This window comes from Serratia sp. MF1(2023) (genome assembly GCF_030954545.1).
Taxonomy (GTDB): Bacteria; Pseudomonadota; Gammaproteobacteria; order Enterobacterales; family Enterobacteriaceae; genus Serratia; species Serratia sarumanii.
Map to the genome: position 1 here is coordinate 345,089 of NZ_JAVHUX010000008.1, position 54,774 is coordinate 399,862.

Annotated in this window: 58 protein-coding genes (1 of these 58 running past the window's edge); 29 read left to right on the forward strand and 29 right to left on the reverse strand. The window is 63.0% G+C overall.

Features of this window, described 5'->3' with window-relative positions:
- Positions 1 to 40: 40 nt before the first annotated feature.
- The 6 genes from ltnD (at position 41) to REA38_RS04490 (ending at position 5,693) form a co-directional block, all read left to right on the forward strand.
- The gene (gene ltnD / locus REA38_RS04465; protein ID WP_308885135.1) at positions 41 to 955 is read left to right on the forward strand and encodes an L-threonate dehydrogenase; all 915 of its coding nucleotides are present in this window, start codon (positions 41 to 43) and stop codon (positions 953 to 955) included.
- On the forward strand, positions 955 to 2,214 hold the full coding sequence (gene otnK / locus REA38_RS04470) for a 3-oxo-tetronate kinase (protein WP_308885137.1): 1,260 nt from the start codon (positions 955 to 957) through the stop codon (positions 2,212 to 2,214). Before ltnD ends, otnK begins: the two co-directional genes overlap by 1 nt.
- Positions 2,211 to 2,843 (forward strand): aldolase, encoded by a 633-nt coding sequence (locus REA38_RS04475; protein ID WP_033637668.1) that lies wholly within the window; start codon positions 2,211 to 2,213, stop codon positions 2,841 to 2,843. The genes otnK and REA38_RS04475 overlap by 4 nt, the downstream gene beginning before the upstream one ends.
- A gap of 3 nt (positions 2,844 to 2,846) precedes the next feature.
- The gene (gene otnI, locus REA38_RS04480; RefSeq protein WP_308885138.1) at positions 2,847 to 3,623 is read left to right on the forward strand and encodes a 2-oxo-tetronate isomerase; all 777 of its coding nucleotides are present in this window, start codon (positions 2,847 to 2,849) and stop codon (positions 3,621 to 3,623) included.
- A 105-nt stretch (positions 3,624 to 3,728) separates the two neighbouring features.
- Positions 3,729 to 5,099, forward strand: coding sequence for a GntP family transporter (locus REA38_RS04485; RefSeq protein ID WP_033646865.1), 1,371 nt, complete (start codon positions 3,729 to 3,731; stop codon positions 5,097 to 5,099).
- 63 nt (positions 5,100 to 5,162) lie between these two features.
- Positions 5,163 to 5,693, forward strand: a complete 531-nt coding sequence (locus tag REA38_RS04490) for a GNAT family N-acetyltransferase (RefSeq protein ID WP_033637665.1) — start codon at positions 5,163 to 5,165, stop codon at positions 5,691 to 5,693.
- A gap of 3 nt (positions 5,694 to 5,696) precedes the next feature.
- Here REA38_RS04490 and REA38_RS04495 read toward each other — a convergent pair whose 3' ends face one another.
- Complete coding sequence (locus REA38_RS04495; RefSeq protein ID WP_060428004.1) at positions 5,697 to 6,569, reverse strand: LysR family transcriptional regulator; 873 nt, start codon at positions 6,567 to 6,569, stop codon at positions 5,697 to 5,699.
- A gap of 91 nt (positions 6,570 to 6,660) precedes the next feature.
- Here REA38_RS04495 and REA38_RS04500 point away from each other — a divergent pair, with 91 nt between their 5' ends.
- A complete protein-coding gene (locus REA38_RS04500) occupies positions 6,661 to 7,644 on the forward strand; it encodes a nitrilase family protein (RefSeq protein WP_033637663.1) in 984 nt (327 codons plus the stop codon).
- Between the two features lie 87 nt (positions 7,645 to 7,731).
- Here the strand turns inward: REA38_RS04500 and ompX are convergent, their stop codons facing one another.
- Positions 7,732 to 8,250, reverse strand: a complete 519-nt coding sequence (ompX, locus tag REA38_RS04505; protein ID WP_033637662.1) for an outer membrane protein OmpX — start codon at positions 8,248 to 8,250, stop codon at positions 7,732 to 7,734.
- Positions 8,251 to 8,650: 400 nt separating this feature from the next.
- Between ompX and rhtA the strand changes: the two genes are divergently transcribed.
- The gene (rhtA, locus tag REA38_RS04510; protein ID WP_004939202.1) at positions 8,651 to 9,538 is read left to right on the forward strand and encodes a threonine/homoserine exporter RhtA; all 888 of its coding nucleotides are present in this window, start codon (positions 8,651 to 8,653) and stop codon (positions 9,536 to 9,538) included.
- A 141-nt stretch (positions 9,539 to 9,679) separates the two neighbouring features.
- Positions 9,680 to 10,147: a YhcH/YjgK/YiaL family protein gene (locus tag REA38_RS04515; protein ID WP_033646871.1), complete on the forward strand. Its 468-nt coding sequence runs from the start codon at positions 9,680 to 9,682 to the stop codon at positions 10,145 to 10,147.
- On the opposite strand, the gene REA38_RS04520 is transcribed toward REA38_RS04515, so the two are convergent.
- Positions 10,129 to 10,680 (reverse strand): AAA family ATPase, encoded by a 552-nt coding sequence (locus REA38_RS04520; RefSeq protein WP_126192945.1) that lies wholly within the window; start codon positions 10,678 to 10,680, stop codon positions 10,129 to 10,131. The two genes, REA38_RS04515 and REA38_RS04520, sit on opposite strands and share 19 nt — an antisense overlap.
- Positions 10,681 to 11,035: 355 nt before the next feature.
- On the opposite strand from REA38_RS04520, the gene dps reads away from it, so the two are divergent.
- The 6 genes from dps to ybiO all read left to right on the forward strand — a co-directional run bounded on the left by dps (position 11,036) and on the right by ybiO (position 16,891).
- Positions 11,036 to 11,539 (forward strand): DNA starvation/stationary phase protection protein Dps, encoded by a 504-nt coding sequence (gene dps, locus REA38_RS04525; RefSeq protein ID WP_004939215.1) that lies wholly within the window; start codon positions 11,036 to 11,038, stop codon positions 11,537 to 11,539.
- Between the two features lie 140 nt (positions 11,540 to 11,679).
- Positions 11,680 to 11,946, forward strand: a complete 267-nt coding sequence (locus tag REA38_RS04530; RefSeq protein WP_033637659.1) for a DksA/TraR family C4-type zinc finger protein — start codon at positions 11,680 to 11,682, stop codon at positions 11,944 to 11,946.
- 338 nt (positions 11,947 to 12,284) lie between these two features.
- Entirely contained in the window at positions 12,285 to 13,028 is a 744-nt protein-coding gene (gene glnH / locus REA38_RS04535; RefSeq protein ID WP_004939223.1) for a glutamine ABC transporter substrate-binding protein GlnH, read from the forward strand.
- Between the two features lie 101 nt (positions 13,029 to 13,129).
- Positions 13,130 to 13,789 (forward strand): glutamine ABC transporter permease GlnP, encoded by a 660-nt coding sequence (gene glnP, locus REA38_RS04540; RefSeq protein WP_004939229.1) that lies wholly within the window; start codon positions 13,130 to 13,132, stop codon positions 13,787 to 13,789.
- Positions 13,786 to 14,508, forward strand: coding sequence for a glutamine ABC transporter ATP-binding protein GlnQ (glnQ, locus tag REA38_RS04545; protein ID WP_004939230.1), 723 nt, complete (start codon positions 13,786 to 13,788; stop codon positions 14,506 to 14,508). The genes glnP and glnQ overlap by 4 nt, the downstream gene beginning before the upstream one ends.
- 154 nt (positions 14,509 to 14,662) lie before the next feature.
- Complete coding sequence (ybiO, locus tag REA38_RS04550; protein WP_308885140.1) at positions 14,663 to 16,891, forward strand: mechanosensitive channel protein; 2,229 nt, start codon at positions 14,663 to 14,665, stop codon at positions 16,889 to 16,891.
- Here the strand turns inward: ybiO and REA38_RS04555 are convergent.
- From REA38_RS04555 to rlmF, 5 genes are all read right to left on the reverse strand, one after another.
- Positions 16,888 to 17,892: a S9 family peptidase gene (locus REA38_RS04555; protein WP_033653401.1), complete on the reverse strand. Its 1,005-nt coding sequence runs from the start codon at positions 17,890 to 17,892 to the stop codon at positions 16,888 to 16,890. The two genes, ybiO and REA38_RS04555, sit on opposite strands and share 4 nt — an antisense overlap.
- Positions 17,880 to 18,518, reverse strand: coding sequence for an N-acetyltransferase (locus tag REA38_RS04560; RefSeq protein ID WP_308885144.1), 639 nt, complete (start codon positions 18,516 to 18,518; stop codon positions 17,880 to 17,882). The genes REA38_RS04555 and REA38_RS04560 overlap by 13 nt, the downstream gene beginning before the upstream one ends.
- 11 nt (positions 18,519 to 18,529) lie before the next feature.
- On the reverse strand, positions 18,530 to 19,099 hold the full coding sequence (locus REA38_RS04565) for a TetR/AcrR family transcriptional regulator (RefSeq protein ID WP_033653404.1): 570 nt from the start codon (positions 19,097 to 19,099) through the stop codon (positions 18,530 to 18,532).
- 178 nt (positions 19,100 to 19,277) lie between these two features.
- The gene (locus tag REA38_RS04570; RefSeq protein WP_060438945.1) at positions 19,278 to 20,582 is read right to left on the reverse strand and encodes a PAS domain-containing methyl-accepting chemotaxis protein; all 1,305 of its coding nucleotides are present in this window, start codon (positions 20,580 to 20,582) and stop codon (positions 19,278 to 19,280) included.
- 295 nt (positions 20,583 to 20,877) lie between these two features.
- Positions 20,878 to 21,843 carry a 23S rRNA (adenine(1618)-N(6))-methyltransferase RlmF gene (gene rlmF, locus REA38_RS04575; protein WP_165790341.1) on the reverse strand — a complete coding sequence of 322 codons (966 nt, stop codon included), beginning with the start codon at positions 21,841 to 21,843 and terminating at the stop codon, positions 20,878 to 20,880.
- A gap of 118 nt (positions 21,844 to 21,961) precedes the next feature.
- Here rlmF and REA38_RS04580 point away from each other — a divergent pair, with 118 nt between their 5' ends.
- From REA38_RS04580 to REA38_RS04590, 3 genes are all read left to right on the forward strand, one after another.
- Positions 21,962 to 22,591 carry a flavin reductase family protein gene (locus tag REA38_RS04580; RefSeq protein WP_033646882.1) on the forward strand — a complete coding sequence of 210 codons (630 nt, stop codon included), beginning with the start codon at positions 21,962 to 21,964 and terminating at the stop codon, positions 22,589 to 22,591.
- Positions 22,592 to 22,759: 168 nt separating this feature from the next.
- Positions 22,760 to 23,020, forward strand: a complete 261-nt coding sequence (locus REA38_RS04585; RefSeq protein ID WP_308885148.1) for a YdgH/BhsA/McbA-like domain containing protein — start codon at positions 22,760 to 22,762, stop codon at positions 23,018 to 23,020.
- 287 nt (positions 23,021 to 23,307) lie between these two features.
- Positions 23,308 to 23,943 (forward strand): carbonic anhydrase, encoded by a 636-nt coding sequence (locus REA38_RS04590; RefSeq protein WP_004939270.1) that lies wholly within the window; start codon positions 23,308 to 23,310, stop codon positions 23,941 to 23,943.
- A gap of 66 nt (positions 23,944 to 24,009) precedes the next feature.
- On the opposite strand, the gene REA38_RS04595 is transcribed toward REA38_RS04590, so the two are convergent.
- Genes REA38_RS04595 through REA38_RS04610 form a run of 4 tightly spaced genes read right to left on the reverse strand, consistent with a single transcriptional unit; the run spans position 24,010 to position 29,021 of the window.
- A complete protein-coding gene (locus REA38_RS04595; RefSeq protein WP_086579386.1) occupies positions 24,010 to 25,866 on the reverse strand; it encodes a M3 family metallopeptidase in 1,857 nt (618 codons plus the stop codon).
- 46 nt (positions 25,867 to 25,912) lie between these two features.
- A complete protein-coding gene (gene ybiB, locus REA38_RS04600; RefSeq protein ID WP_308885149.1) occupies positions 25,913 to 26,872 on the reverse strand; it encodes a DNA-binding protein YbiB in 960 nt (319 codons plus the stop codon).
- Positions 26,873 to 26,910: 38 nt separating this feature from the next.
- Positions 26,911 to 27,540, reverse strand: a complete 630-nt coding sequence (locus REA38_RS04605) for an FMN-binding negative transcriptional regulator (RefSeq protein ID WP_308885150.1) — start codon at positions 27,538 to 27,540, stop codon at positions 26,911 to 26,913.
- A 56-nt stretch (positions 27,541 to 27,596) separates the two neighbouring features.
- Positions 27,597 to 29,021: an MFS transporter gene (locus tag REA38_RS04610; protein WP_308885151.1), complete on the reverse strand. Its 1,425-nt coding sequence runs from the start codon at positions 29,019 to 29,021 to the stop codon at positions 27,597 to 27,599.
- Between the two features lie 99 nt (positions 29,022 to 29,120).
- Here REA38_RS04610 and REA38_RS04615 point away from each other — a divergent pair, with 99 nt between their 5' ends.
- On the forward strand, positions 29,121 to 29,960 hold the full coding sequence (locus REA38_RS04615; protein ID WP_033637650.1) for a helix-turn-helix transcriptional regulator: 840 nt from the start codon (positions 29,121 to 29,123) through the stop codon (positions 29,958 to 29,960).
- Here REA38_RS04615 and REA38_RS04620 read toward each other — a convergent pair.
- The 4 genes from REA38_RS04620 to prpB form a co-directional block, all read right to left on the reverse strand.
- The gene (locus REA38_RS04620) at positions 29,957 to 30,586 is read right to left on the reverse strand and encodes a LysE family translocator (protein WP_048321374.1); all 630 of its coding nucleotides are present in this window, start codon (positions 30,584 to 30,586) and stop codon (positions 29,957 to 29,959) included. The two genes, REA38_RS04615 and REA38_RS04620, sit on opposite strands and share 4 nt — an antisense overlap.
- A 79-nt stretch (positions 30,587 to 30,665) precedes the next feature.
- Positions 30,666 to 32,117 (reverse strand): bifunctional 2-methylcitrate dehydratase/aconitate hydratase, encoded by a 1,452-nt coding sequence (locus tag REA38_RS04625; RefSeq protein ID WP_308885281.1) that lies wholly within the window; start codon positions 32,115 to 32,117, stop codon positions 30,666 to 30,668.
- A 40-nt stretch (positions 32,118 to 32,157) separates the two neighbouring features.
- On the reverse strand, positions 32,158 to 33,321 hold the full coding sequence (prpC, locus tag REA38_RS04630) for a 2-methylcitrate synthase (protein ID WP_033646891.1): 1,164 nt from the start codon (positions 33,319 to 33,321) through the stop codon (positions 32,158 to 32,160).
- Positions 33,322 to 33,354: 33 nt separating this feature from the next.
- Positions 33,355 to 34,245: a methylisocitrate lyase gene (prpB, locus tag REA38_RS04635; RefSeq protein ID WP_033646893.1), complete on the reverse strand. Its 891-nt coding sequence runs from the start codon at positions 34,243 to 34,245 to the stop codon at positions 33,355 to 33,357.
- 244 nt (positions 34,246 to 34,489) lie between these two features.
- Here prpB and prpR point away from each other — a divergent pair, with 244 nt between their 5' ends.
- Complete coding sequence (prpR, locus tag REA38_RS04640; RefSeq protein ID WP_308885152.1) at positions 34,490 to 36,079, forward strand: propionate catabolism operon regulatory protein PrpR; 1,590 nt, start codon at positions 34,490 to 34,492, stop codon at positions 36,077 to 36,079.
- A gap of 3 nt (positions 36,080 to 36,082) precedes the next feature.
- Here prpR and REA38_RS04645 read toward each other — a convergent pair whose 3' ends face one another.
- The gene (locus tag REA38_RS04645) at positions 36,083 to 36,991 is read right to left on the reverse strand and encodes a DMT family transporter (RefSeq protein WP_041034093.1); all 909 of its coding nucleotides are present in this window, start codon (positions 36,989 to 36,991) and stop codon (positions 36,083 to 36,085) included.
- A 136-nt stretch (positions 36,992 to 37,127) separates the two neighbouring features.
- Between REA38_RS04645 and REA38_RS04650 the strand changes: the two genes are divergently transcribed.
- Positions 37,128 to 37,562, forward strand: a complete 435-nt coding sequence (locus REA38_RS04650) for an Lrp/AsnC family transcriptional regulator (protein ID WP_193169040.1) — start codon at positions 37,128 to 37,130, stop codon at positions 37,560 to 37,562.
- Here the strand turns inward: REA38_RS04650 and dinG are convergent, their stop codons facing one another.
- The 4 genes from dinG to REA38_RS04670 form a co-directional block, all read right to left on the reverse strand.
- Positions 37,563 to 39,761 (reverse strand): ATP-dependent DNA helicase DinG, encoded by a 2,199-nt coding sequence (gene dinG / locus REA38_RS04655; RefSeq protein WP_033637643.1) that lies wholly within the window; start codon positions 39,759 to 39,761, stop codon positions 37,563 to 37,565.
- A gap of 66 nt (positions 39,762 to 39,827) precedes the next feature.
- Positions 39,828 to 40,220 (reverse strand): tautomerase family protein, encoded by a 393-nt coding sequence (locus REA38_RS04660; protein ID WP_033646903.1) that lies wholly within the window; start codon positions 40,218 to 40,220, stop codon positions 39,828 to 39,830.
- Positions 40,210 to 40,542, reverse strand: a complete 333-nt coding sequence (locus REA38_RS04665; RefSeq protein ID WP_033637641.1) for a carboxymuconolactone decarboxylase family protein — start codon at positions 40,540 to 40,542, stop codon at positions 40,210 to 40,212. Before REA38_RS04665 ends, REA38_RS04660 begins: the two co-directional genes overlap by 11 nt.
- 124 nt (positions 40,543 to 40,666) lie before the next feature.
- On the reverse strand, positions 40,667 to 41,323 hold the full coding sequence (locus REA38_RS04670) for a glutathione S-transferase family protein (protein ID WP_041034091.1): 657 nt from the start codon (positions 41,321 to 41,323) through the stop codon (positions 40,667 to 40,669).
- Positions 41,324 to 41,564: 241 nt separating this feature from the next.
- On the opposite strand from REA38_RS04670, the gene ompC reads away from it, so the two are divergent.
- The 3 genes from ompC to REA38_RS04685 all read left to right on the forward strand — a co-directional run bounded on the left by ompC (position 41,565) and on the right by REA38_RS04685 (position 44,541).
- The gene (gene ompC / locus REA38_RS04675) at positions 41,565 to 42,662 is read left to right on the forward strand and encodes a porin OmpC (RefSeq protein WP_033646909.1); all 1,098 of its coding nucleotides are present in this window, start codon (positions 41,565 to 41,567) and stop codon (positions 42,660 to 42,662) included.
- Positions 42,663 to 42,841: 179 nt separating this feature from the next.
- The gene (locus REA38_RS04680; protein WP_308885153.1) at positions 42,842 to 43,693 is read left to right on the forward strand and encodes a GNAT family N-acetyltransferase; all 852 of its coding nucleotides are present in this window, start codon (positions 42,842 to 42,844) and stop codon (positions 43,691 to 43,693) included.
- Positions 43,694 to 43,710: 17 nt separating this feature from the next.
- Complete coding sequence (locus REA38_RS04685) at positions 43,711 to 44,541, forward strand: 5'-nucleotidase, lipoprotein e(P4) family (RefSeq protein ID WP_308885154.1); 831 nt, start codon at positions 43,711 to 43,713, stop codon at positions 44,539 to 44,541.
- Between the two features lie 3 nt (positions 44,542 to 44,544).
- Here REA38_RS04685 and REA38_RS04690 read toward each other — a convergent pair whose 3' ends face one another.
- The 3 genes from REA38_RS04690 to REA38_RS04700 form a co-directional block, all read right to left on the reverse strand.
- A complete protein-coding gene (locus REA38_RS04690; protein WP_049212860.1) occupies positions 44,545 to 45,063 on the reverse strand; it encodes a GNAT family N-acetyltransferase in 519 nt (172 codons plus the stop codon).
- 2 nt (positions 45,064 to 45,065) lie between these two features.
- Positions 45,066 to 45,635 (reverse strand): helix-turn-helix domain-containing protein, encoded by a 570-nt coding sequence (locus tag REA38_RS04695; RefSeq protein ID WP_033646915.1) that lies wholly within the window; start codon positions 45,633 to 45,635, stop codon positions 45,066 to 45,068.
- 186 nt (positions 45,636 to 45,821) lie between these two features.
- Entirely contained in the window at positions 45,822 to 47,276 is a 1,455-nt protein-coding gene (locus tag REA38_RS04700; protein ID WP_033646916.1) for an MFS transporter, read from the reverse strand.
- Between the two features lie 103 nt (positions 47,277 to 47,379).
- Here REA38_RS04700 and REA38_RS04705 point away from each other — a divergent pair, with 103 nt between their 5' ends.
- The 5 genes from REA38_RS04705 to REA38_RS04730 all read left to right on the forward strand — a co-directional run bounded on the left by REA38_RS04705 (position 47,380) and on the right by REA38_RS04730 (position 50,294).
- Positions 47,380 to 48,033 carry a metalloregulator ArsR/SmtB family transcription factor gene (locus REA38_RS04705; RefSeq protein WP_033653420.1) on the forward strand — a complete coding sequence of 218 codons (654 nt, stop codon included), beginning with the start codon at positions 47,380 to 47,382 and terminating at the stop codon, positions 48,031 to 48,033.
- Positions 48,034 to 48,210: 177 nt separating this feature from the next.
- Entirely contained in the window at positions 48,211 to 48,705 is a 495-nt protein-coding gene (locus tag REA38_RS04710) for a DUF2878 domain-containing protein (RefSeq protein ID WP_308885155.1), read from the forward strand.
- 110 nt (positions 48,706 to 48,815) lie between these two features.
- Complete coding sequence (gene yedA / locus REA38_RS04715; protein WP_308885157.1) at positions 48,816 to 49,754, forward strand: drug/metabolite exporter YedA; 939 nt, start codon at positions 48,816 to 48,818, stop codon at positions 49,752 to 49,754.
- A 106-nt stretch (positions 49,755 to 49,860) separates the two neighbouring features.
- Positions 49,861 to 50,037 (forward strand): hypothetical protein, encoded by a 177-nt coding sequence (locus tag REA38_RS04720; RefSeq protein WP_016928550.1) that lies wholly within the window; start codon positions 49,861 to 49,863, stop codon positions 50,035 to 50,037.
- 74 nt (positions 50,038 to 50,111) lie between these two features.
- Positions 50,112 to 50,294, forward strand: a complete 183-nt coding sequence (locus tag REA38_RS04730) for a hypothetical protein (RefSeq protein WP_308885287.1) — start codon at positions 50,112 to 50,114, stop codon at positions 50,292 to 50,294.
- Between the two features lie 6 nt (positions 50,295 to 50,300).
- Here REA38_RS04730 and REA38_RS04735 read toward each other — a convergent pair whose 3' ends face one another.
- The 5 genes from REA38_RS04735 to REA38_RS04755 all read right to left on the reverse strand — a co-directional run.
- Positions 50,301 to 51,062, reverse strand: a complete 762-nt coding sequence (locus REA38_RS04735) for a phosphate/phosphite/phosphonate ABC transporter substrate-binding protein (protein ID WP_077791439.1) — start codon at positions 51,060 to 51,062, stop codon at positions 50,301 to 50,303.
- Between the two features lie 28 nt (positions 51,063 to 51,090).
- Positions 51,091 to 51,864, reverse strand: a complete 774-nt coding sequence (locus tag REA38_RS04740) for an ABC transporter permease (protein ID WP_197772022.1) — start codon at positions 51,862 to 51,864, stop codon at positions 51,091 to 51,093.
- Positions 51,861 to 52,796: an ABC transporter ATP-binding protein gene (locus REA38_RS04745; protein ID WP_033637623.1), complete on the reverse strand. Its 936-nt coding sequence runs from the start codon at positions 52,794 to 52,796 to the stop codon at positions 51,861 to 51,863. Before REA38_RS04745 ends, REA38_RS04740 begins: the two co-directional genes overlap by 4 nt.
- Complete coding sequence (locus REA38_RS04750) at positions 52,793 to 53,953, reverse strand: ABC transporter permease (RefSeq protein ID WP_043146959.1); 1,161 nt, start codon at positions 53,951 to 53,953, stop codon at positions 52,793 to 52,795. The genes REA38_RS04745 and REA38_RS04750 overlap by 4 nt, the downstream gene beginning before the upstream one ends.
- Before the next feature lie 61 nt (positions 53,954 to 54,014).
- Positions 54,015 to 54,774, reverse strand: the 3' portion of a protein-coding gene (locus REA38_RS04755; RefSeq protein ID WP_033637621.1) for an ABC transporter substrate-binding protein. 170 nt of this gene lie beyond the right edge of the window; 760 of the gene's 930 nt are visible here — the last part of the coding sequence; its start codon lies off the right edge, out of view; it ends in the stop codon at positions 54,015 to 54,017.

The following is a 54,774-nucleotide window of genomic DNA, read 5'->3' on the forward strand; positions in this document are numbered from 1 at the left end:
CAACAAAACAAATTATCACTAAAATTAACAGGAGTGCAGTATGACACACCCAGGGAATTATGCCGTCTGCGTCATTGGGCTGGGCGCGATGGGCATGGGCGCGGCGCGCTCGTGCCTCCGCGCCGGATTGACCACCTACGGGGCGGACCTGAATCCGCAGGCGCTGGCGGCGCTGCAACAGGCTGGCGCAAAACACGCGTCTACCAGCGCGCGCGATTTCGCCGCCGAACTGGACGCCGTGCTGCTGCTGGTGGTGAACGCCGCCCAGGTGAAGCAGATCCTGTTCGGCGAACAAGGCCTGGCGCCAAAGCTCAAGCCGGGCACCGCGGTGATGGTCTCTTCGACCATTTCCGCCGATGACGCCAAACAGATCGAGCAACGGCTGCTGGACTACGGGCTGCCGATGCTGGATGCGCCGGTTTCCGGCGGAGCGGCCAAGGCGGAGGAAGGCCAGATGACGGTGATGGCCGCCGGCGCCGACGCCACCTTCGAGCGCCTGCAACCCGTGCTGGACGCCATCGCCGGCAAGGTTTACCGCATCGGCGAGGCGATCGGCCTGGGCGCGACGGTTAAAATCATCCACCAGCTGTTGGCCGGGGTGCACATCGCCGCCGGAGCGGAAGCCATGGCGCTGGCCGCCCGCGCCGGCATCCCGCTGGACGTGATGTACGACGTGGTCACCCACGCCGCCGGCAACTCCTGGATGTTCGAAAATCGCATGCGCCACGTGGTCGACGGCGACTATGCGCCCAAATCGGCGGTGGATATCTTCGTCAAGGATCTGGGGCTGGTGGCCGATACCGCCAAGGCGCTGCACTTCCCGCTGCCGCTGGCCTCCACCGCCTTCACCATGTTTACCACCGCCAGCAACGCCGGTTACGGTAAAGAAGACGACAGTGCGGTAATCAAAATCTTTGCCGGCATCGATTTGCCGCAGAAAAAGGAGGCAATCTGATGCTGCTCGGCGTAATCGCGGATGATTTTACCGGCGCGACCGATATCGCCAGTTTTCTGGTGCAAAACGGCCTGCCGACGGTGCAGTTGAACGGCGTGCCGCAAGACGAAACGCCGGTCAGCGCGCAGGCGGCGGTCATCAGCCTGAAATCGCGCTCCTGCCCGGCAGAGCAGGCGGTCGAACTGTCGTTGCAGGCGCTGGCCTGGCTGCAAAAACAGGGCTGCCGCCAGTTCTACTTCAAATACTGCTCCACTTTCGACAGCACCGCGCAGGGCAATATCGGCCCGGTGACCGACGCCCTGCTCGCCGCGCTGGGGGAAAGTTTCACTGTGGTATCTCCGGCGTTGCCGATAAACGGCCGCACGGTCTATCAGGGCCACCTGTTCGTCGGGGAACAACTGCTGTCCGAATCCGGCATGCGTCATCACCCGGTCACGCCGATGACCGACAGCAACCTGCTGCGCCTGATGGAATCCCAGGCCACCGGGCGCTGCGGGCTGGTGACGGCGGCGGAAATGGATCGCGGCGCCGGGGCGGTCAGCGAGAAACTGCGGCAATTGGCGCAGGAAGGCGTGCGCTACGCGGTGCTGGATACGCTCAACGAACGGCATCTGCTCAGCCAGGGCGAAGCGTTGAAAACGATGAAGCTGGTGACCGGCGGTTCGGGCCTGGCGATCGGCCTGGCGCGGCAGTGGGCGCAGAACGGCGAACGTTCGGCAGAGGCGGCCGGCGCGCCGCAGGGCGAGAAAGCGGCGGTGCTGTCCGGTTCTTGCTCCGTCATGACTAACCGGCAGGTGGCGCACTACCGCGAACGCGCGGCGGCGCAGGCCATCGATATCGGCCGCTGTCTCGATCCGCAGGCGCGCGCCGCCTACGCCGCCGAGCTGGCGCATTGGGCGCAGCGTCACGCCGGGGAGGCGCTTGCCCCGTTGATCTACGCCACCGCAGCGCCGGAAGCGCTGCAGCAAACGCAACGGCAGTACGGTAGCGCCGCCAGCGAGGCGGTGGAGGCGTTGTTCGCCGAGCTGGTTGTGCAACTGCGCCAGTTGGGATTCAGCCGCTTTATCGTCGCCGGCGGCGAAACCTCCGGCGTGGTCACGCAGGCGCTGGGCATTCGCGGCTTCCATATCGGCCCCTGCATTTCCCCCGGCGTTCCCTGGGTGCGCGCCAGCGATCGGGCCATTTCCCTGGCATTGAAATCAGGCAATTTTGGCGATGAAGCCTTCTTCACGCGCGCGCAAACGGAGTTTCCAGTATGACCACGACCATCGAACAGCAGGCACGAGAAGAGATGGTGCGCCTGGGCGCCTCGTTTTTCCAACGCGGTTACGCCACCGGCTCAGCCGGCAACCTCTCGCTGTTGCTGCCGGACGGCGCGCTGCTGGCGACGCCGACCGGCTCCTGTCTCGGCGAGCTGCAGGCCGATCGTCTGTCTAAAGTGAGCCTGAACGGCGACTGGCTGTCCGGCGACAAGCCGTCGAAAGAGATCAGCTTTCACCGCGCGCTGTATCTGAACAACCCGGAATGCAAAGCGGTGGTGCACCTGCATTGCACCTACCTCACGGCGCTCTCTTGCCTGCAGGGGCTGGACGTCGACAACGCCATCAAACCGTTCACCCCCTATGTGGTGATGCGCGTCGGCAAGGTGCCGGTGGTGCCCTACTATCGCCCCGGCGACGAAAGGCTGGCGCAGGATCTGGCCCGCCTGGCGCCCACCCACCGCGCCTTTTTGCTGGCCAACCACGGGCCGGTGGTGACGGGTAAAGACCTGCGAGCGGCGGCGGACAATACCGAAGAGATGGAAGATGCGGCGCGGCTGATCTTCACCCTCGGCGATCGTCCGATCCGCTATTTGACCGATGATGAAATTGCCGAATTACGGAGCTGACCCATGCCTAAATTTGCCGCCAATTTATCGATGATGTTTAACGAAGTGCCGTTCCTCGAGCGCTTCGCCGCCGCTGCCGAACAAGGCTTCAACGCGGTGGAGTTCCTGTTCCCTTACGAGCATCCCGCCGAGCTGTTGGCGGAAAAACTACGCGAACACGGCCTGCAACAGGTGCTGTTCAACACCGCGCCCGGCGATGCCGCCGCCGGCGAATGGGGGCTGGCGGCGCTGCCGGGCCGCGAGCAGGATGCGCGCGCCGATATCGATCGCGCGCTGGCCTACGCCATCGCCCTCGCCTGCCCCTGCGTGCACCTGATGGCCGGCGTGGTGCCCGCGGGCGCGGACCGGCAGCGTTATCTCGACACCTTTATCGCCAATGCGCGCTATGCCGCCGACGCCTTCGCCCCGCACGGCGTCAAGGTGCTGATCGAAGCGCTCAGCCCACCGGTCAAACCCGACTACCTGTTCGCCAGTCAACATCAGGCGGCGGAGGCGGTGGCGGCTATCGAGAGACCGAACGTGTTCATTCAGTTCGACTTTTTCCACGCGCAGTTAGTAGATGGCAATATCAGCGGGCTGCTGCAAACGCTGGCCGGGCGCTACGCGCATATCCAGATAGCCTCGGTGCCGGATCGCCATGAGCCGGATGACGGCGAACTGAATTACCCGTGGCTGTTCGACAGGCTGGATGCGCTCGGTTATCAAGGCTGGGTAGGTTGCGAATACCGGCCGCGCGGCGACACCGCCGCCGGGCTCGGCTGGCTGAAACCTTACCGCTAACGCCGTCGCCGACACCAGGAAATCGATTTTATAACAATGAAACGCACCCGTATCGCCACGCGGCGATCGCGGTGCCCAACGCTTACCCAACGAAAGGCTTTTTTCATGTCTACCTCTCTGCTATTGCTGATTGCCGTACTCGGCGTGGTGCTGCTGTTATTGATGGTCATCAAGGCGAAGGTGCAACCCTTTGTCGCGCTGTTGGTGGTCAGTCTGCTGGTGGCGTTGGCCAGCGGCATTCCGACCGGTGAAGTGATGAAAGTGATGACCGCCGGGATGGGCGGCGTGCTCGGCTCGGTGACCATCATCATCGGCCTGGGGGCGATGCTTGGCCGCATGATCGAACACTCGGGCGGCGCCGAGTCGCTGGCGCAGCGCTTCAGCCAGGGGCTGGGGCCGAAACGCACCGTCGCCGCGCTGACCCTCGCCGCGTTTATCCTCGGCATTCCGGTGTTCTTCGACGTCGGCTTTATCATTCTGGCGCCGATTATCTACGGCTTCGCCAAGGTCGCCAAAGTGTCGCCGCTGAAGTTCGGCCTGCCGATGGCCGGCGTGATGTTGACGGTTCACGTCGCGCTGCCGCCGCACCCCGGCCCGGTGGCCGCCGCCGGTTTGCTCAACGCCGACATCGGTTGGCTGACCATCATCGGCCTCGCGATCTGTATTCCGGTCGGCGCGATCGGCTATTTCGCCGCCAACTACCTCAACCGCAAAACCTATCCGTTATCGATAGAAGTACTGGAACAGCTGCAGCTGGCGGCGCCTGAACCGCGTCCGGAAGGGCAAGCGCCGCTCAGCGATCGCATCAACCCGCCCGGCGCCGGCCTGGTGGCGGCGCTGATCGTCATCCCGATCGCCATCATCATGCTCGGCACCGTCTCCGCTACGCTGTTGCCTGCCGGCTCGGCGCTGCGCGATACGCTGTCGCTGCTGGGCTCGCCGGCGGTGGCGCTGATGATCGCCCTGCTGCTGGCCTTCTACTTCCTGGCGCTGCGCCGCGGCTGGAGCCTGCAACACGCCAGCGACGTGATGGGCGCTGCGCTGCCGACCGCCGCGGTGGTGATCCTGGTGACCGGCGCGGGCGGCGTGTTCGGCAAGGTGCTGGTGGAATCCGGCGTCGGCAAGGCGCTGGCGGAGGTGCTGACGGCCATCGGCCTGCCGCTGGTGCCCGCCGCCTTTATCATTTCGCTGGCGCTGCGCGCTTCGCAGGGATCCGCCACCGTGGCGATCCTGACCACCGGCGGCCTGTTGTCGGAGGCGGTCAGCGGCTTGAATCAGCTGCAGCTGGTGCTGGTGACGCTGGCGACCTGTTTCGGCGGGCTGGGGCTTTCCCACGTCAACGACTCCGGTTTTTGGATCGTCACGCGCTATCTGGGGCTGTCGGTGGCCGACGGCCTGAAAACCTGGACGGTGCTGACCACCCTGCTCGGCCTGAGCGGCTTTCTGTTCACCTGGCTGTTGTGGCTGGCGGTGTGATTTCTCTGGCATACTGAACGCCGTTGTTTTTCATCGCCTTTCACCCTGTGCAGGAGCAGCAACATGACCGTAATCAACACCGCGCCAACGCTTGTCACCGAACGCCTGCGGCTGGACGCGCACAGGCTGGACGACTTCGAGTCGCTGGCCGCATTGTGGGCCGATCCGCTGGTGGTACGCTATATCGGCGGCACGCCGCGCGATCGGGAAGACTCCTGGGGGCGCCTGATGCGCTACGCCGGCCACTGGGCGCTGTTGGGGTATGGAAATTGGGCGGTGCGTGACAAACAGAGCGGCGAATACCTCGGCAGCATCGGATTCTTCGACGGCCTGCGCGATATCACCCCGGCGCTCGACGCGCCGGAAATGGGCTGGACGCTGGTGAGTTCGGCGCACGGCAAAGGCTACGCCACCGAGGCACTGCGGGCGGCGCTGGCCTGGGGTAAAACGCACCTGCCGGGGGAGAAAACCGTCTGCATCATCTCGCCGGAAAACCAGGCTTCGCTGGCGCTGGCGAAAAAAGTCGGCTTTAGCGAAAGCCGCCGCAGCGAGTATCACCAGAGCCCGATCGTCGTGATGCATTGCCCGCTCTAAAACCTAACCGCGTTGCATCGCCAACGCCGTCTGAACAAAGTTGTCCCGCAGCGCGTCGGCGCGTTGCGGATCCCAGGCGATACCAACCTGCCACTCCGTTTCCTCGCCGCTCAGCGGTAAAATGTCGATGCCGGCCGGCGCGATATGCGTGATGCTGTGCGGCAGCAGCGCAACGCCGACGCCGGCGGCGACCAGCGCCAACAGCGTCTGAATATCGCCGGCCTGCTGCACCACGTTCGGCGTCAAGCGGTGAGCGGCGATAAACCGCAGCGACTGATCGCTCAGCCCGCGCCCGCGCTTCGGAGTCAACTGCAACAGCGGCAGCTGATTGAAACGCGCCATCAGATCGTCGGCGCGCAGCGCCAGCGCGCCCGGCGCGGCCAGCACCAACCGGTCACTCAGCATTGCCACGCCGCACAGCGGCGTATTGACCGGCAAACGCACGAACCCCGCCTGCAACTCCCCCTGTAACAGCAACTGATACTGCCGCTCCGACGGGATGTCCTCCAGGCCGATCGCCACCTCGGGAAACCGTTGGCGAAAAGCCGCCACCAGCTGCGGCGCCAGATGAAAGCTGGAGAGGCCAAATCCCAGCGCCAGCCGCCCCGCTTCCCCGAGCGCCACCCGCCGGGCGCGCCGCTGAAACTGCTGGTACTGTTCCACCAGCGCCTGCGCCTCCGGGTAGAGCCGCTGCCCGCCGGCGGTGAGCACCGCGCCCTGTCGGCCACGCTCGAACAATCGAACGCCGAGCTGGGTTTCCAGCGCCTGAATCTGCTTGCTCAGCGCCGGCTGGCTGATGCACAGCCGGCTCGCCGCCTGTCGATAGTTGCCCTGCTCGGCCAGCGCCACCAGGGCGCGCAGTTGTTTTATGTCCATTCCATCAGGTTATCAAATAGGGAATTTAATTGATTATACAGTAATCAATCCTCCTGCTGTAATCAACGCAGACCCTAACCGGAGAGACACCATGACCATCTCATTGCGCGCCGCCACGGTGCAGTTCCAGCATCGCGCCAACGATAAGAATTACAACCTGTCGATCATTGAGCGCTTTATCGCTCAGGCGGCCGAGCAGCAGGTACAGCTGCTGGCCTTCCCGGAAATGTGCATCACCGGCTATTGGCACGTGCGCCATCTGTCCGACGCCGAAGTGCGGGCGCTGGCGGAACCGATCGCCGCCAGCCCTTCGCTGGCGCGCATTCGCCCGCTGGCGGAGCGTTACAACATGGCGATCGGCGTCGGGCTGATCGAGCTGGGCGACGACGGCCGTTGCTACAACGCCTACGCCGTATGCCTGCCGGACGGCGCGCTGCATGTGCACCGTAAACTGCACGCCTTCGAACACCCGGCTATCGCCAGCGGCGATCGCTATACCGTATTCGACACCCCCTGGGGCGTGCGCGTGGGCGTATTGATCTGCTGGGACAATAATCTGGTGGAGAATGTGCGCGCAACGGCGCTGCTGGGCGCGGAGGTGTTGATGGCCCCGCACCAGACCGGCGGCACCCATTCGCGCAGCCCGCACGGCATGAAGCCGATCCCACAGGCGCTGTGGCAGCGGCGGGCGGAAGATCCGCAGGCGATAGAAGCCGCCTTTCGCGGCGAACACGGCCGCGGCTGGCTGATGCGCTGGCTGCCCTCGCGCGCTCACGACAACGGGCTGTTTTTGCTGTTCAGCAACGGCGTGGGCCGCGATGACGATGAGGTACGCACCGGCAATGCGATGATCCTCGATCCCTACGGCCGCATCGTGGCGGAGACCTGGGCGGCGGAAGACCGGATGGTCAGCGCCGATCTCGATCTGACGCTGATCCCGCTCAGCACCGGCCGCCGCTGGATTTACGGACGCCGCCCCGAGCTGTACGGTTTACTGACCGAACCGCAAGGCTATGAGCGCGATGCCCGCAGCGCACGCTTTTCGACGCAGCCGACGGGGCGCGGCGGTCAATGACAGATAAAAAAAATCCGCCCGAAGGCGGATTTTTTATCCGCGCGGCAACCTGTGCCGCGCATTCACGCCCGCAGGCATGAAGAAATCTTAGAAGCGGTAGCCTACGCCAACGTTCCAGCTGCCAACGTCCACGCTGCGGATGCGGCTCTGCTCGTAGCCAACGTCCAGGGCAACGTTTTCGATTGGGTTGAACTGCAGACCGGCACCGTAGGTGAAGCCGTAGTCGCTGTTGCCACCTTTGTTACCACCAGCCTGGGCGTTGTCGATGTTTTTGCCGTAGCCAACACCGATCACACCGTAGATGCTCGCCCAGTCGTTGAAGCGGTAAGCTGGACCTGCGGTGATGGAATCGTACTGAGATTTCTTGTAGAAACCGTTTTCAGAACGATTTTTTTCCAGGTGGGTGAAGGAGCCGATCACACCCAGTGGGTTGTTGTCGAACTCGTAACGGTATTTCAGGTTGAAACCGTCGGCCTTGTTAGCAACGCCTTGGAGATCACCCTGCGCATAGCCAGCGGATACGGTGCTCTGACCAGCGAATGCGGTACCTGCGCTAACTGCTAATACGCAAGCTGCTACTGCGGAAAGACATGCAATTTTTTTCATAACCACCTCAAACGCGTTTTATTATTAAGTACATCCATTTGTTCATGCTTTGAAAATATAACAAAAATTAGCGTGAAACTCTGCCTTGAAATGAGTGTCTAAAGCTTTATATCGTGTAACAGAAGATTTCAAGAACAGTGTATCTGCTTCTTTTCGCTCTATTTTCGTCCGTATTCTACGGCTTTCTGTGACAAAAATCACCAATTTAATATCCAGATAATTCTTAAGAAAAAGCGCACTTTTTGACCAAATCCGCCACATCTCATCCGAGGATCGGCGGATTTCACCGCGATGCGCGCTTTTCTCAGACAGATTTTCGCCATTTCATTTACACTGCTCGCATCCCCGTTTCGACCGTTTTCTCAAGGCTGAGGAACGGCGCAAAAAAGGCTCGTTAAGGATGTCGTTATCTACTTCCGGCAGAGCGCCCTCCGCGCTGCTGCCCATCTGTCTGTTAATCATCGCCATGGTGTCTATCCAGAGCGGCGCCTCGTTGGCCAAAAGCCTGTTCCCGATCGTGGGCGCCGAAGGCATTACGACGCTGCGCCTTTTCATCGGCACCCTGATTCTGTTCATTATCTTCCGCCCGTGGCGTATGCGCATCGTCGCCGGCAGCCGCTTGCCGCTGCTGATTTACGGCCTGTCGCTCGGCGCGATGAACTACCTGTTCTACCTGTCGCTGCGCACCGTGCCGCTCGGCATCGCCGTGGCGCTGGAGTTTACCGGCCCGTTGGCGGTGGCTATGTTCTCGTCGCGCCGGCCGATCGACTTTCTTTGGGTGGCGCTGGCGATCGCCGGGTTATGGTTCCTGTTGCCGCTCGGCCACGGCGTGGGCGGGATCGATCCGTTCGGTGCCGCCTGTGCGCTCGGCGCCGGCGCCTGCTGGGCGGTCTATATCATCTTCGGCCAGAAGGCAGGCGGCGATCACGGCCCCGGTACGGTGGCGCTCGGCTCCTTGATCGCCGCGCTGGTGTTCTGCCCGATCGGCGCCTGGCAAACCGGCAGCGTGCTGTTCAACCTCGATATTCTGCCGGTGGCGCTGGCGGTGGCGATCCTCTCCACCGCGCTGCCATATTCGCTGGAGATCATCGCGCTGCCCAAAATTCCGGCGCGTACCTTCGGCACCTTAATGAGCCTCGAACCGGCGATGGCGGCGCTGTCCGGCATGCTGTTCCTCGGCGAACACCTGAGCGGCGTGCAATGGCTGGCGCTGGCGGCGATTATCGCAGCCTCCATGGGCTCCGCCCTGACCATTCGCCCCAAGCCGCGCCTCGAAAGCCTTTCCTGATCGCCTGACTCGCCTGACTCGCCTGCCGACCGCAACGTCGGAATGCAGGCGGGTTAACTGTTTTCCTCGTGACAAATCGGCATACTTCCCCTTAGCCTGTATCGCAGGCTCTTTGGACTTTCGCTCACATGGAGAATAACAGTGATTCACAACAGCCTGTTCAACCCCCGCTTCGGCCGCGGACTCGCGCCGGCGCTGGTTTCAACCCTGACTGAGTTACGCCGATGCGACCTGCCCGAACTGGCGCTGGGCCATCACCCGATCGACGGCGACAACATCTTTATGGACGTGATGACGCTGACCACCGTGCCGGCGGCGGAAAAGCGCGCCGAAATGCATCAGGAGTACATCGCGCTGCATCTGCTGATCAGCGGCGAAGAACGCATCGAATACGGCCTGGCGGGCGACTGGCACCGCGAACATCCCCACGCGGAAAATAGCGACCTGCTGCTGCTGGACATCAAACGCCACCCGCAAACGCTGCACATGACACACGGCATGTTCGCGATCTTTTTCCAGATGGAAGCGCACAAAACCGGCTGCCTGTGGCAGCGGCCGCAGCACATCAAGAAAGCGGTAGTGAGGATCCATCACCGCCTGCTGCTGTGAACCTGCGGCAGCGTCCGTAGAAAATCGGCGGCCTGGCGGGGAGAGCGCAAGCGCTTGAAACGGCGCCCTGCATCGGTACGGGCCATCTCCGCCAGGTATTTTCGTCGGTTCTTCGAGTAAGTGCGGATCGTCCACAGCACGATCGACTCGCGGCTGAAGAAAGAACGGCGGAAACTTTCCCGATTGCCGGTGCCCGGCCACAGCTCGCTTTTGCTGGCCGCGCGCCGGCACGCGCGGCGCACGGCCTGCCACAGCGTGCGGCAGAAGCCGTAGTCCAGCCACAGGATATAGTCGACCTCGCGCCACTTGATCGCCTGCGTGCGGCTGTAGTTGCCGTCCAGCACCCAGCCTCCTCCCGCTTCGGCCAGCGTCTGCTCAAGCCGCGCCAGAAACGCATCATCGGGCGTCCCCTGCCACTCGGGCCGCCAATAGAGCCTGTCCATCTCGATATAGGGAACGTCAAGCCGTTCCGCCAGTTGACGCGCCAGGGTGCTTTTACCGCTGCCGCTGGTGCCGACGACGTTAATTTTCATCATTCGCCAATAAAGACCGGGGTTAATTCCCTTACTTTATCCGCATCAATTACGGCTATCAATCTGAATAGGCTTGAAATTAACACCCCGATAACAAAGCAAATATTTAGCCGAACCCGCATGCCGCCAGAAAATAAAATAACAGGGGTAAATCTTCACTGACATAAATAATAACTTAAATTAAAATAACAATAACTTTCATAAAGTTACACAAAAACAAAAAACAAATAAAAATAGTGCCATTCGGCCATTCCTATTTGTGCAATAGCCATTTTCGTGCGGCAAAAATAAATACCCCTGCTATAATTGATCCCGTAACGAAATAGGACAACGACTAATCAAGAGGATATCTGATATGAGTACCGCTAAACTGGTGAAAACGAAATCTTCTGATCTGCTGTATACCCGTAACGATCTGGACGAAAAAGTCAAACTGGCCGCCATCAAGGCGCTGAACCATCAGGTCGTGCAATTCATCGATCTTTCGTTGATCACCAAGCAGGCGCACTGGAACATGCGCGGCGCAAACTTCATCGCGGTCCATGAAATGCTGGACGGCTTCCGCACCGCCATCATCGAGCATCAGGACACCTTCGCCGAACGCGTGGTGCAACTGGGCGGCGTGGCACTGGGCACCGTACAGGTGGTTAACGATCGGACGCCGCTGAAAAGCTATCCGACCAATATCCACAGCGTGCAAGAGCACCTGAAAGCGCTGGCCGATCGCTACGGCGCGGTCGCGAATGACATCCGTAAAGCCATTACCGAAGTGGAAGACGAAGATACCGCCGACATGTTCACCGCCGCCTCGCGCGATCTGGACAAGTTCCTGTGGTTCATCGAATCCAACATCGAATAACGCTAAAAAGTTGCAGAGCGCCCGTCGTTCCGGGCAGAACAGGCTGGGCTTCGCCCGGCCTGTTTTCTTTTGCGCGGCCGTTGCATTGTACAAAAAACGGCCCATATTAAACGGTAAGGTTCCTTTGTCAGGAGGTAATGATGGCCAGCGGCTGGGCGGCGGACGGCGCCGTACAAGATCAGATTGATTCCACCGTCGACGATGCGGTGCAGCGCGCGCGTGAAGCGCTCGGGCACGGCGAGAGCGAGCGCTATTGCCAGGAATGTGGAGAGCCGATCCCCGAGGCGCGCCGCAAGGCGTTAACCGGCGTGCGTTTTTGCCTCGCCTGCCAGACCGAACAAGACAAAAAACACGCGGCCGCCAGCCTGTATAACCGGCGCGGCAGCAAAGACAGCCAGTTGCGCTAGCATTATCTGCCCCCCCTTTTCGCCGCTCGCGGCTCCGCTTGCACCGTCAGTGCATCATGAAAGTTAGAGTTAGTTATCAATATTGAAGCAAAAACGTTAAAGAACGGTTGTTTCACAGCCAAAGTTTGGTTAATGATAGCCCCGTGCACCAAGATAATTCTTACGCACCACTTTGGTGCCTCACGTTGGTGCATAACCATAACAATTCGCCTTTACGGCACAACATCACGCAATAACTCTTTGTTTTTATAGTAGTTGAAAACATGGCACGATTTTTTCATGGCACCAACTGCAATATAAAAAATGGGTAATCCGCAACCTGTACAGGAATTCCTCTCATGAAGTCGATTTTTAAAGTCTCCCTGGCCGCACTCTCTCTGGCCTTTGCCGTAAGTTCCCACGCAGCAGACAAACTGGTGGTCGCCACCGACACCGCTTTCGTTCCTTTTGAGTTCAAACAAGGCGACAAATACGTCGGCTTCGACATCGACCTGTGGGCCGCCGTCGCCAAAGAGCTGAAGCTGGACTACACCCTGAAGCCAATGGACTTCGGCGGCATCATTCCGGCGCTGCAGACCAAAAACGTCGATCTGGCGCTGGCCGGCATCACCATCACCGATGAGCGCAAGAAAGCCATCGACTTCTCCGACGGCTACTACAAGAGCGGCCTGCTGGTGATGGTCAACGCCGACAACAACAGCGTGAAAAGCATCGACGATCTGAACGGCAAAGTGGTGGCGGTGAAGAGCGGCACCGGCTCGGTGGATTACGCCAAGCAGCACATCAAAACCAAGGATCTGCGTCAGTTCCCTAACATCGACAACGCCTACATGGAGCTGGGCACCAAGCGCGCCGATGCGGTGCTGCACGACACGCCAAACATCCTGTACTTCATCAAGACGGCCGGCGCCGGCAAATTCAAAACCGTAGGCGATTCGCTGGAAGCACAGCAGTATGGCATCGCCTTCCCTAAAGGCAGCGACGAGCTGCGCGAGAAGGTGAACGGCGCGCTGAAGACCCTGCGTGAGAACGGCACCTATAACGAGATCTACAAGAAGTGGTTCGGCACCGAACCTAAGTAAGTTGTGAATTTGGCAAGCTATTAACTTAAGCACAGGGGGCGCTTACCCCCTGCGCTTCGTTGTATCTGATACCCACGTTCGGGATCACCGGGAGAAATATCATGCAGTTCGACTGGAGCGCCATCTGGCCCGCCATTCCTATCTTGTTAGAGGGCGCCAAAATGACCCTGTGGATTTCGGTCCTCGGTCTGATTGGCGGCCTGATCATCGGCCTCGTCGCCGGCTTTGCCCGCACCTACGGCGGTTGGATCGCCAACCACATCGCGTTGGTGTTTATCGAAGTGATCCGCGGCACGCCGATCGTGGTGCAGGTGATGTTCATCTACTTCGCCTTGCCGATGGCGTTCACCGATTTGCGCATCGATCCGTTCACCGCGGCGGTGGTGACCATCATGATCAACTCCGGCGCCTACATTGCGGAAATCACCCGCGGCGCGGTGCTGTCGATTCATAACGGTTTCCGCGAGGCCGGCCTGGCGCTCGGCCTGTCGCGCCGCGAAACCATCCGCTACGTCATTATGCCGCTGGCGCTGCGCCGCATGCTGCCGCCGCTGGGCAACCAGTGGATCATCAGCATCAAAGACACCTCGCTGTTCATCGTGATCGGCGTGGCGGAGCTGACCCGTCAGGGTCAGGAAATTATTGCCGGTAACTTCCGCGCGCTGGAAATCTGGAGCGCCGTGGCGGTTATCTATCTGATTATTACCCTGGTGCTGAGCTTCGTGCTGCGTCGTCTGGAAAGAAGGATGAAAATCCTGTGATTGAATTTAAAAACGTCTCCAAGCATTTTGGCCAAACCCAGGTGCTGCATAACATCGATTTGAAGATCGACAAAGGCGAAGTGGTGGTGATCATCGGGCCGTCCGGCTCCGGCAAATCCACCCTGCTGCGCTGCATCAACAAGCTGGAAGAGGTCACCAGCGGCGATCTGATCGTCGACGGCCTGAAAGCCAACGATCCGAAAGTGGACGATCGGTTGATCCGCCAGGAAGCCGGCATGGTGTTCCAGCAGTTCTACCTGTTCCCGCACCTGACGGCGCTGGAAAACGTCGCCTTCGGCCCGATCCGCGTGCGCGGCGCGAAGAAGTCCGATGCGGAAAAGCTGGCGCGCGAGCTGCTGGCCAAGGTCGGTCTGGCGGAGCGTGCCCACCACTATCCGTCCGAACTGTCGGGCGGGCAGCAGCAGCGCGTGGCGATTGCGCGCGCGCTGGCGGTGAAGCCGAAAATGATGCTGTTCGACGAGCCGACCTCCGCGCTCGATCCGGAATTGCGCCACGAAGTGCTGAAGGTGATGCAGGATCTGGCCGAGGAAGGCATGACGATGGTCATCGTCACCCACGAAGTCGGCTTTGCCGAAAAAGTGGCGTCGCGCCTGATCTTTATCGATAAGGGCCGGATTGCCGAAGACGGCAACCCGCACGACCTGATCAACCATCCGCCAAGCCCGCGTCTGCAGGAGTTCCTGCAGCACGTATCCTGATCCTGGCGGTTTCACGGCGGGCGCGCCACGCGCCCGCCGCTTTCATTCCGCACGCGTTCCCACGCCACATCGCGCCACCTTTCCTACTATATTCATTGTTTTTCATCGTATTGCTCTGACATCCGCCGATCACAGAACGCCAAAGAGAGGAACAATGCCGCCAAACGCAGACTCCCGACGAGGTTCTCATCTGCGAGAACACCTGCTTTTCCTGCTGCTGTTGCTGACCCTGAACGTCTTCGCGCCACCGGCGCTGGCGCAAAACGCGCCGCCCGCGCCCGCCGACAAGAGCGAGCAGCAGAAGGCCGCCTACGCCGCGCTGGCCGATCTGCTGCAAGACGACAAAGCGCGCGCGGCACTCATCAACCACCTGAAACAGGCCGCCGGCGACGCCCCCGCCGCCGCCGCCCCAACAACGCCGGAGGAATCAACGCCGGCCACGCTGAGCGACAGCCTGAACTCGCTGGCGCAGGAAGGCATCGGCACCTTTAACCAGAAGCTCGGCGCGCTGCAAAAACTGATCGACTCCGGCCCGAAGCGCGTTTTCAATCCCGCCGGCTTTTTCCGCGCGCTGGGTTACTTTCTGCTGACGGTGGCGGTCACCTTTGCGCTGTTCCACCTGATCCGGCGGCTGATCGCGCCGCTGTACAAACGCATGGGCAGCTGGGGGCACAACGCGCGGCTACAGCGCGGCCCGTGGTATAAGCGCCCCGCCGCCATTCTCGGCGCTTTCGCCGTCGATCTGCTGGTGCTGCTGCTGGCGCTGGCGGCGGGCAACCTGTTCGCCCGCCACGTCCACGCCGACAGCGCCACCATTCTGCGGCTGCAGACCCTGTTTCTCAGCGCCTTCGCGGTGATTGAGTTTTTCAAAGCGGTGCTGCGGCTGATTTTCGCTCCCAACTTCGACTACCTGCGCCCCTTCCCCTTCAGCGACCAGAGCGCGCGCTACTGGAACACGCGCCTCGCCTGGCTCAGCGGCCTGATCGGCTACGGCCTGATGGTGGTGGTGCCGGTGGTGGCGGTGCAGATCAGCTACCCGGCCGCCGCCGCCGTCAACCTGGTGGTGATGCTGGCGCTGACGCTGTACGCCATCTGGCTGATCCTGCACAACCGCAAGCCGATACAGCAGCAGATCAACCTGCTGGCCGAACGGTCGATGGCGTTTTTCAGCGCGATCCTGCGCGGCCTGGGGCATATCTGGCATCTGCTGGCGATCGCCTATTTTCTGGTGTTGTTCGTGCTGTCCCAGTTCGACATCGGCAACACCCTGCGCTTTATGATGAGCGCCACGGTGAAAAGCCTGCTGGTGGTCGGCGTCGGCGCTCTGCTGTCCGGCATGCTGACCCGCTGGATTTTCCGCCGCATTTCGCTGCCGACCGACGTTAATCTGCGCTATCCGATGCTCGAGCGGCGCATCAACTCCTACATCCCCAACGGGCTGAAGATACTGCGGGTGATGGTGGTGCTGGCGGTGACGCTGTTCCTGCTCGATGCCTGGCACCTGATCAACCTGTACCAGTGGGCGGGCAGCGAAAATGGCCAGCGAACGCTCGGCGGGCTGGTGCATATCCTGCTGATCCTGCTGATCGCCGTCTTCAGCTGGACGCTGATGGCCAGCATCATCGAGCACCGCCTGGCGCTGGAACTGAGCAACGGCGTGCGGCCGAGCGCACGCGAACGCACGCTGCTGACGCTGTTTCGCAACGTGCTGGCCATCGTTATCAGCACCATTACCGTGATGATCGTGCTGTCGCAGGTGGGGCTGAACATCGCGCCGCTGCTGGCTGGCGCCGGCGCGCTGGGGCTGGCCATCAGCTTCGGCGCCCAGACGCTGGTGAAAGACGTGATCACCGGCGTGTTCATCCAGTTCGAAAACGGCATGAACACCGGCGAATATGTCACCGTCAGCGGCATCACCGGCACCGTGGAGCGCATGACCATCCGCTCGATCGGCCTGCGCGACGACTACGGCGTCTACCACATCGTGCCGTACTCCTCGATCACCACGCTGGCCAACTATGCGCGCGAATTCGGGGTATACCGCGCCAACTACACCGTCAGCCGCGACGAGGACATCGATCGGGTCAATGAGGTGCTGCATCAGGCCGTCGCGGCGCTGAAGCAGGATGAACAGGTGAAGCATTTCCTGATTGGCGAGCCGGTCTTCAACGGCGTGGTGGCGCTGGGCGACCGCTCGTTCACCACCCGCGTAACGGTGCGCACGCAGGCGCTGAAACAGTGGGTGGTGCAGTACGCCCTCGATCGGCTGGTGAAAATCCATTTTGATCGGGCCGGCATCGGCATGCCGCAGCAGGCGATGCAGATCTCCCGCGCGCCGCAGCTGCACGAAGAACAGGCGCCGCCCTCGGTCCCCGGCGGTTAGCGCCCGCAGGGCTGAGCGGCCAGAAAGGCCGCCACGTCCTGTCGGTAGGCGTCGTATTGCACCGAGCGCGGCGCAAACAGGCCAACCACGTTGATCAGCCATGGATGGCGGGCGAACAGCGGTTTGATCATCACATGATCGGCCTCGTCGATGCGCGTCACCGTCAGCAGCGAGGCCGGGATCGTTTGCCGATACACGCGCTCGGTTTCGTCCGCGTCCACGTTGACGTCGCGCCCGCCCAGGATCAGGTGCACCGGCGTGGTGAAATGCCGCAATTCCGCCGTCGCGTCGCTGGCCATGTTAGCGCGGATAAAGCGCCAGCGGTCGGCGCTCAATGCAGCGGCGGCGCCATACTCGCGGCGGTACTGCGCGTAGCCGTCCGGCTGTTCGAGCAGCGTCTGAATGTGGCGCCAATGCGCCTCGCGCGCCTGGATCAGCGCTTCATCATCCCCTGCCGCCGCCATCGCCGCCCGGGTGTTATAACGCCCTTGCCGCAGCCAGTTGATCGCCGGCGCCAGCGCCAGCGTGAAGGCGATGTCGGGGCGCAAACGCGCCACCGCCGGCATCACCCACCCCGCCTGGCTGGTGCCCCACAGCCCCACGCAGCGCGCATCGAAGCGCCCGTCCCGCCGGGCCCAGTCGATGATATCGGCGGTTTCCCGCGCGCGATCCGCCATGGTCTGATGCAGCCAGTTGCCGCCGGAGCCGCCAACGCCCGGCTTATCGAAGGATAAAACCGCGTAGCCCTGCTGCGCCATCGCCTCCCAAATGCCGTAATAGCCTTCGTCGCGGCTGGCGTTAGCCGGCCCATCACCGTGTACGAACACCACGACGCCGGGCTTGACCGGCGCATGCTGCGGCAACACCAGCGTGCCGGTCAGCCGGTTGCCGCCGGCGGTCACCGTGACCGGTTCAGTGACAAAACGAAAGTCGTTGACGTAAATGACCCAGCCGAGCGCCAGCAGGAGCAGCGCCACGCTGCACAATCCTATTTTGCGCACGTCGCCTCCCCGCAGCGTCTCTCCATCAACACCCAGTCGGCCTGGCCGAACAGCCATCCCAACGCAGCGTAATGCTCTTCTCGCCGCACCTGAAAACCGCAGCGCCGATACAGGCGCAGCGCATCCACGTTGCGCCGGCTGACGTGCAGGCTCAGGCGTCGGCCCGCGCCTTGCCCGGCAGCGTAGTCGTTCATCCACTGCAGCAGCCGCTTGCCCACCCCTTTGCCACGCTGACTCTCGGCCACCGCCAGGTAAGAGAGATACAGTTCATCGGCCGCCGGGGTGTGCCGCAACACCGCCATTTGCAGATACATGCGCCAAACGTTCAGCCAGCCATAGCGGCGGCACAGCCGCCAAATCGGCAAGGTGCGCGGACACCGCCCGGCGCTGTTCTCGCCAGCGGCCGCATTGAGGGCAAAGGCCGCCACCACCTGTTCATCCTGCTTCACCACAAAGCTGTGCTCCCGGCTACCGCCTTGCTTCCAACTCCATAGCCGATAGAACAAACGCCACTGAAGGCGGGCGCTCAGACGGCGCGCGCGCTGAAACTTGTCGCAGAACGCGGCGTAGATCAGCGCCGCCGTTTGCAGGCGGTCAGCATCGCGGTACGGCTCAATGTGCAGCATATCCACCTCGACTAGGGATGCCGGTAGAGCAGCTGTTCCAACAGCCGCACCGGCGTGGTCTCCTCCGGCGCAGGCGACGTAAAGATCGCCTGCCGCCAGGCCTGACTTTCGATCGCGTCCAGCACCAGCTGCGCGAGCGGCAACGGCGCTATCGCCGGTGCGATCTCACCGGTTTGCTGAGCCTCGGCGATAACCGTCGCCAGCGCCTCAATCAGCTGCCGCTGGTTGGCGCTGAACGGCTCGGCCAACGCCGGGTTGCGCGCCACCTCCGCCACGATCTCAGCCGACAGCTGCACATTGGCCGGCTCGGCGACAAAGGCGTGATAGGCGGTGAAAAAGGCCGACAGCGCCTGCTTCGGCCGCGTTCTGTCGGCCCGCAGCCCGGCGGCAAACTCGGCGAATACGCCGTTTTCCAGCAGCGCGATCTCGCCGATCAACGCTTCCTTGCCGGTAAAGTGGTTATAGAGGTTGCCGACGCTGACGCCCGCCGCCTGCGCGATATCCCGCATGCTGGTCTGGTGAAATCCCCTATGGGTAAAGCTGTGCAGCGCGGCCTCGACAATCTTTTCTCGGTTTCCCATCGGCAGCTCCCGAAACGGTGAAGGGGGCGCCTGGCGCCATCGAGTGAATATGAACGAACGTTCGTTCATATTTAAGGATAGCATAGGCCGGAAAAATTGAACCACGGCTCAACGGCGTGCGAATCGGCGGGAAGATAAAAACGCCGCCCCCGTTTTCGGCGGGCGGCGCGATGAAAAGTCAGTGCAGCGCGTCGCTCTGCTTCACCGATGCAAACGCCTGCATCAGCTTCACCACGTCGTGCATGCCGATGTTGACCTGGTTGATCACTTCACCGGCGTCATGGGTCAGCGCCACGCCGCCGCCGGCCTGCTCCACGCAGGTTGCCATGCCGGCAATCGCCGCCGCCACGCCTTGCTGGATAGACTTGGTCATGCGTTCGATCTCGGTCGCCGCCTTGCGCGACTGTTCCGCCAGCGTGCGCACTTCGTTGGCCACCACCGCAAAACCGCGCCCGTGCTCGCCGGCGTGGGCGGCTTCGATCGAGGCGTTAATCGCCAGCAGGTTGGTTTGGGAAGCGATTTTACGAATGGCTTCGACAATGGTGCCGATCTGCTGAGAACACTTGCCCAGCTCGGTGACCACGTCCGAGGTTTCGCGCGCCGCCGCTTCGACCTGCTGCATGCCTTTCACCGCCTGCTGCACGATGATCGCGCCCTGCGCCGCCTGCCGGTCGGTATCGAGCGACAGATGATGCGCGTTGCGCACCATCTCTTCTTCATGCTGCTGCTGTTGCATCAGCCGGGTGATGTCCTGGGCAATCTTCACCACCTTCACCACCTGGCCTTCGTTGTCGAGGATCGGGTTGTAACTGGCCTCCAGCCATACCCGTTCGCCGCGCCGGTTGAGGCGCTCAAAACGCCCGGTGATGAACTCGCCGCGCGCCAGGCGCTGCCAATGCCGCCGATAATCGTCGGAATTGGCGAACTCCGGCGGGCACAGCACCGCATGCGACTGCCCGCACGCCTCTTCCAGCCGATAGCCCATCAGTGCCAGCATATTGTCGTTGGCGCTGACGATGGTGCCCTGCGGCGTGAAAGCGATCATCGCCATCGATCGATTCAGCGCCGCCAGCAGGCTGCGATGCTCCTGCGCCTGGGTCACTCGCTCGGTCACTTCGCTGGCGATCTTGACGATCTCCACCACCTTACCCTGTTTATTCAGCACCGGCGCATAGGTGCCTTGCAGCCACACCGCCTCGCCGTTTTTCGCGATGCGCTTTATGGTGTCCGTGATGGGTTGGCCCTTATTCAGCGTCTCCCAATGTTTGCGGTATAGCGGGCTGGCGACATAGTTCGGATCGCAGAAAATACGGTGATGCCGGCCAATCACGTCACCGCGTTGAAATCCCAGCGTGTTGAGGAAAAGATCGTTGGCGCGCAATACCGTGCCATCGGGCGAGAATACGATCATCGGAACGGCGTGTTCTATCGCGCTCAGTTCGGCGCCTTTGTGGGTAGTTAACTGACTGAATCGTAACAGCATAAGGTGTAGTCCTTGTGGCAGATGATGGCGCTTTTCTTATTTTTGCCTGGCCACATGCCGCGCCCACACGCAGACGTGCCATCGCGGAAGGAACGGGCAGCGCCGTTCCTTCTGGTTATTGCTATTAACCGGATTAAATTTATTTATTCAGTAAAGTAATTATTCGAATTTAAATAAACCAACAACCTAAGATTTTTATTATTAATTCCGTATTGAGAATAACGTAAGTGATGAAAATTGAAAGGTAAAATGCGGATTTTTGTCGGCGCCGGCAGGATAACCGGCGCCGGAAGGATTAGCGCCAGCGTTCGGCTGCCCAGGCGGCCTGTTGCTCGGCGTCGTGGAAGGTCCAGGCGACAAAGCGGCTGATCTTCTGCCCTTGCGCCATCTCGATGGTGCGCACCTCGGCCGCGCCCGCCACCTTCAGCGCATGGTAAATGGCCGGCAGCGTGGTGTTTTTCGAGATGAGCGAAGTGAACCACAGGCAGTTGTTGGCCTTGCCGACGCTCTCTTCCACCATCTTGCTCACGAAGGCTTCTTCGCCGCCTTCACACCACAGTTCGTTGTTCTTGCCGCCGAAGTTTTGTACCGGCTTGTCGGCCACTTCCCCTTTGCCCAATTTATGCAGCTTGCGGCGGGTGCTGGCGCGCGCTTCCTGCTCGGACGCGTGGAACGGCGGGTTGCACAGGGTGGCGTCAAATTTCTCGGCCGCGCCGATGATGCCGCTAAAAATCAGCTCAGGCTGTTTTTGCAACCGTAGACGCACGCTGTTGCGCAGCGTCGGGTTCATCTCGACGATCATTTTGGCCGCGTTGAGCGACACCGAATCGATTTCAGACCCGGTAAAACGCCAGCCGTATTCGCGCAGGCCGACGATCGGGTAAATGCAGTTGGCGCCGACGCCGACGTCGAGGATCGCCACGCCCTTGCCGCGCGGGATCTCGCCGCCGTTGCTGGTCGCCAGCAGATCCGCCAGGTGGTGCAGATAATCGGCGCGGCCGGGGATCGGCGGGCACAGGTAGTCCGCCGGAATATCCCAGTGTTCGATGCCGTAAAAGTGCTGCAGCAACGCACGGTTGAGCATTTTCACCGCCGCCGGATCGGCGAAGTCCACCGACACATCGCCCCAGGCGTTCGGTTTTACGAACGGCGCCAACGCCGGGCAGCTGGCGATCAGCGCCGGGAAGTCATAGCGTGAACGATGACGGTTGCGCGGATGCAGGCCGCTTTTCTGCTGCGGGAAGGTTTTCTTTTTTTCCACCGTGACGGGCTCTCTTGAAGGTATTTCCGGCGCGTAAGATAACACATCCCGCCCGCAATGGCGCAGCGGCGGGAAACCCGGCACAATGAAAACCTCATCGATTGCCACAGGATCCCCCATGAGCCGTGAATCTCGTTATTATTATGAACCCGCCGCCGGCCACGGCCTGCCGCACGATCCGCTGAACGCCATCGTCGGCCCGCGCCCCATCGGCTGGATCTCTTCCCGCAGCGCCGCCGGCTTGCGCAATCTGGCGCCCTACAGCTTTTTCAACTGCTTCAACTACCGTCCGCCGATCGTCGGTTTCGCCAGCACCGGCTGGAAAGACAGCGTGGCGAATATCGTGGAAACCGGCGAATTCGTCTGGAACCTGGCGACACGCCCGCTGGCGGAAGCGATGAACAACAGTTCCATCCCCCTGCCGCGCGGCGAGGATGAATTCGCCTTCGCCGGCGTCACGCCGCTGCCCGGGCGCCGGGTCAAAGCCGAGCGCGTGGCCGAAAGCCCGGTGAACTTCGAATGCCGGCTGACCCAGTGCATTCAGCTGCAAACCGCCGCCGGTGAACAGGTGGAAACCTGGCTGGTATTGGGCGAGGTGGTGGCGGTGCACCTCGATCCGGCGCTGCTGGATGAACACGGCGTCTACCAGACCGCCGCTGCCGAACCTATTCTGCGCGCCGGCGGCCCGACCGCCTACTACGGCATTTCCGAACAGCACCGTTTCGATTTGGCGCGCCCGACGCGCTGATCGTCTCCCCCGTTTAGGCAGAAGATAAACGGGGGGGATTAATAATCAAAAAATATGAACAAAACCATCAACACTCTCCGATTTTATCCCGCCTGTCACTGCGCAATAATCTTCCCATCGAAAGGCAAACCCCTTTCTCCCTAATTCACTTTGACAGGAATGACGAACATGAAAACCATCAAAACTTTTGCTGCCGCTATCGCCCTGGCCACCGTTTCTTTCACCACTTTCGCCGCTGAACACGTCAGCGCCCAGGATGCCGCCCAATTCGAAAAAGCCGGCGTGATCGTCGCCAGCGGCGCGACCGACCTGAGCAGCCTGAAGTCTCAACTGGCCACCAAAGCCGATGCGGCAGGCGCCAAGGCCTTCACCATCACTTCCACCAGCGGTAACAACCTGATGCACGCCACCGCGGTTATCTACAAATAATCACCGCCCCAGACGCCAAAAAGCCCGCCGGATATCACCCCGGCGGGCTTTTTTTATCTTCGCTTGCGTCAGCGCTGCATGGGCACGACAGCCGGTTTTTTGCTACCCGCTTTATCAGCAACCCACGCGTAAGCGAACCGGACAATGCTGCCGGAAACGGGTTTAAACCCCGTATTTAATGGGGTTTACAGGGGGTATGTACACACATTTTTTTACCGTGCCATTGCTGGACTAACGGAAGAGGATGATTATCATATTACGCAGACTACAGATGCAGAGAGCGTTGTATGCAACATATCATTGAAGGTTTCCTCAGTTTCCAGAAAGAGATTTTCCCGCAGCGTAAGGAACTCTTTCGCAGCCTGGCCTCCAGCCAAAATCCCAAAGCGCTGTTTATTTCCTGTTCTGACAGCCGCCTGGTGCCCGAGCTGGTGACGCAGCAAGAGCCTGGGCAACTGTTCGTTATCCGCAACGCCGGTAACATCGTCCCTTCCTTTGGCCCGGAGCCGGGTGGGGTTTCCGCGACTATCGAATACGCGGTAGTGGCGCTGGGCGTCACTGATATCGTGATTTGTGGCCACTCGAACTGTGGCGCCATGAAGGCTATCGCGTCCTGTCAGTGCCTCGATCCCATGCCTGCGGTAGCCCACTGGCTGCACTACGCGGATGCGGCCAAAGCGGTGGTCGAGAAGAAAACCTGGAATAGCGAAACAGACAAAGTTAACGCTATGGTGGAAGAGAACGTTATCGCCCAGCTAAATAATATCAAAACCCACCCTTCCGTTGCGGTGGGTCTGCGCAACAGCGGGCTGCGCCTGCACGGCTGGGTGTACGACATCGAAAGCGGCGAAATTCGTACGCTGGATAGAAACACCAAGAGCTTCGTTTCCCTGGCCGATAATCCCGACGTCTATTTCGAATAAAATAACGCCCAGATTTTATCATTAAATAAAATCCACGCTGCCGCGTGGATTTTTTTATTGTCAGCCTTAAACCAAACGCGCCTCTATCGCCGCGGCGAAATCGCGACACATCCGTTCGTCGCCGTCAGCGTTGTCCGCCAATACCGTCTCGCCGTCCACCACCCGAATATGCGCCTCCAAATCGAAATCCGCCGGCGGCTGCGGGCGCGCGGCGGCGGCGGCCATCGTCTGCTGCGCCTCGCGCCACGCCTGCGCCACCGTCTGGTTACAGGCCTGCGCCAGATAGTCCGGGTTGAACCCTTCACCGGTCAGGCTGCGCAGCGTGTCATCATGGCTGACGCTGTTGCCCGGCAACCAATAGTGTTGCGCCAGATCCGGGCCGATGGCCGGGTTGTCCGTCAGGTAACCGTCGCGCTGCAGGAAGAACTGGCGGGTTTGTTCCACCGCCATCATCGCCAGCAGATAACCCTGATAAGAGCAGGCGGACTCCAGCGACAGCAGGTGCGGGATCGCCAGCGTCGGGCGCGGGCTGCCGCTGATGCCGAGGATCTTCTGCTCGACCTCGCGCGCCAGCGCGGTGATGGCTTCCGGCGTGCGCTGCTCGTCATCCCACTGATACAGCGCCCACTCGAAGTACGGTACCAGCAGGATATGGCGTTCGTTGAACGCGCGCATCGGCTGGCGCGCCGCGATACCGGCTTCGATTAGCGCATCGGGCACCGCTTCGCCGGCGGCGTTTTTCGCATAGCGTTTCAACCAGTCGGCGTCGTCCAGCAGGCTGTCGCAGAACATCGACTGGGTTTCGGCATAGGCCATCGAGGTCGGTGGGAATTCCTGCGAGAAGCACGGCGCATTCTGGCGAATGTTGGCGAAATGCGCCGCGTGGCCGCCCTCGTGGAACAGCGTGTTGAGCCCGTAAGCGCCGCTGCCCACCTGCCCCGGCTGCGCCAGGCTGGTGAAGTTGATGCGCGCCGGCACCCATTCCCCCTGGCGCACAAACGGCGGCACCGGGCCGTGCATAAAGCCGTTCTCATACTTGCCTTTGCGCACCAGCAGATCGAGGTTCATCTCGGCGCCGCCAAAGCCGATGTGCAGGCGTTTGAAGCTGTCGACCCAGCGTTCCAGCGAACGCGAAAACGGGAAGTAAGGATCCAGTTGGCGGGTGACGTCGCCGGCGCTGGCGAAGCGCACGTTCCACGGCTCCAGCGCCTGGCTGCCCTTGTCGGCCGCCAGTTGCTGCAGGCTGCGGGCGTTGGCCTCGCGGGTTTCCCGCTCGAAGCGATCCAGAATGGCGAACAGCTGCTCCGGCGTCATGCGCTCGGTTTTGTTCACCTTGTAGTCGAAATAGTTGCGATAGCCCATCTGGCGCGCAAAGCGGTTGCGCAGGCCAATCAGTTCCGGCAGGCCGTTATGCAGCAGCCATTGCTCCAGATCGCGCAGCGCCTGCTGCGAGCTGCGGCGGTAGTCTTCGTTCGGGTTGGTCGCCTGGTTGGTCAACAGCTCGCCGAGCGAGGCCGCCACCCGCCGGCCTTCGGCGTTCAGATGCGTAACCTGATAGCCCTTGCGGCGCGCGTAGAGATCGGACTCGGCGTGGATGATCCGATCCAACAGCGCCTGCGCCTGCGGATCTTCAATGGCGTTGCAGTCGAAGAAACGCAGCCAACCTTGCAGGCCGTGGATCAGCGCCTCGCGCTGCGCCGTCTGCGGCAGCGTTTCCAATCCGGCCAGCAGATTGCGGATCTCCGCCAGCCGGCGCGGTTCGGCGATAAAGCGCTTATAGGCGCTTTCCGCGGCGGCAAAGCGCGCCGACACCTCTTCACCGCCGGTGCCCATGTAGTTTTGCCAGAACAGCTCTTCTTTGGCGCGGTGTACGTCGAGGTAATCCTGGTTCAATTGATTGAAGTAATCGAGAGCCTGTTGCATAACCGTCCTTCTCAGCCGATGAGGAAATATCCCAGTATAGTCGCGCTCAGGCCTGATGCAGGCGCTGCAGCCCCTGTTCCAGCGTCTCGCTCTCGCCGGCGGCCACCAGGCAACAGGCGACCTGCCGCTGGATGGCCTGCGGGATCGCCACCTCGCCCGCCAGGCAGCGCTCGGTCCAGCGCGCGGTGGTTTCCGCGTCTTTCGCCGCCGGCAACGTTGGCGTTTCATCCTGCAAGGTGCGCTCCAGCAACACGCGCTGTTCGCCGCCGGCAATATAGTGAATCTGCGGGCAGCGCAGCGGGTTGGCGTAGGCTTCGCCTTCGGTGCCGTGCATCAACAGCCCGCGGGCGCCGATCTGGCGGAAAAACGACGCCACCCGGCCGACATACTCCGGATGTGAGACGCTGGCGAGGCGCAGCGCATCCTGTTCGCCGAACGGCGTCGCCAGCTTGGCCAGCGTATGCGCGCTGTTGCGCACCCCCATGCGCCAACGCAGCCCGAGCTGCCGCGCCAGCGGCGCCGACAGCGTGGAAACCGGCATGAACACTGCCTCGCCGTTATCGAGACGCTGCTGGGCGTGAACGGCCTGTTCCGACCACGGCAGCCCCAGGGCGCGGAAAATCTCGGCGCTGGTCACGCGGGTGCTGTCGTCCAGCACGCCATGCACCACCACCGGCAGGCCCACTTTCGCGAGCAGCAGCGCCAGCAGCGGCGTCAGGTTGGCCTGCTTGCGCGCGCCGTTATAGCTCGGCAGCACCACCGGCAGCGGCCGCCCCTGCGGTGCCTGCAGCGGCAACACCTGCTGCTGCATCGCCTGGTAGAAGCCCAGCATCTCCTCTTCGGCCTCACCCTTGATGCGCAGCGCGATCAGAATGCCGCCCAGCTCCAGCTCGGGGACCTCCCCGGCCAGCATCGCCTGATACAGCTCAAAGGCGGTCTGCCGGTCCAGGTCGCGCGCATGGTTTTTGCCGCGGCCTATTTCTTTGATAATTTTGGTGTAATCCATCCGAAGGTTCCCCTTGCTCACTCTTCGGTTAGCATACCCTATCCGCGCCGCCGCTCAACCTCCTCCGCCAGCCGCCGCTGCGTTTCATCGCCGTCGCGCAGCCCGGCGATCACCCCATCGGCATCGTCGGCGCTGCGGTTTTGGCTCATCTTCCATTTGCCTTCGCGCCGGGTGACGGCGATCTCGATACCGACGATGCCTTTAAGCTGCGCGGTGATGTAGTTGGCCGGCGCGTCGTCGAGCCGCCAGGGCGCCGGGCGCCCTCCTTCCTGCTGCGCGGTCAGATCGATCAGCTGGCGCCGCAGCCAGGCCGGGTCGTCCGTTACCGTCGGCACGCCATACAGCTGCACCACGCTGTAATTCCAGGTCGGCACCACCTTGCCGGTCTGGCGCTTGCTCGGATACCAGCCGGGCGACACATAGCCCTCCAACCCCTGAAAAATCACCAGGCATTCCGCCGCGTGCTGCAGCCGCCGCCAGTGCTCGTTGGCGCGCGCCAGGTGCGCCCGCAGCCGGATCTGCCCCTGTTCGACATCGACCAAAAACGGCAGCGGATCGGCCGTCAATCCCTGCTCGCCGTGGCTGACCAGCAGCCCCAGCGGGTGGGCGCGCACCAGCGCCAGTTGGGCATCCAGATCGTCTTCGCGAAATGCGGCGGGTTGAAACATCAGTGTGGCTCCTTACGCTCTCTCATCATGACGACAGTAAAGCACCCGCCGGCGGCCTACTTAAGATCCGCTTTCTGACTATTTCGCGTGATCCGGTTTAACAAGATCAGGGCGACGCCCATCGCCAACAGATTAAATACCATGGCGCCGGCAAAGGCCTCGGCATAGCGCTCCGCCGCGCCGCCGTGCGCCAGCAGCGGCACGAAACCGACGCCGCTGACCACGATGCCCAGCGCGCCCCCCACCTGCTGCACGGTGGCAACCAGCCCCGCCGCCATGCCCGCCTGCCGCTCGTGCGCCAAACCGAGCACCAGATTCAGCAGCGGCGTCATGCTCAGCGCCTGGCCGAATCCCAGCACCACCAACCCCGGCAGCAGCCGCAGCGGATGCGCCAGCGCCGCGCCCCACAGCGCCTGCGCCATCAGCAGCGCCAGCCCGGCGGCGTAAATCGCCACGCCCGCGCTCAGCGCACGGTTGCCCCAACGCAGCGCCAGCCGGGGCGCCAACATCGACGCCAGCATAAAGGCCGCGCTGGCCGGGGCGAACAGGCTGCCCGCCTGAAAAGGCGTCAGCCCCGCCCCCGCCTGCAGCAGCAGCGCGAAACATAAAAAAAACGAGGAAGCGGTGGCATAAATCGCCAGCACCACCGCCATACCCGGCGCGAAGCCCGCCTGGCGGAACAGCGCCGGATCGAGCACCGCATCGTCGCCGCGCTGCGCCAGACGGCGCTCCCAACGCAGGAAGCCCCACAGCGTCAGCATTGCCAGCGCCAACATCGGCGCGATCCACCACGGCCAGCCGCGCGCCGGCCCTTCCAGCAGCGGCAGCAGCAACAGCGACAGGCCGGTCGCCGCAAGCCCCAGGCCAACGCCATCCAGCCGCTGCGCCTGCGCCACCCGCGATTCGGGAATGCGCCGCGCCGCCCACAGCGCCAGCGCGCCGATCGGCAGATTAATCAGAAAGATCATGCGCCAGCCGCTGCCGAACAGGTTGGCCTCGATGATAAAACCACCGAGGATCTGGCCGAAGATCGCCGCCAGCCCCAGCGTCATGCCCAGCCAGGCGAAGGCGCGCCGCCGCTGTTGCGGCTCGTACAGCACCCGCATCAAGGCGTAAATTTGCGGAAACAGCAGCGCCGCCGCCGCCCCCTGCAGAATACGCGCGGCGATCAGCAGGCTGAGCGATCCCGCCAACCCGCACAGCAATGAAGTCAGCGTGAATCCCAGCATGCCGAGGCTGAACAGACACCGACGTCCGAAGCGATCGCCCAGACGCCCGCCGGCGATCAACAGCACCCCGAACGCCAGTTCATAACCGGCGACGATCAACCCGACGCCGGCAAAATCGGCGGCGAATTCTCGCTGGATCACCGGCGCCGCCACGTTGACCACAAACAGATCGAACACCGTGACAAAACCGCCCAACAGCAGCACCGGCAGGCCGGCCAACCCTCGCCGTTCACGAGATAATGAATGTTCCATACCACCTCCAGAGATTATGATGGCCGCAGTATGAAACATGTTTTAAACTGTTACTATATAGCCACTTATACTATTACTGACAGCAACAGGACGGCCGCCATGCCCCCACGCACCCTCGAGCGCACTCGCCACGAACTGGCGGATTTTCTACGTCAAAAGCGAGAACAGCTGTCGCCACAGGCGGTCGGTTTGCCGAGCGGCAGCCGCCGCCGCACGCCGGGATTGCGGCGCGAGGAGGTCGCGGCGCTGGCCGGCGTCGGCCTCACCTGGTACACCTGGCTGGAACAAGGCAGGGAAATCAATGCGTCGGTGGCGTTTTTGGAAAACCTGGCGCGGGTGCTGCAGCTCGACGCCGCCGGCCGCTACCACCTGTTTTTATTGGCGCATCAGCGCCCGCCGGTGCCGGTCGGCCATCAGTGGTGCCAGGTCTCGCCGCTGGTGCGGCGGCTGCTGGACGATTTGGCGCTGCGGCCGGCCTACGTCATGAACCTGAGTTGGGACATCATCGCCTGGAACCCGGCGGCACAGCGGCTGTTCGCCATCGCCGAACGCCCGCCGGAAGAGCGCAACATGTTGTGGATGCTGTTTGCCGATCCACAGCTCAATGCGCGCCTGCTGGAGTGGCGGGCGCAGGCGCCGCAAATCCTGGCCAGCTTCCGCCGCGACTACGCTCGCGCGCCGGAGGATGAGGTGATGCGCCAACGGGTACAGGCGCTGGAGCGGGTGTCGCCGCAGTTCCGCCAGCTCTGGCGGCAGCACGACATTCACGGGCGCTGCCAGGGACGGCGCAGCTTCGCCATCCCGGAAATCGGCCCGGTCACCTTTGACCACGCCTCTTTCATCGTCGACGAAGAGAATCACCTGCGGCTGGTGATGTACAGCGCGCTGCCGGACGAACCGGCCAGCGCGGCGTTTGAAGCGCTGCTGCGCGAGGGTTAGCGGCGGCTGTCGAAAATGAGCTTGCAGGCCAGCCCGGCGAACACCCCGCTCAGCAGGTAGTTCGGCCAGCGGGCGCTGAAGCGGCGGCCGGCAAAGCGGCTTTTCATGCCGCTGACCGCCAGGATCACCCCGCCGTTAATCAGCAAGCCCACCAGATTCAGCACCGTCGCCAGCGCCAGCATCTGCACCACCACCGAGCCTGAACGCGGATCGATAAACTGCGGAAACAGCGCCAGCACGAACAGCGCCATTTTCGGGTTGAGGATGTTGGTGAACAGCCCCTGGCGGAAGATGCGCGCCGTCGGCACCGCCTGCAACCCGGCGGAAGCCTGCAAACTGCTGCCGGATCGCAGCGTTTTCCACGCCAGATAGAGCAGATAGGCGGCGCCCAGCATTCTCACCGCGTCGTAAGCCAGCGGCACCGCGACGAACAGTTGCGACAACCCCAGCGCCGCCGCCAGCGCGTGACAATACGTGCCGAGCTGAATGCCCGCCAGCGAAGCGAAACCGGCGCGCCGCCCCTGGCTGACGCTGCGCGAAGCGATCAGCAGCATATCCGGGCCGGGGGTCAGCGCCAGCGCCACGCAGGCACCGGAAAACAACAACAGCGTTGCGGCATCAATCATGAATCACCTGATAAGAAGAGGGACGGGAATGGAGCGTCCATCATAGCGGCGCCGACGTGGCTTGTCAGCGCCGCTCGCGTCAGATCACCCACAGATCGAGATACTCGTTGACCGGCATCTGCGCCAGCCGCTGCCGGTCCAGCGACACCTCGAGAATGCGCTGCTGCTGCAGAGCCGGGAACTGGCGCGCCAGGTTGGTTTTGAACTTCTCGACCAGCAGTGGGATGCCCTCTTCGCGCCGCCGCGCATGGCCGATAGGATACTCCACCGCCACCTCATCCAGACGGCTGCCGTCGGTAAACTCCACCGTCAGCGCATTGGCGATCGATCGTTTTTCCGGATCGTGATAATCGCGGGTGAAGGCGGGATCTTCATGGCAATGGATCTTGCCGCGCAACGCATCGATGCGCGGATCCTCGGCCACCCGATCCTCGTAGTCCGCAGCCGTCAGCCGGCCGAACAGCAGCGGGATCGCCACCATATACTGAATGCAGTGATCGCGATCCGCCGGGTTATCCAGCGGCCCCTGCTTGTCGATAATACGCAAGCAGGCCTCATGAGTGCGGATGCTCACTGCGGCGATGTCGGCGGCGGTTTTGCCGGCGGCCTGCATCTGGCGGTGCAGCGTCATGGCCGCTTCCACGGCGGTCTGGGCATGGAACTCCGCCGGGAACGAAATTTTAAACAGCACGTTCTCCATCACATACGCGCCGTACGGCCGCTGGAAGCGGAAAGGCTTGCCGTTGAACGAGACGTCGTAGAACCCCCAGGTCGGCGCCGTCAGCGCCGAGGGATAGCCCATCTCGCCGGTGGCAGCCATCAGCGCCAGCCGCACCGCGCGCGCGGTCGCATCCCCCGCCGCCCAGGATTTGCGGGTGCCGGCGTTCGGCGCGTGGCGATAGGTACGCAGCGACTGCCCGTCCACCCACGCCAGCGACACCGCGTTCAGGATCTCCGCCCGGCTCAGGCCGAGCATCTGCGCCACCACCGCGGTGGACGCCACCTTCACCAGCAGCACGTGATCCAACCCCACCCGGTTAAAGGCATTTTCCAGCGCCAGGCAGCCCTGGATCTCATGCGCCTTGATCATGGCGATCAGCACCTGCCGCATGGTCAGCGGCGCTTTGCCCGCCGCCACCGCCTGGCGCGAGAGCCAGTCGGCCACCGCCAGGATCCCGCCCAGGTTGTCCGACGGGTGCCCCCACTCCGCCGCCAGCCAGGTATCGTTGAAGTCGAGCCAGCGGATCATGGCGCCGATATTGAACGCCGCCTGCACCGGATCCAGCTGGAAGCGGGTGCCCGGCACCCGGCTGCCGTTCAGCACCTCGGCGCCCGGCACCACCGGCCCCAGCAGTTTCTTGCAGGCCGGATAGCTCAGCGCCTCCAGCCCGCAGCCGAGGGTATCGAGCAGGCAATAGTGGGCGGTGCGGTACGCCGCCGGGGTATCGACGGCCTCTTTCATCACATAATCGACGATATCGACCATTTCGCGATCGAACGGCGGACGGCGGGTGTTGGCAGACTCAAGCATCATGATTCCCAAAGGCTCCATAGTGAATAACGATCGGCGCTCAGCGCTGATCCAGCGGTACGAACGCCCGCGCTTCCGGCCCGGTATAGTTGGCGGACGGGCGAATGATTTTGTTGTCCTGCCGTTGCTCGATGATGTGCGCCGACCAGCCGCTCACCCGCGCCATGACAAACAGCGGCGTGAACATTTCGGTGGGCACCCCCAGTTGGTGATAAGACACCGCCGAGAACCAGTCGAGGTTGGGGAACATCTTTTTGGTGTCGCGCATCACGCTTTCCAGCCGATCGGCGATGTCATACAGCTTCATCGCCCCCGCCTCCCGCGACAGGCGCAGCGCGATCTCTTTGATCACCTGATGGCGCGGATCGGAGACGGTGTACACCGGGTGCCCGAAGCCGATCACCACCTCTTTGTTGTCGATGCGGCGGCGAATGTCGGCCTCCGCTTCGTCCGGCGTTTCATAGCGTTGCTGGATCTCCAGCGACACCTCGTTGGCGCCGCCGTGCTTCGGCCCACGCAGCGCGCCAATGGCGCCGACGATCGCCGAATAGACGTCGGATCCGGTGCCGGCGATCACCCGGCCGGCGAAGGTCGAGGCGTTGAACTCATGCTCGGCGTACAGGATCAATGACGCGTGCATCGCCTGCTCCCAACTGGCGGAAGGCGCTTCGCCGTGCAGCAGGTGCAGGAAGTGGCCGCCGATGGAGTCGTCGTCGGTCTCCGGCTGAATGCGCTCGCCGTTGTGGCTGTAGTGATACCAATACAGCAGCATCGATCCCAGCGACGCCAGCAGCCGGTCGGCGATGTCGCGCGCGCCGGCCGCGCCGTGCTGCTCTTTTTCCGGCAGCGTGCAGCCAAGGGCCGAGACGCCGGTACGCATCACGTCCATCGGGTGAGACGCCGCAGGCAACGCCTCAAGCACCGTGCGCACGCTGGCGGGCAGGCCGCGCAGGGCTTTGAGACGGTGTTTGTAGGCTTGTAGCTCATCGCGGTTGGGCAACTTGCCGTGGATCAGCAGGTGGGCGACCTCTTCAAACTCGCAGTGGCGCGCGAGATCGAGAATGTCGTAACCGCGATAGTGCAGATCGTTGCCGCTGCGCCCTACGGAGCACAGCGCGGTATTCCCGGCGGGCACGCCGGATAACGCCACGGATTTTTTCGGCTTAACGCCAGTCGGGCTTTGCGGGGGGATCGCTTGGCTCATACCGTCCTCGTTTGGCTTGTGCGTGAATGGCGCCTATTCGTCGCGCTGGCGAGCGAACAGGGCGTCGAGTTTCTCTTCGAACAAATAATAGTTGATGCTTTCATACAGCTCGTTGCGGGTCTGCATGGTGTCGATGACGCTTTTCTGCGTGCCCTCCTCGCGCAAAGCGCGGTACACCCGCTCCGCCGCCCGGTTCATCGCCCGGAAGGCCGACAGCGGATACAGCGCCATATCCACCTGGGCGCTGCGCAGCTCGTCGGTGGTAAACAGCGGCGTCGCGCCGAATTCGGTGATGTTGGCCAGGATCGGCACCTGCGTCGCCTCAGCAAAGCGGCGGTACATGCCCAGCTCGGTGATCGCTTCCGGAAACAGCATGTCGGCTCCGGCCGCCACGTAAGCCTGAGCGCGCTCGATGGCCGCCTCCAGCCCCTCCACCGCCAGCGCATCGGTGCGCGCCATGATCACGAAGTCCGGATCGCTGCGCGCATCCACCGCCGCCTTGATGCGATCCACCATCTCTCCGGTGGAAACGATGGCCTTATTGGGGCGATGGCCGCAGCGCTTGGCGCCGACCTGATCTTCGATATGCAGCGCCGCCGCCCCGGCCTTGCTCACCGATCGCACCGTGCGGGCGACGTTGAACGCCGAAGCGCCGAAACCGCTGTCCACATCCACCAGCAGCGGCAGCGGGCAAACGTCGGTGATGCGGCGAATGTCGGTCAGCACATCGTCCAAGGTCGAAATGCCCAGATCCGGCAGCCCCAGCGAACCGGCCGCCACGCCGCCGCCGGAAAGGTAGATGGCCTGGAATCCGGCCCGCTGGGCCAGCAGCGCATGGTTGGCGTTGATCGCGCCGGCGATTTGCAGGGGTTTTTCTTTACTCAGGGCCTGACGAAAGGCGAGCCCAGGTGAGCGCAGCGTCATGACGTTTTCTCCGATTGGCCAGATGAAACAGACAGAGCAAGGGGCGGGCCAGGTTGTGCTTCGGTGAGGAAAAAATTAAACACGATAAAAATAAGTGAGTTACAACATATTCAGCGCCATTAGCCTGGCAAAGGGGTAAAAAACGTTTCAGCTAACGTTTCAATCGCTGTTTCACGCAGTAAATTTGAAACATAACTGAAACCGGGCTACACCTAATGCAGCCACTTCCATTCGGTAACCCACCATGAGCGATCACGTCACGCCGGACAAACCGGTGATCTGGACCGTCTCCATCACCCGCCTGTTCGATCTGTTCCGGGACATCAGCCTCGAGTTCGACCATCTGGCAACCATCATCCCGATCCGCCTCGGCTTTGAGGAGGCGGTGCAGCACATCCGCGCCCGCCTGGCTACCGAGCCTTGCGACGCCATCATCGCCGCCGGCTCCAACGGCGCCTACCTGAAAAGCCGCCTGTCGGTGCCGGTCATTTTGGTCAAGCCCGGCGGCTTCGATCTGCTGCAGGCGCTGAGCAAGGCGCGCAGAACCGCCGATCGGATCGGTGTCATCACCTATAAAACTCCTCTGCCCGCGCTGCTGGAGTTCCAGCAGACCTTCGATCTGCCGCTTGAGCAGCGCAGCTACGTCACCGAAGAGGACGCGCGCGGCCAGATCGCCGAGCTGAAAGCCGCCGGCATTCAGGCCGTGGTTGGGGCGGGCCTCATCAGCGAGTTGGCGGAAGAGGCCGGGCTCACCGCCATTTTTCTCTATTCCGCCGCCACCCTGCGCGCCGCCTTCAGCGATGCGCTGGACGTAACGCGCCTGATGCTGGGCGGCGGCAAACGCGGCGGCGATTACGCCGCGCGCAATACCCTGCAGCCGCGCTACGGGCTGAGCGATTTGCAAGGCGACTCTCCGCAGATGGAGCAGACGCGGCGCACCATCATGCTGTACGCCCGCTCGCCGGCGGCGGTATTAATTGAAGGAGAAACCGGCACCGGCAAGGAGCTGGCGGCGCAGGCGATCCACCGGGAATACTTTTCCCGGCGCGGCGCGCCGGCCAGAGGCGCGACGCCGCCGTTCGTCGCCATCAACTGCGGCGCCATCGCCGAATCGCTGCTGGAGGCGGAGCTGTTCGGCTATGAGGAAGGCGCCTTTACCGGCTCACGGCGCGGCGGCCGGCGCGGGCTGTTGGAAACCGCCAACGGCGGCACTCTGTTTCTGGATGAGATCGGCGAAATGCCGCTGCACCTGCAAACCCGGCTGTTGCGCGCGCTGGAAGAGAAGGCCGTCACCCGGGTCGGCGGGCAGCAGCCGGTGGCGGTCGACTTTCGCGTCATCAGCGCCACCCACAACCACCTGGAGCAGGCGATTCAACGGGGCGGTTTTCGCGCCGATCTGTTCTACCGCCTGAGCGCCCTGCGGCTGCAGCTGCCGCCATTGCGGGCGCGCGGCGACGATATCGCGATGCTGGCGGAACACTTTCTGAAGCGGTCGCTGGCGGCGCTCGACGTGCCGCTGACGGAGCCGCTGCGCGCCGCCCTGGCCGGCTGTTACGCCGCGCTGAGTCATTACGCCTGGCCCGGCAACCTGCGCGAACTGCGCAACATGATGGAACGGGTGGCGCTGATGCTGAGCACCGGCGCCGCGCCGAGCGGCGAGACGCTGCGCTGGCTGCTGCCGGAGCTGGCGGCGGGCACGCCGCCCGAGACACCACCAGCGCCCGTCTCCGCCCACGAAGCGCTGGCGCGGTGCAGGGGCGACCACGCCGCCGCCGCCCGGTTGCTCGGGATCAGCCGCACCACCTTATGGCGCCGGCTGAAAAAAACGAACTGAGCATCAGCCGGCGCGCCGGCCGTCCGAGGCCGGCAGCAGCTGCGCTCGCCGCTCGCCCAGCAGGTTCATGCCCGCCGCCGCCAGCAGGATGATCGCCGCGCCCAACAGCTGCCAAGCCGACAGCCGGTGGCCAAACGCCAGGCGATCCACCAGCATGGCGGCGATCGGGTAGATGAACGACAGCGAGCCGATCAGGTTGGTCGGCAGCTTCTGCAACGCGCCGTACATCAGCACGTACATCAGGCCGGTGTGCAGCACGCCGAGCGTCGCCAGCATGCCCCACTGCCCAGCGCTGGCCGAAACGTGGAAATCCACCAGCGGCAACAGCATCACCGCCCCTACCGCCACCTGGATCAGCGCAATAAGATGCGGCGGCGTGCCCTTCAGCCGCTTGGCCGCCAGCGCCATCAGGGCGTAAAAAAACGCCGCGCCAAGCGCCAGCGCGATGCCCGCCAAATAATGACTCTGTTCCCCCGCCTGCCGCGGCTGCGCCAGCACCACCAGCATCATGCCGCCGAACGCCAGCCCCAGCCACAGCAGCTTGCGGGCGGTCAGCCGCTCCCCCAGAAACAGCGCCCCCAACCCCACCAGCATAAACGGCTGGGTGTTGTACACCGCCGTGGCGATGGAGATAGACGCATAGGAATAGGCGGCAAACAGCAGCAGCCAGTTGATCACCAGCGCCACCCCACCGGCGATAGCCAGCAGCAGCGTGGCGCGCGTCAGCACATCGCGCCGCAGCTGCCCCAGCGCGCCGCACACCGCCAGCAGCACCAGCGCCCCCACCGCGCAGCGCCAAAACACCACGTTGACCACCGGCTGGCCGGACATCAGCACAAACCAGCCGATGGAGCCGGAAATCAGCATCGCCGCCGTCATCTCCAGCGAGCCGCGTTTTATCTCTGCATTCATTCTGCGTTCCTCCAAACTTGCCCAGAGGCATAGCTTGCGGCTTCGCCGGGCGGCTTTCCATAGCATAAAAAAGGCAGATATGCTTAACTACCTTTTTCTCGTAGTTATAATAAAGAAAATACCTAACGGAGGCGTTATGGATGATATCGATCGCCAGATCCTGACTCTTTTGGCGCTGGACGCGCGCGCGTCGTTGAAGACGCTGAGCGCGCAGGTGGGGCTGTCGTCGCCGAGCACGTCGGAAAGGCTGCGGCGGCTGGAGGAAAGCGGCGTGATCCAGGGCTATACCCTGAACGTCAACCTACAGGCGGTGGGCTACGCCTTCGAGTCGCTGGTGCGCATCAAGCCGCTGCCGGGCATGCTGAAGAAGGTCGAGCAGCTGATTCAGGCGATCCCGGAAGTGGTCGAATGCGATAAGGTGACCGGCGAAGACTGCTTTATCGTGCGGCTGGTGGCGCACTCGATGGCGCAGCTCGACCACACCCTCGATCGGCTGGCCGAGCAGGCGCAGAGCAACACCTCGATCGTGAAAACCACGCCGGTCAAGCGCCGCCTGCCGCCGCTGCTCTGATTAACGCCGCCGCTTGCGGGCGAACGGGTTGCCGCGCTTCTTCTCTTTTTTGGCCGCGTCGGCGGCGGATTTCAACGCCGCCAGATGCGCCTTGTCGGCCTCCGGCACCGCGCGCTGTTCGATCGGGAACACCGGCAGCGACGCCAACAGCCGCGAACCGTAGTTTTTGGTCAACAGCCGGCGATCGTAGATCACGATCTCGCCGTAGCATTGGTTGCTGCGGATCAGGCGGCCGACCTGCTGGATCAGGTTGAACGAGGCGCTCGGCAGGCTCTGCACTTCGAACGGATAGCGCTTCAGCGATTTCAGCCACTCGCCTTCGGTAATGATCACCGGGCTGTCAATCGGCGGGAACGCAATTTTGTGAATGTGTACCTGGGTCAGCAGCTCGCCTTTCAGATCCAGCCCTTCGGCGAACGATTGCAGCCCCACCAGCACGCTGGCGACGCCCTTCTCCACCCGCTTGCGGTGCTCTTCCACCAGCCGGTAGCGCGGCTGGTCGCCCTGCACCAGCAGCATCAGACGCAGATCGGTCACGTAGCTGAGGAAAGTCTGCATCGCCCGGTGGCTGCTGAACAGGATCAGCATGCCTTTGTGTTTGCCGCTCGCCTGCTCGGCGCGGAAACATCGCGCCATCTCCTCAAGGTGCTCCGCCTCGTTGGCGAGCGCCGGTTCGTAGCGCATCTGCGGAATGACAATCTTGCCCTGTTCGACGTGATTGAACGGCGAAGAGAGCGTTTCGAAACGATCGCCGGCCTTCTCGCTCAGCCCGCTCATCTCCTGCAAACGCGCGAAGCTGTTCAGCGAACGCAGCGTGGCCGAGGTGACCACCACGTGCGGCACCTTGCGCCACAGCAGCTTCTCCAGCTGGTCGCTGACGCGGATGCCGACGCAGTGCAGGTAAAGATGAGTGACGTTATCGCGCAGCTCGCGTGTGACCCATTTGGAGATCGGCGCGTTGGAGGATTTGTCGAGCGCCGCCAGCCGCCACAGCTTGCTCATCGCCTCCAGATAACCCAGCGTGCGGCTCATCTGAATGATCGACCGGTGCAGGCGCACGATGTCATGCTTGCCGGTCTGCTCGGTGAGATCGTTAAGCACGAACTCCGCCAGCCCGCGCAGCGCATCGGTCAGTTTGAACAGCCGCGCGCAGCTCTCCACCATCTCCGCCGGCAGCTCGCCCATTTCAAAACGGTGCTCGGCCGCCACGCTGTCACCGGGCAGATAGGCACTGACCTGATGCTCGAAGATCTGCACCAGCTCGCGCAGCTCCTCGCAATGGTTTTTCAGCCGCTCGCTGTTGGCCAGCCCCGGCGGATTCTTCGGCCGGTACTGCGTCATGCACTGCTCGACCTGGCGCACGATCATGTCCAGCTGCAGGTTGGTCGACAGCGCGGTGATTTCCCCGTCGATCTCCAGCGCGTCGCGCGCCACCTCTGGCAAATGGTGGCCTTCGTCCAGCACCAGCAGCAGCTCTTTCGGGTTCGGCAGCACCGATTCCGTCTCCAGCGCCGCCATCACCAGGGCGTGGTTGGCCACCACCACGTCGGCGCTCTCGATCTCTTTGCGGGCGATATAGAACGGGCATTCGCGAATGTAGTGGCAGTTGCGCCCCAGGCAGTTGGCCTTGTCGGTGCTCAGCTTGGCCCACAGCGGATCGTCGATGCTCTGCTGATAGTGATCGCGCAGCCCGTCCCACTCGAAGCGGGCCAGCGCCTTGGTCAGCTTCTGGCACAGCGCTTGCTCTTCGCCGCTGGACGGCGCCAGCTCGTCGTCGAGGAACAGCGTCAGATCGCCCTGTTGGCTGACGTCGGTGCTCATCGCCGCCAGATTGCGCGGGCACACGTAACGCCCGCGGCCAAAGGCGCCGGTAAATTTCAGATCGGGGATAATCTTTTTCAGCAGCGGCAAATCCTTGCTGTAGATCTGGTCCTGCAGCGCCACGTTGGCGGTGCTGACCACCAGCGGTTTACTCTCCGCCCGCCCGACGGCGATGCCCGGGATCAGGTATGACAGCGTTTTGCCGACGCCGGTCGGCGCCTCGATCGCCAGATGGCGCGGGTAGTCGCCGGCCAGCGTCTTCGCCACCTCGGCGATCATCTGGCGCTGGGGCGCACGGGAAATGAAATCCGGTATTTGCTGCTGCAGGGCTTTGTACCACTGGCCAATCTGATCTTTAACTGCGGAGGAGAGCGCCATTCAACTCTTATCTAAACGAAATGATGGCGCCATTGTCCCACAGACCGCCCGCGGCGTCAGCCCGAGTTACGCCTGCGGATCGATCATCGAGGCGCGCCCGGCGCTGAACGACCACTCGTCCAACTGGGTGGTGGTGATCACCACCATCACATCCTCGGGGCGCAGCCGCAGGTTTTCCGCCAGCAGCGCCGCCAGCCGCCCGTAGAAGCGCCGCTTGGTGTCGGTGTCGCGCGGCCGCCCGGCGGTGATGTAAAACAGCACGAAATCCGCGCTGCGCGGCCCGCCGAGATAGTCGCGATCGTAGATAAGCTCACCGGGTCGGTATTGATCGATCACCTGAAATTTATCCGTCGGCGGCACCTCGAAGGCCTCCACCAGCGCCTGATGCAGGCTGTCGGACAAGGTTTGCAGATAGTCGGCGGACTTGCCCTGATGCAGGGCGATGCGGCTAAACGGCATGGTTGTCCTCCTGTTCCAGTTCACGCAGGCGCGCCACGGCCGACGCCGCCGCGGGCCAGCCGGCGTAGAACGCCAGATGGGTGATGAGCTCGGCCAGCTGCTGGCGCGTCACGCCGTTGCGCTGCGCCAGCTGCAGGTGAAACGGCAGCTGTTCCACGCGGTTGAGCGCCACCAGCGCGGCGACGGTAATCAGGCTGCGCTCGCGCGGGCTCAGCGCCGGCCGCTGCCAAATATCGTCAAACAAAACGCGGTCGCTGAGCTGCGCCAGCTTGGGGGCAATATCGCCGAACGCCTGCTGCCCGGCCTGGGATTCTGATGGCATCACACTCTCCTGTCAGTTGCGGATAGCCTTACGCTACCCGCCGCCGCAGCGAGTGAAAATCGGGATTTTCAGCAGTCTCGGTTCAGAAAAACGGGAGGGTTCCCCGCCGGGCGGCGGGGAGGCATCACGATTCCAGCGGGGCAACACCGTCGAAATGGGCGCTCAGCAACGCATTCAGCTCCGGCCGCTGTTCCACCCGCTCTGCGATGGCGTACAGCCGCGGGCAGTGTTGCCGGAACCACGCGCGGCCCGGCCGCCAGTTGCACATCACCGCCACGTACAGATCCAACGCGCTGAAGCTCTTGCCGAGAAACCACGGGCCCGCAGCGCCGGCGGCGGCGTTCAGCTGCCGCAATAAGCGCTCGCGATAATCCATTACCGCGTTTTTCAGCTGTTCCGCCCCCGCCGCCTGCGGCTGCCAGCGCTGCGGATGGTCGGCATAGGTGAAGGTGGGGTAAATCTCCGCGTTGATGAACAGCAGCCAGCGCAGAAAACGCGGCAACAGCGGCGAGCCGCCGGGCGGCGCCAGTTCGGCGTGCGGCGCGCGATCGTGCAGCAACAGAATGATCGCCGCACTCTCCGTCATCACTTCGTCATTGGGCAACACTAAGGTGGGCACCTGGCCCAACGGGTTCAGCGCCAGCAGGCGATCGCGCTCCGGGCCGTCCTGCGTGTAGTCCACCTCCTCATAGCCCCAGGGGAAAGCGGTCAACACCAACGCGGCGGCCACGATCGTCGAGCCGCAGCCCTGCGTGCCGAACAAAGTATAAGTATCGTGCATGATTCCTCCCGCAGCGGAACAAGGTATCGATAACTGTAGACCAGCCGCCGACCGTCGGCCGAAGAAAAAATTCACTCTTTACGCGACTTTTTTAATCGTTCGACATGAAAATGAATTTTTTGTCATAAATAGATCACATTACTACGGTAAAAATTCTCCGCCGCCAACAATCAGGCGGCACAGTAAAACAGCAATGCAACTGATGATAAGCGTCTTTCAATCGAATAAAGCAGGGTAACCCATGAAACGTAATCTTCTGGCCGTTATTATTCCGGCACTTTTACTTGCGCAAGCGGCACAGGCAGCAGAAATCTACAATAAAGACGGCAACAAACTCGATTTTTACGGTCGTGTAAAGGCCCTGCATTATTTCTCCGATGATGCCGGCAACGACGGTGATAAAACCTACGTGCGTATCGGCTTTAAAGGCGCGACTCAGATTAACGATATGCTGACCGGCTACGGCCAGTGGGAATATCAGATCGCCGCCAACCACACGGAATCCGACGGCACTAAAGATACCAAAACGCGTCTGGGCTTCGCCGGTCTGAAATATAAGGACCTCGGTTCCTTCGACTACGGCCGCAACTACGGCATCATTTACGACGTCGGCGCCTGGACGGATATGATCCCTGAATTCGGCGACGATGCTTACATCAAGACCGACAACTTTATGAACGGCCGTACCAACGGCGTCGCCACCTACCGTAATAACAACTTCTTCGGACTGGTCGACGGCCTGAAATTTGCCGTGCAGTACCAGGGCAAGAACGAAAACGACGGCCGCTCCGCCAGCAAGGCGAACGGCGACGGCTGGGGCCTCTCCTCCAGCTACGAAATCATCGATGGCCTGAGCGTGGGCGCCGCCTATGCCTCTTCCAACCGCACCACCACGCAAAAAGCGGGCACCTTCGGTAAAGGCGACAAGGCCGATATCTGGGCCGGTGGTCTGAAATACGACAACAACAACGTCTACCTGGCCGCGACTTATTCGCAGAGCCGCAATATCGCGCCTATTTCCGGCACCGCCACCATCAATAACAACGCCACTTCCGTTAGCGGCTTCGCCAATAAAGCGGAAGGGATTGAATTGGTCGCGCAATATCAGTTCGACTTCGGTCTGCGCCCATCGCTGGGTTACGTTCAGCAGAAAGGCAAAGATATTGAAGGCATCGGCGACGTCGATCTGGTGAAATATTTCGACGTAGCGGCAACCTATTACTTCAACAAAAACATGTCCACTTATGTCGAATATAAAATCAACCAGCTCGATGACGACAACAAGCTGGGTCTGAAAAACGACGACGTGGTTGTTGTCGCCCTGACCTACCAGTTCTGATGTGATGAATGAATAACCACCACTGCAAACTTTAGCGTCACTTGATACCCAGAGTTTTATTTCGCCGGGCGGCTGCGTCCGGCTTTTTTGTTTTTATTTTCCCCCTGTCCAATCCTCCCGCTTGCCTTGCAAAAAAAACGGGTCTACATGTATAGCTTTCTCCCCGAGCGAAATCAGCCATGCATAACGACGGACGCTTCGACTTCCACAACGCCCTGCGCTACAGCAGCGACGAACTGGCGAACATCCTCAGCCACTGCTTTGAAAACTACATCGTGCGCTTCGTTGTCGACGGGCCGACCTTCGCCGCCCGTTTCGGCGCCGAAGATCTCAGCCTGAACGACAGCCTGATCGTCACCCACCGCCATGAACCGGTGGCGGTGGCGCTGATCGCCCGCCGCGGCCGGCACAGCCGGGTCGCGGCCTTTTCCGTGCGCCCGGAGATGCGCGGCCAGGGCCTGGGCAAGGCGCTGATGCAGCGGCTGGTGGCGGACGCCCGCCACCGCGGCGACCGGCGGCTGTCGCTGGAAGTGATCGAAGGCAACGACGCCGCGCTGGCGCTGTACCATCGCGCCGGGCTGCGCATCGTGCGCACCCTGACCGGCCATCAGGCGCCGGCGGAAGCGCCGCCAGGCACAGCGGAACTGCAGGCGGTCGATCCACTGACCGTCAGCCATCGCCTGACGGCGGAAGGCGCCACCGATCTGCCCTGGCTGATCGCCCCCGAATCGCTGTTCAAGCTGCCGGGCAAACCGCAAGCCTATACGCTCAATCGCCAGGCCTACGCCGTGGTGATGCCCGGCGCCGAGCACTGCTGGCTGCGCCTGATCTACGTGTCGCCGCAGCACCGCGGCCAGGGGCATGCGCGCGCCTTGCTGGCCACCCTGCAAACAAGGTTCGCCCCTTTGCCGCTGACTGCCAACGTCGTTGTGCCCGAGGTGGCCGCCCCCTTCTTTACGCATCTTGGCTGGCGGCAGGATCCCCTGCGACAGTTCGAGATGGATATGCTGCTGGACAGCCCACAAGAATAAAACCGAGAGAGATAACGATGGCAGGAAAACAGGCAAGGACACTCACCCTCGGCGCGGCGATTGGCGTCGTGCTGCTGACGTTGGCCGGTTGCGCGCAGCCGCCGCACACCGACGCGCAGGCCCAGCAGCGGCTGGCGGATCAGTCGGTGCTGGCGGTGAACTGGTTCCAACAGTCCGGCGAATACCGCGCGCTGGCGCATCAGGCTTTCAACAGCGCGCAGCGCGCCTTCGATCAGGCCAGGGCCGCGCCGGGCCGTAAAAAGGCGGTGGTGGTCGATCTGGATGAAACCATGCTGGACAACAGCGCCTACTCCGGCTGGCAGGCGCAGCAGGGCCAGCCATACGACGGCGCCACCTGGGCCAAATGGACGCAGGCCGAACAGGCCGGCGCGGTGCCGGGCGCGGTGTCGTTCGCCCGCTACGTCAACGCCCATCAGGGCACGATGTTCTACGTGTCGAACCGCAAGCAGAGCGAATACGCCGCCACGGTGGCCAACATGCAGAAGCTCGGTTTCACCGGCATGTCGGAAAAGACCGTGCTGCTCAGCACCGATACCTCCAATAAGCAGGCGCGCTTCGACGCCATCAAACAAGCCGGCTACGACATCGTGGTGTACGCGGGCGACAACCTGAACGACTTCGGCGCCGCGACTTACCACCAGGACAACGCGCAGCGCCGGGCATTCGTCAGCGAGAACCAGAACAAGTTCGGCACCGAATTCATCGTGCTGCCCAACCCGCTGTACGGCGATTGGGAAAGCGGGCTGGCCCGCGACTACAACAAGCTGACGCCGCAGCAGAAGCTGCAGGTGCGCCAACAGGCGATCAAAGCCTGGCGCGGGCGCTAAGCCTCACAGCAGTTTGTACATATAGCAGGTGGCTTCCAACGCCCCGCCGTCGCTGGCGCGGGCGTAATGCGGAATGTCGCCCGCCGCCTCGAACCCCAGTTGGCGGTACAACCCCTGCGCCGCGCTGCCGCTCAGGGTGTCCAGCACCAACAGGCTGCGGCGATGACGCGCCGCCAGCGCCTGCACTTCCTGCATCAACTGCCGGGCGACGCCCTGCCGCCGCGCCTGCGGGTGCACCATCAGCTTGGCCACTTCCGCCCGGTGGCGGCCGTTGTCCGGCATCGCCAGCAACAGCTGCACGGTGCCGACCGGCCGACCGTTCGCCAGCGCCACCAGCATCGCACGCTCTCCCCGCGCCAGGGCCGGCAGCAACCCCTGCCAAAACGCCCGCGCCTGCTCCACTGTAAACGGCATGACAAAACCAATGCTGGCGCCGTGCGCCACGCTGGCGTGCAGCATCTCGGCCAAGTCGGCCATGGCGCTTTGCGCCGCGTCGGCGCCCCACTGTTGCAATTCAATCATGGCTATGGCCTGCAGATAACGAGCGTGTAATGGGCCGGCTCATCGCCGGGGACATGGAAACGGGACGCGCCGAACAGGCGGTAGCGCAGGCAGTCGCCGGGCGACAGCCGGAAAACGCGCCCTTCCAGCGTCAATTCCAGCTGCCCGGACAGCAACCAGAGGTGATGCTCCAGCGCCGGTATCGACGGCAGGTCGTAATCAATCTGCGCGCCGGCATCGAGCCGGGCTTCGATAAACTCGGCCTTATACAGCGCGGCGGGAGGAGAAACGGAGCGACGGTGGAAACCGCTGGCGCGATCGACCCATACCGGCTGTTGCGGCGGCCGCAACAGCTCCGGCGGTTCGTCTTCGATTTCGCTCAACAGGCGCGACATGGTCAACCCGTAGGCGGCGCACAGCCGGTTCAGCAGCGACGCCGTCGGGCTGGTTTCGGCGCGCTCCACCCGCGAGAGCGTCGCCCGGCTGAGGCCGGTGCGCTGCGCCAACTCTTCCAGCGACCATCCCTGCTGCTGGCGCAAATCCGCCAGCCGCTGCGCCAACCTCAGGTCGGCAGTCTCCAAACCGTTATCCATCGCTCACACTCCGCCTTGAAATCCCATATAAGAGAAATAATCTCAAATTAGAGACATGGCAAGCGCATTTTAAAAAATGCCGCGCAGCGCGATGAATATCAGCATGCTCAGCAACACCACCGCCAGCATATTGCGCAGCAAGAACGCCACTATCACCGCAAACACTATCGAAGAAGGAGGAGCGTTCTAGCACTCGCGCGAGGGCGGGTTTTGTACAAGATTGCCCGTCTCGGCGCCCGGCGGCGCGATCGCCGCGCAGCGCCAGGCGCTGAATACCGCCAGCAGCGGCGCCAGCGCGAACGCCAGGAACAGCCAGCGCGCCGCCGACGCCGCGCCCGCCGCGCCGCCCGGATCGTTCAGCCCCGCCAGATTGGCGATCATCCCGGCCAGCGCCGCACCGAATGCGGTGGCGAACAGCTGCACCGTGGTAATCGAAGCGCCGGCGATATCTTTGTCCGCTTCGGGCGCCACCTGCAAAATGCGCGTCAGCAGGTGCGGCCAGCCGAAGCCGATGCCGAACCCCACCAGCAACAGCGCAATGACGATCGGCGCCAGCGCCTGCCAGTGGCCGCCGGACGGCACCGGCATCAGGATCGCCAGCGCCAGCAGCCCCACCAGCACAAACAGCGGCCCGCTGACGATCGCCCGGCGAATGCCCGCCCCGCGCCAACCGGAGCTGAGGATCTCGGACAGCGTCCAGCCGGCGGCCATGGCGGCGGCAATATAGCCGGAGATCAGCGGCGACTGGCCGTGCAGCAGCTGCAGAAAATAGGGCACGAAGATCTCGCTGGTCATGCCGATCACCAGCAACGCGGTCGTGATGTAGAGCGCCGCCAGCGATGAGCCGCGCCGCAGCGCGCCGTGCGGCAACAGGCGGGCGCGCGAGTGCGCTTCGCGCTTCAGCAGCCAGGCCATCAGCACCAGCGAGAGCGCGATGCCTGCCAGGTTGATCCAGGCGCTGTGCGCCAGACTGCCGGCGGACACCGCCAGCACCGCCACGGTCAGCAACAGCAGCTGCGCGGTCGGCAACGGCGCGGCCGCCTGCTGCGCTTTACCCTTGGGCAGGATCAGGAAGGTAAATGCGGCGTACAGCGCCATGATCGGCAGCAGAATGCCGAAGGCCCAACGCCAGGCGTTCAGCTCGGCGAAAATGCCGCCCACCGCCGGCCCCACCAGGGTGGCGATGCCCCACATCGCCGAGATGAGCGCCATGGCGCGCGGCCACAATCGCTGCTCGAACACCAGGTTGATCATCGCGTAGGAGAGCGCAAAGATCAGCCCACCGCCGAAGCCCTGCACCGTACGGCCGATCAGCATCACCGGCATGCTCGGCGCCAGCGCGCACAGCGCCGCCCCGGCGATGAAGAACAGCGAAGCCACCAGATAGGCGCTGCGCGCGCCGTAGCCGCTGAGCAGCCGGGCCGACAGCGCGGAACCGAGGATCGACGCCACCACGAACAGCGTGGTGTTCCAGGCGTAGAGATCCAGACCGCCGATATCCTGCACCACCGAGGGCAGAATGGTGGTGGCGACCAGAATATTGATGGCATGCAGCGCCACGCCGAGCGAAAGCGCGATCGCACTGGCCGCATTTTTGCCGGAGAAAAGGTCGCTCCAGCGGCTATCGTCATGGGTTATCACGGTTGTCGTCCTGTTTTCAGAGGAATGGCATTGAGTTGGTCATAAGATTGCGTTAAATTTAACAAGAGTTATCTTGGAATAAGTTAGGGCGAGGCGGAGAAATATGTCAAGAATAAACTTGGAAAATAGCGGCAGCACCGCACAATCGGTCAGTGACCGCTTGCTGACGCTATTGAAAACCCGCGGCCCACAGCAAGCTTCTGACGCAGGAAAGGTGCTCGGCACCACCGGTGAGGCGGCCCGCCAGCAGTTCGTCAAGCTGGCGAAAGAGGGGCTGGTCGAAGCGGTGGCGGAAACGCGCGGCGTGGGCCGCCCGGTGCAGCTGTGGCATTTGACCTCGGCCGGCAACGCGCGCTTTCCCGACACCCATGCGGATCTGACGGTGCAGCTGCTGCGCACCGTGCGCGACAAGCTGGGCGAACAGGCGCTCGACGTGCTGATCGAGACCCGCGAGCAGGAAAACCGCATCAACTACAAGCAGGCGATGATCGGCGCCGCCGATCTGCAGGAGCGCGTGGCGCGCCTGACCGAAATCCGCTGCCGCGAAGGCTATATGGCCGAATGGCGTCAGGAGGAAGACGGTTCCTATCTGCTGGTGGAAAACCACTGCCCGATCTGCGCCGCCGCCACCGTCTGCCAGGGCTTCTGCCGGGCGGAGCTGAGCATCTTCACCGAAGTGCTGCAGGCGCAGGTGGAGCGCGCCGAACACATTCTGGCCGGCTCGCGCCGCTGCGCCTACCGGATTTCGCTCCTTTAACACCGGTTTTTGCCCACGTTTTCAACCGGTACAGATTATTCTGCTTGTGCATCCCGCACCTTCCCTTCTAAGGTTGAATTAACGCATATTCAGACCAACAGCGGGCCTCGCGCTCGCTCTGGCAAATCCGTCGGCGCCTGGCGCGCAGCGGCAGAGTAACCCCACGGGAGTTGAACGATGAAGAAGCCGCATGCCGGATTCTGGCTGGCGACGCTGGGACTGGGCGTCTGCTGGCTGCTGGCGCTGCTGACTCGCGATCGGCTCAACGGCATCCTGCTGGCCGGCGCGGCGCTGGCGCTGATCTTTACCCCGGCCGCCCGCCGCAAAGGCGCGGCCCTGGCCGCCCTGGGCGGTATCGGCATGGATGGGCTGTGGAGCTACAGCGGCGTGCTGCACTACAGCGGGCAACACGGCCTGCCGCTCTGGACCATCGCGCTGTGGATCGGCTTCGGCTGCTGGTGGTATTGGCTGCTGGACCTGGTCAGAGCGGCCCCCTGGCCGCTGGCGGTGCTGGGCGCCGCCGTCGGCCCCTTCGCCTACGCCGTGTCCTGGAAGCTGGACGCGTTGCTGCCCGGCGTGCCGCCGGAGTTCATGCTGCTGCTGCTAGCCGTCGGCTGGTCGATTTACCTGCCGGCCGTCAGCTGGCTGCAGTGGAAGCGGCGGGACAGCTGAACGGCGGGCGGCGGCCGGGAAAAATAATGCCGAAAGCCATTGCTTATCGGTTGCCCGATCGGGTTTACTGAGCGTTCTAATAATAATCACCCCTGCAAAAACATATCCCTATGCTTAGCCAACAAAGCCGTAGCGTCCTGCCGTTGATCGGGGCGTTGTTCACGTTATATATCGTTTGGGGTTCCACCTATTTCGTCATTCGCCTCGGCGTCGCGCAGTGGCCGCCGCTGATGATGGCCGGCATTCGCTTTCTGGTTGCCGGCATCGTGCTGTTCAGTTTCCTGGCCTGGCGCGGCCACGCGCTGCCGACGCCGAAGCAGTGGCTGGCCGCCGGCGCCATCGGCATTCTGCTGCTGGCGGTGGGCAACGGCCTGGTGACGGTGGCGGAGCACCAACACGTGCCGTCCGGCATCGCCGCGGTGATGGTGGCGACGGTGCCGCTGTTCACCCTCTGCTTCAGCCTGCTGTGGGGGATGCGCAACACCAAACTGGAATGGGCCGGCATCGCGCTCGGTCTGGTGGGCATCGTGCTGCTTAATACCGGCAACAACCTGGTGGGCAACCCGACCGGCGCGCTGCTGATTTTGCTGGCGTCGGCCAGCTGGGCCTTCGGGTCGGTACTGGGATCGCGCATCTCGCTGCCGGCCGGGCCGATGGCCGGCGCGGCGGAAATGCTGGTCGCCGGCGTGGTGTTATTGGCAGCCAGTCAGCTGAGCGGCGAGCGTCTGACTCAGATGCCGAGCACCGGCGGCTTTCTGGCGCTGGGCTATCTGATCGTCTTCGGCTCGATGCTGGCGATCAGCGCCTATATGTTCTTGTTGAAGAACGTGCGCCCGGCGGTCGCCACCAGCTACGCCTACGTCAACCCGGTGGTGGCGGTGCTGCTCGGCATCGGCTTTGCCGGCGAATCGCTGGCGCCGCGCGAGTGGCTGGCGCCGCGCGAGTGGCTGGCGCTGGTGATCATCGTGGCGGCGGTGGTGCTGGTGACGCTGGGAAAATACCTGTTCGCCCGCCCGGCCCGCGTGCAGGCCATCGACAGCGAACGGTAGCGATCGCAAAGGGCGGTCTGCGGGCCGCCGTTAAAAACGATTCTTGTTTCACCCGGCGAAGGGGCTATAATTCCCGCTGTTCCAAGCAACCTGCGAAATTATTCCTATGCTGAAAAAAGCGTTCGTCATCGTCATCGCCCTGTGCGCCTTCGGTTCTTTGGGCGGCGTATTCCTCGCCGGGCTGAACATCTACACCCGTTCCACCACCCCGCACGAAGAAAGCGCGCCTGCCGGGGATGCCGCCGCCACGCCGGCGCAAACCGAAACCCTTCAGGCCAAGTGATCGTCCAGCCAGCGCTGGCAGCGCAGCTGTAAAAAGCGCTGCAGCCGCCTGACGCGTTCCGACACCGGCGAGCGATGCGGGCACCAGGCACTTCGAGCAGTTCCTCACCGCGCCATAGCCGCTTTCCCCACGCCGGGGAGAAAAACGACGCGCTGCGCCTGATACAGGCCGACGTCGCGGTGGGTTTCCTGCTGGCGCTAGAGAACGGCTTCGTCACCGGCAGCGCGATCGACATCGACGGCGGCGGCCTGCTGTAACGGCGGCTAGAGCGCCGTCACGCCCTGTGCAGCGGCCTGCTGTTCCAGCACGGTGATAATCTGGTAGGCCGAACGCGGCACCAGGCTGAAATCGCCGATCAGCAGGCGATCGCTGACCGCCTCATCCAGCATCGCTCGGGCGCCGGCGCGCAGGATTTCCACCTGTTCCGGCGGCGTACCCGCCGCGGTGATCAGCGGCAGACCGGGCACCGCCGCCGTGCGGCCGATGATTTTCAGCCCCTCCAGCGCCTGCGGCTGCGCCCGGCGCAGCAGTTCCATGCTGATCGCATCGATGGCGGCGATATCCGCCTGCCCGCTGCGGATCAGCTTCAGCGACTGATAATGCGCGCCGGAGGCAATCGCCGCACCAAAGAATTTCCCGTCCTGCGCCAGCGGCGCGATCAGCGCGCGCAGGCCGTTGTAGCCGGATTGGGAATCGGTGCTGTTATAGGCCGCCGTCCGGCCGCGAAAATCCGCCAACCGTTCGCCGGGGTCGCCCGCGCGCACCACCAGCCAGCTGCGGTAATTCGGCCCGTCGCACCCTTCAACCCGATAATGGTAGGTGCCGATCAGCTGCACCTGCGGCAGAGTGCTGACCAACGGATAACCGCAGGTTTGGCTGAGCAGCAGATCGTCGCGCCGCCAGTGCTGCGCCAAATCGTCCGGCCAACTGAGCCGCTCCGGCGCCGCCGGCAGCCCCAGGCGCAGCAGCTTGTCGCGCAATACCTGCCAGAAAGATTCGGCCTGCTCCCGGCCAACGCCGTACATCGGTAGAGACACCTGCATCATTTCCCCCTTACCCCGCCGGAGTGGTCGCCAGCGTCTGCTGACGCCAGGCGGTGAGATAACGCACCCAACGTTCGAACAGCATATCGGTGATAATAGCCAACAATGCCACCACCGCCGCGCCCTGGATCACATAGGCGGTGTTAAAGCCGCTCAGACCTATGATGATCGGCGAGCCGAGGGTCTTGGTGCCGACGGTGGAAGCGATGGCCGCCGTGCCGATGTTAATGATCACCGACGTGCGGATCCCGGCGACGATCACCGGCGCCGCCAGCGGCAATTCGACCCGGCACAGAATTTGCCAGGCGCTCATCCCCACGCCGCGGGCAATCTCGCGCGTGGCGGGCGGCACCGATTCGATGCCCGCCAGCGTGCCCTGCAGGATCGGCAGCAGGCCGTACAGCACCAGCGCAATGATCGCCGGCTGTTCGCTGAAGCCCATCACCGGCACCGCTACCGCCAGCACCGCTACCGGCGGGAAGGTCTGCCCCACCGCCACCACCGTTTCCACCAGCGAACGAAACTCCCGGCCGCTGCGCCGGGTTACCGCCACGCCGGCCGCCACACCGAGAGCCACCGCGATCAGGCTGGAGATCGCCACCAGCGACAGGTGCGCCCCCACCAGCGCAATAAAGCTGTCCTGCTGATAAATGGGCCGCTCCAGATCGGGGAACCAGGCGGCGAACAGGCCGCGCAGATGATCCATGCCGAACACCAGCGCCAACAGCAGCGCCAGCGTCCAGGGCAGCGGATCGCGCAGCAGGCGCCAGATGCGCCCGCTCATGACAACGCCTGCCCGGCGATCAGATCGTTGAAGTGCAACACCCCCAACGCTTCGCCCCGTTCATCCACCACCGGCAGGCAGTCGCTGCCGCGCGCCACAAACACCGACAGCGCCTCCCGCAGGCTCATGGCGGCGGCGATCGGCTCGCCCTCGGCGGCGCCGGGCCGCACTCGCTCCGCCACCGTTCCCAGCGACAGCAGCTTGATGCCGCGATCGCTGCGCCCGAAGAAGTCCCGCACGAAGTCATTGGCCGGCGCGGTCAGCAGCGCCAGCGGCGTGCCCTGTTGCACCACCCGCCCCTGATCGAGCAGCACCAGGCGATCCGCCAAGCCCAGCGCCTCGTCGATGTCGTGCGTCACCAACACGATAGTGCGGCCGGAGAGCTGATGGATGCGCGCGATCTCCGCCTGCAACGCCGCGCGGGTGACCGGATCCAGCGCGCCGAACGGTTCGTCCATCAGCAACACCTCGGGATCGGCGGCCAGCGCGCGCGCCACCCCTACCCGTTGCTGCTGCCCGCCGGACAGCTGGTGCGGATAGCGACGGCGAAACAGATCCGGCTCCAGATGCAACAGCTCCAGCAGTTCGGTTACCCGATCGCGAATGCGCGCGCGCGGCCATTTCAGCAGCTGCGGCACGGTGGCGATGTTTTCCTCCACCGTCCAGTGCGGAAACAGGCCGATCGATTGGATCGCATAGCCCATGCGCCGCCGCAGATCCTGCGGTTTGAACGACTGGATCTCTTCGCCGGCAAAGAGAATCTTGCCCCGATCGTGCTCGATCAGGCGATTGATCATTTTTAACGTCGTGGACTTGCCGGAACCCGAAGTGCCGATCAACACGGTGAATTCGCCCTCGGCGATATGCAGCGTGAGATCGTCTACCGCCGGCTTGCCCTGAAAAATTTTGCTGACTTGCTCAAAGTGAATCATCGGCGCGATACGTCCAGGATTGAAACCCAAAATTTAAACAGCGAATCGACGATGACCGCCATCATGACCACCGGGATCACCCCCAGCAGAACCAGATCCAGCGCGCTGCTGAGCAGCCCCTGAAAGACGATGGCGCCAAAGCCGCCGGCGCCGATCAGCGCCGCCACCACCGCCATGCCGACGGTTTGCACCGCCAGAATGCGCACGCCGGTCAGGAACAGCGGCAGCGCCAACGGCAGCTGCACGCGCAGGAAGATCTGCCCGCGCGTCAGCCCCATGCCGGTGGCGGATTCGATCACCCCCGCCGGCACGCTTTGCAGCCCCGCCACCACGCTGCGCACCAGCGGCAACAGCGCGTACAGCACCAGCGCCACGATCGCCGGCGCCATGCCGATGCCGCTGACGCCGTGTTCTGCCAGCCAGGGTACCGCCGTCGCCAGCCCCGCCAACGGCGCGATCAGCAGGCCGAACAGCGCGATGGACGGCACGGTCTGGATAATGTTCAGCGCGGAGAAAATCGGCCGCTGCCAGCGCTCGGAGCGAAAACACAGCACCCCGAGCGGCACGCCGATCGCCAGCGCCGGTGCCATCGTCGCCAGCAGAATGGTCAGGTGCTGCAGCAGCGCGGCGTCAAACACCTCCTGGCGATTGTGGTACTCCTTCAGCAGCGACAGCTGATCGAGCTGATGCCCGAACAGCAGCAGCGCCGGCGGCACCAGCACCAGCGCGTTGCCCAACATGCGCCACAGGTGCGACGCGGTGATGCGCGCCATGGCGTCGGCGGCGATCAGCAGGCTCAGCGCCATCGTCAACCAGCATCCGCTGCCCCAGGAGGTGCGCGCCAGGCGCGATCCCTCCTGCGCCAGACGCCCGGCGGCCTGCCCGCTGATCCAGAAGGCCAGCGTCAGCACCCCGCAGGCGGCCAGCGCCGCCAGCAGCGCCCGTCCCCGCGTCGGCGGCAACAGGCTGAGGATCGCCAATGCCGCCAGCGGCAACAGCAGCCACAGCGCCGGGCCGTGCAGCAGGGATAACAAGGAGAGGCTTTTGCCCGACAACAGGCGATTGGGGGCATAACTGAGGAACGGCAGGCCGAACGCGGCCAGCAGCAACAGCATGAACAGCGTCAACAAGACGCGATGTTTTACGGCGATAGTCAAAGAAACGCTCCGGTTCCCTCGGTTTACCCCCTCTCCCGACGGCAGAGGGGGCACCTCGGCATTATCCCTTAACAAACCCTTTCTCTTTCAGGTAAGCGGCCGCCACCTGTTTGGCGTCCTGGCCTTCCACGGCGATCTGCGCGTTGAGTTTTTGCAGCGTCGGCCCGTCCAGCGAGGCGAACACCGGCTTCAGCAGCTCAGGCAGATTGGCGTGCGCCTTCAGGGCCGCTTCGCGCACGATCGGCGCCGGCGCGTAGATCGGCTGTACGCCTTTCGGATCCGCCAGCGTCTGCAGCCCCAGCGCCGCCACCGGGCCATCGGTGCCGTAGGCCATCGCCGCGTTGACGCCGGAGGTCTGCTCCGCCGCCGCCTTGATGGTCACCGCCGTATCGCCGCCGGCCAGGGACAGCAGTTGATCCTGATTCAGCTTGAAGCCGTAGGCATTCTGGAACGCCGGCAGCGCATCCGGCCGCTCGATAAATTCCGCCGAGGCCGCCAGCTTGAACTTGCCGCCGCCGTTGATCCACTTGCCGAGATCCGACAGCGTCTTCAGGTGATTGGCCTCCGCCACGTCCTGGCGAATGGCGATGGTCCAGGTGTTGTTGGCCGGCGCCGCGTCCAACCAGACGATTTTGTTTTTGTCGTAGTCGAGTTGCTTCACCTTCTCGAAACCGGCCTGGGCGTTCTTCCACGCCGGATCTTTCTCATCGGAGAAGAAAAACGCGCCGTTGCCGGTGTATTCCGGATAGATGTCTATCTCGCCGGACGTGATGGCGCCGCGCAGCACCTTGGTGGTGCCGAGCTGCAGCTTGTTGGTGGTC

Bases quoted from the DNA above. Each gene is read 5' to 3' on its own strand.
- ltnD (WP_308885135.1), top strand. From the start codon at position 41: ATGACACACCCAGGGAATTATGCCGTCTGCGTCATTGGGCTGGGCGCG.
- otnK (WP_308885137.1), top strand. From the start codon at position 955: ATGCTGCTCGGCGTAATCGCGGATGATTTTACCGGCGCGACCGATATC.
- REA38_RS04475 (WP_033637668.1), top strand. From the start codon at position 2,211: ATGACCACGACCATCGAACAGCAGGCACGAGAAGAGATGGTGCGCCTG.
- otnI (WP_308885138.1), top strand. From the start codon at position 2,847: ATGCCTAAATTTGCCGCCAATTTATCGATGATGTTTAACGAAGTGCCG.
- REA38_RS04485 (WP_033646865.1), top strand. From the start codon at position 3,729: ATGTCTACCTCTCTGCTATTGCTGATTGCCGTACTCGGCGTGGTGCTG.
- REA38_RS04490 (WP_033637665.1), top strand. From the start codon at position 5,163: ATGACCGTAATCAACACCGCGCCAACGCTTGTCACCGAACGCCTGCGG.
- REA38_RS04495 (WP_060428004.1), bottom strand. From the start codon at position 6,569: ATGGACATAAAACAACTGCGCGCCCTGGTGGCGCTGGCCGAGCAGGGC.
- REA38_RS04500 (WP_033637663.1), top strand. From the start codon at position 6,661: ATGACCATCTCATTGCGCGCCGCCACGGTGCAGTTCCAGCATCGCGCC.
- ompX (WP_033637662.1), bottom strand. From the start codon at position 8,250: ATGAAAAAAATTGCATGTCTTTCCGCAGTAGCAGCTTGCGTATTAGCA.
- rhtA (WP_004939202.1), top strand. From the start codon at position 8,651: ATGTCGTTATCTACTTCCGGCAGAGCGCCCTCCGCGCTGCTGCCCATC.
- REA38_RS04520 (WP_126192945.1), bottom strand. From the start codon at position 10,680: ATGAAAATTAACGTCGTCGGCACCAGCGGCAGCGGTAAAAGCACCCTG.
- dps (WP_004939215.1), top strand. From the start codon at position 11,036: ATGAGTACCGCTAAACTGGTGAAAACGAAATCTTCTGATCTGCTGTAT.
- REA38_RS04530 (WP_033637659.1), top strand. From the start codon at position 11,680: ATGGCCAGCGGCTGGGCGGCGGACGGCGCCGTACAAGATCAGATTGAT.
- glnH (WP_004939223.1), top strand. From the start codon at position 12,285: ATGAAGTCGATTTTTAAAGTCTCCCTGGCCGCACTCTCTCTGGCCTTT.
- glnP (WP_004939229.1), top strand. From the start codon at position 13,130: ATGCAGTTCGACTGGAGCGCCATCTGGCCCGCCATTCCTATCTTGTTA.
- ybiO (WP_308885140.1), top strand. From the start codon at position 14,663: ATGCCGCCAAACGCAGACTCCCGACGAGGTTCTCATCTGCGAGAACAC.
- REA38_RS04560 (WP_308885144.1), bottom strand. From the start codon at position 18,518: ATGCTGCACATTGAGCCGTACCGCGATGCTGACCGCCTGCAAACGGCG.
- REA38_RS04565 (WP_033653404.1), bottom strand. From the start codon at position 19,099: ATGGGAAACCGAGAAAAGATTGTCGAGGCCGCGCTGCACAGCTTTACC.
- REA38_RS04570 (WP_060438945.1), bottom strand. From the start codon at position 20,582: ATGCTGTTACGATTCAGTCAGTTAACTACCCACAAAGGCGCCGAACTG.
- REA38_RS04580 (WP_033646882.1), top strand. From the start codon at position 21,962: ATGAGCCGTGAATCTCGTTATTATTATGAACCCGCCGCCGGCCACGGC.
- REA38_RS04585 (WP_308885148.1), top strand. From the start codon at position 22,760: ATGAAAACCATCAAAACTTTTGCTGCCGCTATCGCCCTGGCCACCGTT.
- REA38_RS04590 (WP_004939270.1), top strand. From the start codon at position 23,308: ATGCAACATATCATTGAAGGTTTCCTCAGTTTCCAGAAAGAGATTTTC.
- REA38_RS04595 (WP_086579386.1), bottom strand. From the start codon at position 25,866: ATGCAACAGGCTCTCGATTACTTCAATCAATTGAACCAGGATTACCTC.
- ybiB (WP_308885149.1), bottom strand. From the start codon at position 26,872: ATGGATTACACCAAAATTATCAAAGAAATAGGCCGCGGCAAAAACCAT.
- REA38_RS04605 (WP_308885150.1), bottom strand. From the start codon at position 27,540: ATGTTTCAACCCGCCGCATTTCGCGAAGACGATCTGGATGCCCAACTG.
- REA38_RS04610 (WP_308885151.1), bottom strand. From the start codon at position 29,021: ATGGAACATTCATTATCTCGTGAACGGCGAGGGTTGGCCGGCCTGCCG.
- REA38_RS04615 (WP_033637650.1), top strand. From the start codon at position 29,121: ATGCCCCCACGCACCCTCGAGCGCACTCGCCACGAACTGGCGGATTTT.
- REA38_RS04620 (WP_048321374.1), bottom strand. From the start codon at position 30,586: ATGATTGATGCCGCAACGCTGTTGTTGTTTTCCGGTGCCTGCGTGGCG.
- REA38_RS04625 (WP_308885281.1), bottom strand. From the start codon at position 32,117: ATGCTTGAGTCTGCCAACACCCGCCGTCCGCCGTTCGATCGCGAAATG.
- prpC (WP_033646891.1), bottom strand. From the start codon at position 33,321: ATGAGCCAAGCGATCCCCCCGCAAAGCCCGACTGGCGTTAAGCCGAAA.
- prpB (WP_033646893.1), bottom strand. From the start codon at position 34,245: ATGACGCTGCGCTCACCTGGGCTCGCCTTTCGTCAGGCCCTGAGTAAA.
- prpR (WP_308885152.1), top strand. From the start codon at position 34,490: ATGAGCGATCACGTCACGCCGGACAAACCGGTGATCTGGACCGTCTCC.
- REA38_RS04645 (WP_041034093.1), bottom strand. From the start codon at position 36,991: ATGAATGCAGAGATAAAACGCGGCTCGCTGGAGATGACGGCGGCGATG.
- REA38_RS04650 (WP_193169040.1), top strand. From the start codon at position 37,128: ATGGATGATATCGATCGCCAGATCCTGACTCTTTTGGCGCTGGACGCG.
- dinG (WP_033637643.1), bottom strand. From the start codon at position 39,761: ATGGCGCTCTCCTCCGCAGTTAAAGATCAGATTGGCCAGTGGTACAAA.
- REA38_RS04660 (WP_033646903.1), bottom strand. From the start codon at position 40,220: ATGCCGTTTAGCCGCATCGCCCTGCATCAGGGCAAGTCCGCCGACTAT.
- REA38_RS04665 (WP_033637641.1), bottom strand. From the start codon at position 40,542: ATGCCATCAGAATCCCAGGCCGGGCAGCAGGCGTTCGGCGATATTGCC.
- REA38_RS04670 (WP_041034091.1), bottom strand. From the start codon at position 41,323: ATGCACGATACTTATACTTTGTTCGGCACGCAGGGCTGCGGCTCGACG.
- ompC (WP_033646909.1), top strand. From the start codon at position 41,565: ATGAAACGTAATCTTCTGGCCGTTATTATTCCGGCACTTTTACTTGCG.
- REA38_RS04680 (WP_308885153.1), top strand. From the start codon at position 42,842: ATGCATAACGACGGACGCTTCGACTTCCACAACGCCCTGCGCTACAGC.
- REA38_RS04685 (WP_308885154.1), top strand. From the start codon at position 43,711: ATGGCAGGAAAACAGGCAAGGACACTCACCCTCGGCGCGGCGATTGGC.
- REA38_RS04690 (WP_049212860.1), bottom strand. From the start codon at position 45,063: ATGATTGAATTGCAACAGTGGGGCGCCGACGCGGCGCAAAGCGCCATG.
- REA38_RS04695 (WP_033646915.1), bottom strand. From the start codon at position 45,635: ATGGATAACGGTTTGGAGACTGCCGACCTGAGGTTGGCGCAGCGGCTG.
- REA38_RS04705 (WP_033653420.1), top strand. From the start codon at position 47,380: ATGTCAAGAATAAACTTGGAAAATAGCGGCAGCACCGCACAATCGGTC.
- REA38_RS04710 (WP_308885155.1), top strand. From the start codon at position 48,211: ATGAAGAAGCCGCATGCCGGATTCTGGCTGGCGACGCTGGGACTGGGC.
- yedA (WP_308885157.1), top strand. From the start codon at position 48,816: ATGCTTAGCCAACAAAGCCGTAGCGTCCTGCCGTTGATCGGGGCGTTG.
- REA38_RS04720 (WP_016928550.1), top strand. From the start codon at position 49,861: ATGCTGAAAAAAGCGTTCGTCATCGTCATCGCCCTGTGCGCCTTCGGT.
- REA38_RS04730 (WP_308885287.1), top strand. From the start codon at position 50,112: ATGCGGGCACCAGGCACTTCGAGCAGTTCCTCACCGCGCCATAGCCGC.
- REA38_RS04735 (WP_077791439.1), bottom strand. From the start codon at position 51,062: ATGTACGGCGTTGGCCGGGAGCAGGCCGAATCTTTCTGGCAGGTATTG.
- REA38_RS04740 (WP_197772022.1), bottom strand. From the start codon at position 51,864: ATGAGCGGGCGCATCTGGCGCCTGCTGCGCGATCCGCTGCCCTGGACG.
- REA38_RS04745 (WP_033637623.1), bottom strand. From the start codon at position 52,796: ATGATTCACTTTGAGCAAGTCAGCAAAATTTTTCAGGGCAAGCCGGCG.